The 56,575-nt window shown below is 73.9% G+C and carries 56 protein-coding genes and 2 tRNA genes (2 of these 58 only partly in view); 34 read left to right on the top strand and 24 right to left on the bottom strand.

Going from position 1 to position 56,575, the window contains the following annotated elements; translation table 11 throughout:
- Window positions 1–117, bottom strand: partial view of a DUF429 domain-containing protein gene (locus ACI78Q_RS07405; RefSeq protein WP_456922680.1) — the beginning only. Its footprint begins 558 nt before the window's first position; only the first 117 of its 675 coding nucleotides appear in the window; it begins with the start codon at window positions 115–117; the stop codon falls past the left edge of the window.
- 26 nt (window positions 118–143) lie between these two features.
- Between ACI78Q_RS07405 and ACI78Q_RS07400 the strand changes: the two genes are divergently transcribed.
- Complete coding sequence (locus ACI78Q_RS07400) at window positions 144–635, top strand: ribose-5-phosphate isomerase (RefSeq protein WP_456922679.1); 492 nt, start codon at window positions 144–146, stop codon at window positions 633–635.
- A 22-nt stretch (window positions 636–657) separates the two neighbouring features.
- On the opposite strand, the gene ACI78Q_RS07395 is transcribed toward ACI78Q_RS07400, so the two are convergent.
- On the bottom strand, window positions 658–1,899 hold the full coding sequence (locus ACI78Q_RS07395) for a GNAT family N-acetyltransferase (protein ID WP_456922678.1): 1,242 nt from the start codon (window positions 1,897–1,899) through the stop codon (window positions 658–660).
- 58 nt (window positions 1,900–1,957) lie between these two features.
- Here ACI78Q_RS07395 and ACI78Q_RS07390 point away from each other — a divergent pair, with 58 nt between their 5' ends.
- On the top strand, window positions 1,958–2,530 hold the full coding sequence (locus ACI78Q_RS07390) for a DUF5655 domain-containing protein (protein ID WP_456922677.1): 573 nt from the start codon (window positions 1,958–1,960) through the stop codon (window positions 2,528–2,530).
- Between the two features lie 10 nt (window positions 2,531–2,540).
- Here ACI78Q_RS07390 and ACI78Q_RS07385 read toward each other — a convergent pair whose 3' ends face one another.
- The gene (locus tag ACI78Q_RS07385; protein WP_456922676.1) at window positions 2,541–3,185 is read right to left on the bottom strand and encodes a response regulator; all 645 of its coding nucleotides are present in this window, start codon (window positions 3,183–3,185) and stop codon (window positions 2,541–2,543) included.
- A 49-nt stretch (window positions 3,186–3,234) separates the two neighbouring features.
- Window positions 3,235–4,470 (bottom strand): sensor histidine kinase, encoded by a 1,236-nt coding sequence (locus ACI78Q_RS07380; RefSeq protein ID WP_456922675.1) that lies wholly within the window; start codon window positions 4,468–4,470, stop codon window positions 3,235–3,237.
- A gap of 222 nt (window positions 4,471–4,692) precedes the next feature.
- Here ACI78Q_RS07380 and ACI78Q_RS07375 point away from each other — a divergent pair, with 222 nt between their 5' ends.
- From ACI78Q_RS07375 to ACI78Q_RS07355, 5 genes are all read left to right on the top strand, one after another.
- On the top strand, window positions 4,693–6,330 hold the full coding sequence (locus ACI78Q_RS07375) for a hypothetical protein (protein ID WP_456922674.1): 1,638 nt from the start codon (window positions 4,693–4,695) through the stop codon (window positions 6,328–6,330).
- A gap of 69 nt (window positions 6,331–6,399) precedes the next feature.
- Window positions 6,400–7,371: a sigma-70 family RNA polymerase sigma factor gene (locus ACI78Q_RS07370; protein WP_456922673.1), complete on the top strand. Its 972-nt coding sequence runs from the start codon at window positions 6,400–6,402 to the stop codon at window positions 7,369–7,371.
- A gap of 5 nt (window positions 7,372–7,376) precedes the next feature.
- A complete protein-coding gene (locus ACI78Q_RS07365) occupies window positions 7,377–7,604 on the top strand; it encodes a toxin-antitoxin system YwqK family antitoxin (RefSeq protein WP_456922672.1) in 228 nt (75 codons plus the stop codon).
- Between the two features lie 218 nt (window positions 7,605–7,822).
- Window positions 7,823–8,086, top strand: a complete 264-nt coding sequence (locus tag ACI78Q_RS07360) for a hypothetical protein (protein WP_456922671.1) — start codon at window positions 7,823–7,825, stop codon at window positions 8,084–8,086.
- Window positions 8,087–8,341: 255 nt separating this feature from the next.
- On the top strand, window positions 8,342–9,244 hold the full coding sequence (locus tag ACI78Q_RS07355; RefSeq protein ID WP_456922670.1) for a DUF4349 domain-containing protein: 903 nt from the start codon (window positions 8,342–8,344) through the stop codon (window positions 9,242–9,244).
- 475 nt (window positions 9,245–9,719) lie between these two features.
- Here the strand turns inward: ACI78Q_RS07355 and ACI78Q_RS07350 are convergent, their stop codons facing one another.
- The 12 genes from ACI78Q_RS07350 to ACI78Q_RS07295 all read right to left on the bottom strand — a co-directional run bounded on the left by ACI78Q_RS07350 (window position 9,720) and on the right by ACI78Q_RS07295 (window position 21,371).
- Window positions 9,720–10,529 (bottom strand): maleate cis-trans isomerase family protein, encoded by an 810-nt coding sequence (locus ACI78Q_RS07350; RefSeq protein WP_456922669.1) that lies wholly within the window; start codon window positions 10,527–10,529, stop codon window positions 9,720–9,722.
- Window positions 10,529–12,979, bottom strand: a complete 2,451-nt coding sequence (locus ACI78Q_RS07345; RefSeq protein WP_456922668.1) for a xanthine dehydrogenase family protein molybdopterin-binding subunit — start codon at window positions 12,977–12,979, stop codon at window positions 10,529–10,531. Before ACI78Q_RS07345 ends, ACI78Q_RS07350 begins: the two co-directional genes overlap by 1 nt.
- Window positions 12,976–13,506, bottom strand: coding sequence for a (2Fe-2S)-binding protein (locus ACI78Q_RS07340; protein ID WP_456922667.1), 531 nt, complete (start codon window positions 13,504–13,506; stop codon window positions 12,976–12,978). Before ACI78Q_RS07340 ends, ACI78Q_RS07345 begins: the two co-directional genes overlap by 4 nt.
- A 123-nt stretch (window positions 13,507–13,629) precedes the next feature.
- Window positions 13,630–14,661 (bottom strand): 2,5-dihydroxypyridine 5,6-dioxygenase, encoded by a 1,032-nt coding sequence (locus tag ACI78Q_RS07335; protein WP_456922666.1) that lies wholly within the window; start codon window positions 14,659–14,661, stop codon window positions 13,630–13,632.
- 25 nt (window positions 14,662–14,686) lie between these two features.
- The gene (locus ACI78Q_RS07330; protein ID WP_456922665.1) at window positions 14,687–15,517 is read right to left on the bottom strand and encodes an alpha/beta fold hydrolase; all 831 of its coding nucleotides are present in this window, start codon (window positions 15,515–15,517) and stop codon (window positions 14,687–14,689) included.
- A complete protein-coding gene (locus tag ACI78Q_RS07325) occupies window positions 15,514–16,131 on the bottom strand; it encodes a hypothetical protein (protein WP_456922664.1) in 618 nt (205 codons plus the stop codon). Before ACI78Q_RS07325 ends, ACI78Q_RS07330 begins: the two co-directional genes overlap by 4 nt.
- Window positions 16,128–16,769 (bottom strand): CoxG family protein, encoded by a 642-nt coding sequence (locus tag ACI78Q_RS07320; protein ID WP_456922662.1) that lies wholly within the window; start codon window positions 16,767–16,769, stop codon window positions 16,128–16,130. Before ACI78Q_RS07320 ends, ACI78Q_RS07325 begins: the two co-directional genes overlap by 4 nt.
- Before the next feature lie 88 nt (window positions 16,770–16,857).
- Window positions 16,858–17,721, bottom strand: a complete 864-nt coding sequence (locus tag ACI78Q_RS07315; RefSeq protein ID WP_456922661.1) for an FAD binding domain-containing protein — start codon at window positions 17,719–17,721, stop codon at window positions 16,858–16,860.
- Window positions 17,718–18,818, bottom strand: a complete 1,101-nt coding sequence (locus ACI78Q_RS07310; RefSeq protein ID WP_456922660.1) for a PEP/pyruvate-binding domain-containing protein — start codon at window positions 18,816–18,818, stop codon at window positions 17,718–17,720. The genes ACI78Q_RS07315 and ACI78Q_RS07310 overlap by 4 nt, the downstream gene beginning before the upstream one ends.
- On the bottom strand, window positions 18,815–19,702 hold the full coding sequence (locus tag ACI78Q_RS07305) for a PEP-utilizing enzyme (RefSeq protein ID WP_456922659.1): 888 nt from the start codon (window positions 19,700–19,702) through the stop codon (window positions 18,815–18,817). Before ACI78Q_RS07305 ends, ACI78Q_RS07310 begins: the two co-directional genes overlap by 4 nt.
- Before the next feature lie 188 nt (window positions 19,703–19,890).
- A complete protein-coding gene (locus tag ACI78Q_RS07300) occupies window positions 19,891–20,709 on the bottom strand; it encodes a hypothetical protein (RefSeq protein WP_456922658.1) in 819 nt (272 codons plus the stop codon).
- Window positions 20,706–21,371, bottom strand: a complete 666-nt coding sequence (locus ACI78Q_RS07295; protein ID WP_456922657.1) for an isochorismatase family protein — start codon at window positions 21,369–21,371, stop codon at window positions 20,706–20,708. The genes ACI78Q_RS07300 and ACI78Q_RS07295 overlap by 4 nt, the downstream gene beginning before the upstream one ends.
- Window positions 21,372–21,822: 451 nt before the next feature.
- On the opposite strand from ACI78Q_RS07295, the gene ACI78Q_RS07290 reads away from it, so the two are divergent.
- Complete coding sequence (locus ACI78Q_RS07290) at window positions 21,823–23,259, top strand: hypothetical protein (RefSeq protein WP_456922656.1); 1,437 nt, start codon at window positions 21,823–21,825, stop codon at window positions 23,257–23,259.
- A 198-nt stretch (window positions 23,260–23,457) separates the two neighbouring features.
- Entirely contained in the window at window positions 23,458–24,093 is a 636-nt protein-coding gene (locus ACI78Q_RS07285; protein ID WP_456922655.1) for a GntR family transcriptional regulator, read from the top strand.
- 418 nt (window positions 24,094–24,511) lie between these two features.
- Here ACI78Q_RS07285 and ACI78Q_RS07280 read toward each other — a convergent pair.
- Window positions 24,512–24,585, bottom strand: a tRNA-Gly gene (locus tag ACI78Q_RS07280).
- A 91-nt stretch (window positions 24,586–24,676) separates the two neighbouring features.
- Here ACI78Q_RS07280 and ACI78Q_RS07275 point away from each other — a divergent pair.
- From ACI78Q_RS07275 to clpX, 5 genes are all read left to right on the top strand, one after another.
- A tRNA-Pro gene (locus tag ACI78Q_RS07275) sits at window positions 24,677–24,753 on the top strand.
- Between the two features lie 133 nt (window positions 24,754–24,886).
- Window positions 24,887–26,341 carry a trigger factor gene (gene tig / locus ACI78Q_RS07270; RefSeq protein ID WP_456922654.1) on the top strand — a complete coding sequence of 485 codons (1,455 nt, stop codon included), beginning with the start codon at window positions 24,887–24,889 and terminating at the stop codon, window positions 26,339–26,341.
- 247 nt (window positions 26,342–26,588) lie between these two features.
- Window positions 26,589–27,224, top strand: a complete 636-nt coding sequence (locus ACI78Q_RS07265; RefSeq protein WP_456922653.1) for an ATP-dependent Clp protease proteolytic subunit — start codon at window positions 26,589–26,591, stop codon at window positions 27,222–27,224.
- Between the two features lie 20 nt (window positions 27,225–27,244).
- Complete coding sequence (locus tag ACI78Q_RS07260; protein ID WP_456922652.1) at window positions 27,245–27,871, top strand: ATP-dependent Clp protease proteolytic subunit; 627 nt, start codon at window positions 27,245–27,247, stop codon at window positions 27,869–27,871.
- Between the two features lie 271 nt (window positions 27,872–28,142).
- Window positions 28,143–29,414 carry an ATP-dependent Clp protease ATP-binding subunit ClpX gene (gene clpX / locus ACI78Q_RS07255; protein WP_456922651.1) on the top strand — a complete coding sequence of 424 codons (1,272 nt, stop codon included), beginning with the start codon at window positions 28,143–28,145 and terminating at the stop codon, window positions 29,412–29,414.
- Between the two features lie 161 nt (window positions 29,415–29,575).
- Here the strand turns inward: clpX and valS are convergent, their stop codons facing one another.
- Complete coding sequence (valS, locus tag ACI78Q_RS07250; RefSeq protein ID WP_456922650.1) at window positions 29,576–32,173, bottom strand: valine--tRNA ligase; 2,598 nt, start codon at window positions 32,171–32,173, stop codon at window positions 29,576–29,578.
- Between the two features lie 42 nt (window positions 32,174–32,215).
- Between valS and folC the strand changes: the two genes are divergently transcribed.
- The 11 genes from folC to def all read left to right on the top strand — a co-directional run bounded on the left by folC (window position 32,216) and on the right by def (window position 44,770).
- Window positions 32,216–33,571 carry a bifunctional tetrahydrofolate synthase/dihydrofolate synthase gene (gene folC / locus ACI78Q_RS07245; protein ID WP_456922649.1) on the top strand — a complete coding sequence of 452 codons (1,356 nt, stop codon included), beginning with the start codon at window positions 32,216–32,218 and terminating at the stop codon, window positions 33,569–33,571.
- A complete protein-coding gene (locus ACI78Q_RS07240; RefSeq protein WP_456922648.1) occupies window positions 33,568–33,957 on the top strand; it encodes a DUF4233 domain-containing protein in 390 nt (129 codons plus the stop codon). The genes folC and ACI78Q_RS07240 overlap by 4 nt, the downstream gene beginning before the upstream one ends.
- Before the next feature lie 11 nt (window positions 33,958–33,968).
- Window positions 33,969–34,388: a nucleoside-diphosphate kinase gene (gene ndk, locus ACI78Q_RS07235; protein ID WP_456922647.1), complete on the top strand. Its 420-nt coding sequence runs from the start codon at window positions 33,969–33,971 to the stop codon at window positions 34,386–34,388.
- Between the two features lie 98 nt (window positions 34,389–34,486).
- On the top strand, window positions 34,487–36,436 hold the full coding sequence (locus ACI78Q_RS07230) for a TIGR03960 family B12-binding radical SAM protein (RefSeq protein WP_456922646.1): 1,950 nt from the start codon (window positions 34,487–34,489) through the stop codon (window positions 36,434–36,436).
- Entirely contained in the window at window positions 36,436–37,203 is a 768-nt protein-coding gene (locus ACI78Q_RS07225; RefSeq protein ID WP_456922645.1) for a TIGR03936 family radical SAM-associated protein, read from the top strand. The genes ACI78Q_RS07230 and ACI78Q_RS07225 overlap by 1 nt, the downstream gene beginning before the upstream one ends.
- A gap of 257 nt (window positions 37,204–37,460) precedes the next feature.
- Window positions 37,461–40,748 carry an Rne/Rng family ribonuclease gene (locus ACI78Q_RS07220; protein WP_456922644.1) on the top strand — a complete coding sequence of 1,096 codons (3,288 nt, stop codon included), beginning with the start codon at window positions 37,461–37,463 and terminating at the stop codon, window positions 40,746–40,748.
- Between the two features lie 183 nt (window positions 40,749–40,931).
- Window positions 40,932–41,243, top strand: coding sequence for a 50S ribosomal protein L21 (rplU, locus tag ACI78Q_RS07215; RefSeq protein WP_089405053.1), 312 nt, complete (start codon window positions 40,932–40,934; stop codon window positions 41,241–41,243).
- Between the two features lie 7 nt (window positions 41,244–41,250).
- The gene (gene rpmA / locus ACI78Q_RS07210) at window positions 41,251–41,508 is read left to right on the top strand and encodes a 50S ribosomal protein L27 (RefSeq protein ID WP_456922643.1); all 258 of its coding nucleotides are present in this window, start codon (window positions 41,251–41,253) and stop codon (window positions 41,506–41,508) included.
- Between the two features lie 157 nt (window positions 41,509–41,665).
- Window positions 41,666–43,153: a GTPase ObgE gene (gene obgE, locus ACI78Q_RS07205; protein ID WP_456922642.1), complete on the top strand. Its 1,488-nt coding sequence runs from the start codon at window positions 41,666–41,668 to the stop codon at window positions 43,151–43,153.
- Complete coding sequence (gene proB, locus ACI78Q_RS07200; RefSeq protein WP_456922641.1) at window positions 43,150–44,271, top strand: glutamate 5-kinase; 1,122 nt, start codon at window positions 43,150–43,152, stop codon at window positions 44,269–44,271. The genes obgE and proB overlap by 4 nt, the downstream gene beginning before the upstream one ends.
- Window positions 44,272–44,284: 13 nt before the next feature.
- Window positions 44,285–44,770, top strand: a complete 486-nt coding sequence (def, locus tag ACI78Q_RS07195) for a peptide deformylase (protein WP_456922640.1) — start codon at window positions 44,285–44,287, stop codon at window positions 44,768–44,770.
- Between the two features lie 39 nt (window positions 44,771–44,809).
- On the opposite strand, the gene ACI78Q_RS07190 is transcribed toward def, so the two are convergent.
- Both ACI78Q_RS07190 and ACI78Q_RS07185 read right to left on the bottom strand, forming a co-directional pair.
- Window positions 44,810–45,118: a hypothetical protein gene (locus ACI78Q_RS07190; protein ID WP_456922639.1), complete on the bottom strand. Its 309-nt coding sequence runs from the start codon at window positions 45,116–45,118 to the stop codon at window positions 44,810–44,812.
- 75 nt (window positions 45,119–45,193) lie between these two features.
- On the bottom strand, window positions 45,194–45,856 hold the full coding sequence (locus tag ACI78Q_RS07185) for a maleylpyruvate isomerase family mycothiol-dependent enzyme (protein WP_456922637.1): 663 nt from the start codon (window positions 45,854–45,856) through the stop codon (window positions 45,194–45,196).
- A 72-nt stretch (window positions 45,857–45,928) separates the two neighbouring features.
- Here ACI78Q_RS07185 and ACI78Q_RS07180 point away from each other — a divergent pair, with 72 nt between their 5' ends.
- Complete coding sequence (locus ACI78Q_RS07180) at window positions 45,929–46,375, top strand: MarR family winged helix-turn-helix transcriptional regulator (protein ID WP_456922636.1); 447 nt, start codon at window positions 45,929–45,931, stop codon at window positions 46,373–46,375.
- A 3-nt stretch (window positions 46,376–46,378) separates the two neighbouring features.
- On the opposite strand, the gene ACI78Q_RS07175 is transcribed toward ACI78Q_RS07180, so the two are convergent.
- The 4 genes from ACI78Q_RS07175 to ACI78Q_RS07160 are packed head-to-tail and all read right to left on the bottom strand — an operon-like array spanning window position 46,379 to window position 49,557.
- Entirely contained in the window at window positions 46,379–46,792 is a 414-nt protein-coding gene (locus ACI78Q_RS07175; protein WP_456922635.1) for a Fur family transcriptional regulator, read from the bottom strand.
- A complete protein-coding gene (locus ACI78Q_RS07170) occupies window positions 46,789–47,811 on the bottom strand; it encodes a metal ABC transporter permease (protein WP_456922634.1) in 1,023 nt (340 codons plus the stop codon). The genes ACI78Q_RS07175 and ACI78Q_RS07170 overlap by 4 nt, the downstream gene beginning before the upstream one ends.
- 1 nt (window position 47,812) lies before the next feature.
- Window positions 47,813–48,598, bottom strand: a complete 786-nt coding sequence (locus ACI78Q_RS07165; RefSeq protein ID WP_456922632.1) for a metal ABC transporter ATP-binding protein — start codon at window positions 48,596–48,598, stop codon at window positions 47,813–47,815.
- Window positions 48,595–49,557, bottom strand: a complete 963-nt coding sequence (locus tag ACI78Q_RS07160) for a metal ABC transporter substrate-binding protein (RefSeq protein ID WP_456922631.1) — start codon at window positions 49,555–49,557, stop codon at window positions 48,595–48,597. The genes ACI78Q_RS07165 and ACI78Q_RS07160 overlap by 4 nt, the downstream gene beginning before the upstream one ends.
- 73 nt (window positions 49,558–49,630) lie before the next feature.
- On the opposite strand from ACI78Q_RS07160, the gene ACI78Q_RS07155 reads away from it, so the two are divergent.
- From ACI78Q_RS07155 to ACI78Q_RS07120, 8 genes are all read left to right on the top strand, one after another.
- The gene (locus ACI78Q_RS07155) at window positions 49,631–50,884 is read left to right on the top strand and encodes a glutamate-5-semialdehyde dehydrogenase (RefSeq protein ID WP_456922630.1); all 1,254 of its coding nucleotides are present in this window, start codon (window positions 49,631–49,633) and stop codon (window positions 50,882–50,884) included.
- A 24-nt stretch (window positions 50,885–50,908) separates the two neighbouring features.
- Entirely contained in the window at window positions 50,909–51,796 is an 888-nt protein-coding gene (locus tag ACI78Q_RS07150; RefSeq protein ID WP_456922629.1) for an AAA family ATPase, read from the top strand.
- A complete protein-coding gene (locus ACI78Q_RS07145) occupies window positions 51,796–53,223 on the top strand; it encodes a vWA domain-containing protein (RefSeq protein ID WP_456922628.1) in 1,428 nt (475 codons plus the stop codon). Before ACI78Q_RS07150 ends, ACI78Q_RS07145 begins: the two co-directional genes overlap by 1 nt.
- Before the next feature lie 104 nt (window positions 53,224–53,327).
- A complete protein-coding gene (gene nadD, locus ACI78Q_RS07140; RefSeq protein ID WP_456922627.1) occupies window positions 53,328–54,077 on the top strand; it encodes a nicotinate-nucleotide adenylyltransferase in 750 nt (249 codons plus the stop codon).
- Window positions 54,074–54,652 (top strand): ribosome silencing factor, encoded by a 579-nt coding sequence (rsfS, locus tag ACI78Q_RS07135; protein ID WP_456922626.1) that lies wholly within the window; start codon window positions 54,074–54,076, stop codon window positions 54,650–54,652. The genes nadD and rsfS overlap by 4 nt, the downstream gene beginning before the upstream one ends.
- Window positions 54,649–55,386: a histidine phosphatase family protein gene (locus ACI78Q_RS07130; protein ID WP_456922625.1), complete on the top strand. Its 738-nt coding sequence runs from the start codon at window positions 54,649–54,651 to the stop codon at window positions 55,384–55,386. The genes rsfS and ACI78Q_RS07130 overlap by 4 nt, the downstream gene beginning before the upstream one ends.
- 70 nt (window positions 55,387–55,456) lie before the next feature.
- A complete protein-coding gene (locus ACI78Q_RS07125; protein WP_456922624.1) occupies window positions 55,457–56,359 on the top strand; it encodes a DegV family protein in 903 nt (300 codons plus the stop codon).
- 139 nt (window positions 56,360–56,498) lie between these two features.
- Window positions 56,499–56,575, top strand: partial view of a ComEA family DNA-binding protein gene (locus tag ACI78Q_RS07120; RefSeq protein ID WP_456922623.1) — the start only. It continues 826 nt past the right edge of the window; 77 of the gene's 903 nt are visible here — the first part of the coding sequence; the start codon lies at window positions 56,499–56,501; the stop codon falls past the right edge of the window.

Below are 56,575 nucleotides of genomic sequence, written 5' to 3'. Positions count from 1 at the left end.
GTCCGCCACGGCGAGGACGTCGGCGGCGGTCCGGAGCACGGTCAGCTGCACGGTCCGGCCGTCGAGGCGGGCGCCGACCCACTGGCCGCGCCAGCCGTCGACCCCCAGCACCGCCACCCCGGCAGCCTGACAGACTCGCCGCCATGCGCGTCTTCGTCGGCACCGACCACGCCGGGCTGGAGTTCAAGGAGCACCTCAAGCAGGCGCTCACCGAGGCCGGGCACGAGCCCGTCGACTGCGGGGCGTTCGAGTACGACGCCCAGGACGACTACCCGCCGTTCTGCTTCGAGGTCGGTGAGCGCACGGTCACCGAGCCCGGCAGCCTCGGTGTGGTCATCGGGGGCTCGGGCAACGGCGAGCAGATCGCGGCCAACAAGGTGCCGGGCGTGCGCGCCGCGCTGGTGTGGAACACCGCGACCGCCGAGCTCGCCCGCCAGCACAACGACGCCAACGTGGTCTCCATCGGCGCCCGGCAGCACAGCGTCGAGGAGGCCACCGAGCTGGTGCTGACCTTCCTCGCGACGCCGTTCAGCGGCGACGAGCGGCACGCCCGCCGGATCGGCCTGGTCACCGACTACGAGCAGAACCGGCACCGCCCCGCCGGGGGCCTGCCCACCCGCGAGGAGCCCGTCTGAGGGGGCCCCGCAGCAGGGCCCTTCAGAAGTCGTCGGGGCACCACGGGCTGACCGGCCACCGGAACGCCGTCGCCGCCAGCGTGACCGCGCCCGGACTGACCTCGGTCACCCGGCCGGCGGCCTGCAGGGTGGCCAGCGAGACGCCGCCCAGGTAGGCCGCGGCCAGCGCCTCGACGTCCACGACCAGGTCGGGGTCGCTGTCGGTCCCCGCGCAGAAGCCCCCGGACGGGCCGGCGGTCAGCGCCCAGCGCCCGTCGTTCCACGGGCAGAACGGGTCGCGGACCTCGAACACCAGGTTGATCGGGGTGGGGTAGCGGCGGGCGGACAGCGCGCGGCCGACGTCGACCAGGCGCACCCACAGCGCGTCGACCGGCCGGGAGTGCAGCGCGCGGCTGTCGGTGAGCAGCCACCGCAGCGGGTCGTCGTCCGAGGCCGAGGGGGCCGTGACCGTGCGGACGAGGTCGATGCCCAGCAGGAACCGCCAGAGCGCGGCGTACGCCGGGGTGCCGGTGGCCCGGACCTCCTCGACGGTGAGGGTGCCGTCGGGTTCGCCGCCGTCGGTCCACGCGTTCTTGACCCGGTAGGCCGCGTAGCCGGTGACGGTGCCGTCGACGTCGGTGTGCACGAGGTGCCGCCGCTCGGTCGCGCCCTTCCGCTGGTCGGGGTCGTCCCGCAGGGCGCGGTCCCACCACACGTCGCCGCGCGCCAGGTTGCCCGGCACGGCGCGCCGCACCCGCTCGTACACGGCGACGGCGGCCCGGCGGTACTCCTCGACCGGCACCAGGTCGACCCGGCCGTCGCCCGCGTCCACGTCCGGGCGCAGCTGCAGCTGTCGGACGGCGCCGGACAGGTTGCCCTTCCAGGTGGCCGGGGCGTACCCGAACCGGCCGTAGATCGGCGCCTCCGCGGCCCACAGCGCGGCCACCGCCTCGCGGCCCTGCTCGTGCAGCTCGGTGAGCTGGCGGCGCATGATCGCGGCCAGGATGCCGCGCCGGCGGTGGGTGGGGGAGACGGTCACCCAGGTGACCCCGGCACACGGGACGACGGCGCCGGGCACGGTGAGCTCCCGGCTGTAGATGCCGGCCGTGGCCACGACCCGGTCGCCGTCCCACATCGCCAGCGAGCGGTCGAGCTCGGCGTGCGGCGGCACCGACTCGACGAACGCTCCGGTGGCCTCCTCACCGAAGACGTGCAGCATGGCGCGGCTGAACGCCGGCCACTCCGCGGGCGTGGCGGGGCGCAGGCCGTCGGCGGGATCGGTCACCGGAGCTGTCTACCCGTCCCTGCCGACGGTGCGCGAACGGGTTCCGGATGATGGCGGCATGGCGGGCACGCGGAGCTGGGCGGAGATGCTGACCGGGATCGAGCAGCGGCTGGTCGCCGCCACCGGGGACGACGTCGCCACCTGGTCGCGGCGGGTCCGCGAGACGGGGCTGGACACCGAGCCGGAGGTGCGGGCCTGGCTGGCCGGGCAGGGCATCACCGGGTACGGGCAGATGGTGCTGGTGATGGAGCGGTTCGGGTACCCGGACTTCCTCACCGCGACCGCCGACGAGCTGGTCGACGCCCAGTACGCCGACCGGCCGCAGCTGCGCCCGGTGCTCGACGCGGTCCTCGTCGCGGCGTCCGGCGTGGGGGAGGGGCACGTGCAGGCGCGCAAGGGCTACGTCAGCCTCGTGGGCCCGCGCCGCACCTACGCCGTCGTCCAGGCGTCGACGCGCACCCGGGTCGACCTCGGGCTGCGGCTGCCCGACCGCGAGCCCGCGGGCCGGCTGCTGGCCGCCCGCAGCATCGGCAACGGCGCCTGCTCGGTCCGCGTGGCGCTCACCACGCCCGCGGACGTCGACGACGAGGTCGTGGCCCTGCTCGCGGAGGCGCACGCCGCCAACCGCTGACCCGCGACGCTCAGCTGCGCAGGTAGGCCAGGGTCGCCATCACCCGGCGGTGCTGGTCCTCGTCCTGGGCGAGGTCGAGCTTGGCGAAGATCCGCTGGGTGTGCTTCTCCACGGCGCCCTCGGTGACCACCAGCCGCCGCGCGATCGCGCTGTTGGAGTGCCCCTCGGCGATCAGCCCGAGCACCTCCCGCTCGCGGGGGGTGAGCCGGCGGACCGGGTCGTCGGCGCGGCGGCGGGCGAACAGCTGCGCCACCACCTGCGGGTCGAGCACGGTGCCACCGCCGACCACGTCGGTGAGCGCGGTGAGGAACGAGTCGAGGTCGGTGACGCGGTCCTTGAGCAGGTAGCCGGCGCCGCCCCGGCCGTCGGCGAGCAGCTCGTCGGCGTAGGCCACCTCCACGTACTGGGAGAGCACGAGCACCGCCGTCCCGGGCACGGTGGCGCGGGCCTCGACCGCGGCCCGCAGTCCCTCGTCGGTGTGCGTCGGGGGCATCCGGACGTCGACCACGGCGACGTCCGGGCGGTGCTCGGCCACCGCCCGGACCAGCGACGGGCCGTCGCCGACGGCGGCGACCACCTCGCAGCCCTCCTCCTCCAGCAGCCGGACCAGGCCCTCCCGGAGCAGCACCGAGTCGTCGGCGATCACGACCCGCACGGCAGCTCCGCGACCAGCCGGGTGGGCCCGCCCCGCGGGCTGTCGACGGTCAGGACGCCGTCCACCGCGCGCAGCCGGTCGGCCAGACCGGCCAGGCCGTGCCCGGGGGCGAGGACGGCGCCGCCGGTGCCGTCGTCCTCGACCGTGACCCGCAGCGCGGGCCCGGCGGCCACGACGACGACCTGGCAGGTGGTGGCCCCGCTGTGCTTGCCACGTTGGCCAGCGCCTCGCTCACGACGAAGTAGGCGGTGTTCTCCACGACCGGCGCCAGCCGCTGCTCGGGCAGGTCGACGGCGAGCTCCACCGGCCCCGGGGAGCGGGCCGCGACGGCGGCCAGCGCGGCGGCCAGGCCGCGATCGGCGAGCACCGGCGGCGCGATGCCTCGGGACAGCGCCCGCAGCTCCTCCAGCGCCTCCTTCGCGAGGACCGCGGCCTCGCCGATCGTCTCGCGGGCGGCGGCCGGGTCGCGGTCGAGCTGCCGCTGGGCGCGGGAGAGGTCCATGCCCAGGCGCACGAGGTGCTGCTGCGGGCCGTCGTGGATGTCGCGCTCCAGCCGGCGCAGCGCCACCGCCTCGGCGGCGACCGCAGCGTCGCGGCCCTCGGCCAGCCGGCCGAGCTCGGCCTGCGTGGCCGCGCGGGAGGTCAGCAGGGCCCGGCCGAGCTGGGCCTGCAGCAACGCCGCCCCGCGGACGGCGAACGGCAGGACGACGGCGAACAGCAGGCCGATGGTCGTGTGGAGCAGGATCCGCCGCCCGGCCGTGCTCTCGAGGCCGAGCAGCTCCAGCAGGTCGGTGTCGTCCGGGTCGTTCGGCAGCGACCAGTCCCACAGGCCGTAGGTGAGGCCGCCGAGCGCGCCGGCCCAGAGGGTCACGGTGACGACGAAGGACAGGATCGCGAAGGGGAAGCGGAGGACGGCGTGCAGCGCGTCCAGCCAGCACTGCGGATCGCGCAGCGGGGTGGTCAGCCGGCGCACGGCCCGGCCCTCGGCGGTCCGGTAGGCCGGGCTCGGCAGCGGCCGGTCGAGCACGCCGGGCAGCCACGCCCGCTCGACGGCCGCGAGCCCCCGGGCGGCCACCAGCGTGGCGGCCAGCACCGCGACGCCGACCCAGACGACGAGCAGCCAGGCGCCGACCGACAGGCCCGTGACCACCACGACGAACGCGGCGATCGCGACGGGGAACGCGACCAGCGAGTAGGCGGTGTCCACACCCAGCTGCCGCAGCACGCTGCGCGTCCGGGTGGCGGGCGAGGGTGACACGGTGGGCAGGACGGCGGTGTCGGTCATGCTGTCGAGCCTGGTCGCGGGCGGGGCTCGGACCCATCCCGCCAGCCGGTCGATCGGGTGTCGGGCTGGCCCGACAGGGATGCGGTCGTCATCTCGGGGTCGATGCTCTGGCGTGGCGGCGCGGGTGTCCAGCACCCGCCGCTCGTTAGGGTCGGGGACAGCCGGGCGCGCCGACGACGTCGCGCCACCGCGCGAGCGGCTGCCCGGCGGGGGAGGGAGCCCGTGCGCGCTCCAGCAGTGCCGATCGCCCTGACCGCCGTCCTGCTGGCCGCCGGCTGCAGCGGTGCCACCTCCTCGGGGGAGGCCGAGGCCGAGTCGCCGGTGGGGGCGGCCGCCTCGACGCCCGACGCCCGGCTCACCCTCGTCGCCGACGAGGACGCGGTCGCCTCCGCGGCCTCGTCCAGCCGCGCCCTGTTCGACACCGCGGAGGTCGCCGTCGTGGCCCGCGACGGCGACGAGGCCGGCACGCTGCTGGCCGCGTCGGCGGCCGTCGGGCTCGGCGTCCCGCTGCTGGTCGAGCCCGCCGACGGGGCGCCGGCCGACGCCGTCACCGCCGAGCTGGAGCGCCTGGGCACCACCACCGTGCTCGCGGTCGGGGAGGCCGAGGGCGCCGGCGCCGCCGAGGTGGTCGCCGTCCCGGCCGCGGCGGAGTCGGTCGCCGCGGCCACCGGTCTGGACCTCGGCCAGACACGCGAGGTGGACGACGGCGCCGCGGCCGCGGCGGTGGCCGGGCTCGACGGCGAGCAGCCGGTCGCCCTCCTCGCCGGCGACGACGGCACCCCCGCCGAGGACGTCGACCGGCTGCCCCCGGTGGAGCGCGCCGCGCCGCTGGAGGACACGCTGGTCGTCGCCACGGACTCCGGGGCCACGGTGGCCGGCATCGCGACCGCCCGGGCCGCCGGGGTGCCGGTGCACGTCACCGCCGCGACCGATCCGCGCGGCGACGCCGCCCTGGTCGACCTGCTCGCACAGCGCCGGCCGGAGGCGGTGGTGGCCCTCGGAGCGGGCTACGCGGCCGAGGACGGCCTGGACTGGAAGCTCGCGACCGCGGCCACCGGCGAGCAGCTGCCCGGCGGCGGCCAGCTGCTGTTCCCGGGGCACTTCCTCGTCGCGCTGTACGGCTCCCCGGGCACCGGCGCCCTCGGCGTCCTCGGCGAGCAGGACGTGACGGCATCGATCGAGCGGGCCCGCGCGCACGCGGCGCCCTACGAGCCCCTGGTGCCCGACGCCACCGTCGTCCCGGCGTTCGAGGTGATCGCCACCGTGGCCTCGGCGGTCGCCGGGCCGGACGGCAACTACTCCACCGAGCTGCCGGTCGAGCAGCTGCGGCCCTGGGTGGAGGCGGCGGGGGAGGCCGGCCTCTACGTCGTCCTGGACCTCCAGCCCGGCCGTACCGACTTCGTGACCCAGGCCGAGCAGTACCGCTCGCTGCTGGAGCTGCCGCACGTGGGCCTGGCGCTGGACCCGGAGTGGCGGCTGGGGCCGGGGGAGGTGCACCTGACCCAGATCGGGACGGTGTCGGTCGACGAGGTCAACCGGTTGGTCACCTGGCTGGCCGACCTCACCCGCGCCGCCGAGCTCCCGCAGAAGCTGCTCGTGCTGCACCAGTTCCAGGTGCGGATGATCCCCGAGCGGGAGCGGCTGGACACCTCCCGCGACGAGCTGGCGGTCATGGTCCACGCCGACGGTCAGGGCGGGCAGGGGGACAAGCAGGCGACCTGGGCCGCGCTGCGGCAGACGAACCCCGACGCGGTGTCCTGGGGCTGGAAGAACTTCTACGACGAGGACGCCCCGATGCTCACCCCCGAGCAGACGATCGCGCAGGTCAACCCCCGGCCACACCTGATCAGCTACCAGTAGGCGCTGACCCCTCCCGTTCTGTCGGCCCCCTGTGGTGAGCTGGCGCGACCGTCGCAGGAGGAGGCCTTCGTGACCGTCGTCGACACCGAGTTCGACCCCCGGCTGCTCGAGCACCGCCGGGAGCTGACCGGCTACTGCTACCGCATGCTCGGGTCGGCGTTCGACGCCGACGACGCGGTGCAGGAGACGATGGTCCGCGCCTGGCGGGGCCTGGCCGACTTCGAGGGCCGCTCCGCGCTGCGCTCGTGGCTGTACCGGATCGCCACCAACGTCTGCCTCGACCAGCTGTCCGGCCGGCAGCGGCGGGCCCTGCCGATGGACCTCACCGGCTCCCCGTGGCAGCCGGTGGAGGCGTCGCTGTCGGCCCGCCGCCCGTCGACGGCGTGGGTGGAGCCGGTGCTCGACCGCCAGGTCGTCTCCGACGACGCCGACCCCGCCGAGCAGGCGGTGCAGCGGGAGTCGATCCGGCTGGCCTTCGTCGCCGCGCTGCAGCACCTGCCGCCGCGGCAGCGCGCCGTCCTGCTGCTGCGCGAGGTGCTGCGCTGGAAGGCCGACGAGGTGGCCCAGCTGCTCGACACGACGGTGGCGTCGGTGAACAGCGCGCTGCAGCGGGCCCGGGCCACCCTGGCCGCCGTCGGCGACGAGGTCGACCCGCAGCCGCTGGAGGTGGACGAGCGCGAGCTGCTGGAGCGCTACGTCGACGCCTTCGAGCGCTACGACATCGAGGCCTTCGTGGCGCTGCTGCACGAGGACGCCACCCAGCACATGCCGCCGTTCGAGATGTGGCTGCGCGGTGCCACCGACATCGGCACCTGGATGCTCGGGCCGGGGTCGGGCTGCCGGGGCTCGCGCGTGCTGCCCACCCGGGCCAACGGCGCACCCGCCTTCGCCCAGTACCGCCCCCGGGATGGCGGTGGTCACGAGCCGTGGGCGCTGCACGTGCTCGAGGTGCGCGACGGCCGGATCGCGCACGTCTCGAGCTTCCTCGACCTGGACAACGACCTGTTCCGGCGGCTCGGCCTGCCCGTCGAGCCGGCCTGATCCCCGTGCCGCACACCGAGTTCACCGAGGGCCTGCACGAGGAGCGGCACCGCGACGGCTCGCTGCGGGCCCGCGGTCCCGTCGTCGACGGCCGGCCGCACGGCTACTGGGAGTGGTTCCGGCTCGACGGCACCCGGCTGCGGTCCGGCTCCTTCGACGGCGGCGAACCCGTGGGCGAGTGGACGACGTACGACGCCAGCGGCGCCCCGTACGAGGTGACGAGTCGCGGCTGACCTGCGGTGGTCGGACCGAGGTGCGCAGGGCGGTGTCTGTGCCGTCGCGTCCGGGCGGGTCAGCCGTGGCCGTCGTGACGCGGCGTCGGGTTGCCGGTTCCGGCTGCCACGACCGACTCGCCACTCGGTCGTCGTTCCTCCGCCGCCGTCCCGACCGGGCGGCTGCTGCGAGAGCCTGACCGCGGATCCCTCACCCGTTCCCCTGGAAGAGGCACATGATGAGAACGACCGTCATCTGGTCCCTGGTCGTCGGTGCTCTCGTGGCACTCGTCCTGGTCGTCATCGCCGTCAGCATGTCGGCGTCGGGGTTCCGGCTCGACATCGAGCGCTGGGTCCTCATCGGCGCCTTCCTGGTCGTCATCGCGATGGCGGCCGCAGCGATGGTCGGCGCGCTCAACGCGCTCAAGGAAGCCCGCGAGCAATCGCCCGGAGACGGGACCCGGAACGGGACCGGACGCCCCGGACCCGGCGCGTCGTCCTAGCGGTGCCCACGCGCTCGTCCGTGCTGCTCAGCAGGCGCGGCTGGTGGTGGTGCCGGGCGCGACCGCCTCAGGCCCGAGGGCAGCGGCGCGCTGGACCGCTGGAGTGGCTGCGCCCGATGTCGACCGAGTTCCTCGACGCGCCGGACCCGGCCGGCTGACGGGCGGCGGGATCGCCCGGTCCGGGCCGCCGGCGTCCCGTGTCACGATCGGGCCTCGACGCTGGTCGAGGGCGGATCGCGGGCCTAGCGTCGGTCCGTGCGGCGCTCCCTGGGCACCACCTTCGCGGCCTTGACCGTGGCGCTGGTCGTCGGCTGCACGGGCCCCGGCGCGCAGTCGGGCGGCGGCGACAGCGGTGCCGACGGCGGCGCGGTCGTGCCCGAGCCCGCCTCCCCGGGGGTGCCCGAGGGTGCGCCGGCCGCCCCGGCAGACACCGACCCCGACCGGCAGGTGGTCACGACCGCCACCGCCTTCCTCGTCGTCGAGGACCCGGCCGAGGCGGCCCAGCAGGTCAGCGAGCTGGTGGAGACCGCCGGCGGCCGGGTCGACGAGCGCACCGAGCAGGCGGCGTCCGAGGGCGGGGGTGCGACCGCCGATCTCGTGGTCCGGGTGCCGGCGGACGCGCTGACCGGCCTCCTGGCCAACCTGGAGGACCTCGGCGACGTCGCGAGCGTGTCGGTCTCCCGCTCCGACGTGACCGCCACGGCGGTCGACCTCGACGCGCGGATCTCGGCGCTGCAGACCTCGGTGGCCCGGCTGCAGGCCCTGATGGACAACGCGGCCACCACCGAGGCCCTGCTGGCCGCCGAGAACGCCCTCTCGGACCGGCAGGAGCAGCTGGAGTCGCTGCAGTCCCGGCGCGCGCTGCTGGCCGACCAGGTGGAGCTGTCGACGCTCGACGTGCACCTGGAGCCCGTCGGCGTGGCGCCGGCCGGTGGACCCGACGGCTTCCTCGACGGGCTGGGGACCGGATGGCGGTCCCTGGTCGCGGCCCTGGGCGCGACCCTCGTCGTCCTGGGCGTCGCCCTGCCGTGGCTGGCGGTCGCCGGGGTGGTGGCCGCGGGGGTCCTGGTGCCCGTTCGCCGGGTGCGGCGGCGCTCCGCGGTGAAGGCGCCGGCTCGGCCGTTGGCGGCGGATCCACCGGGACCACCGCAGGGGTGAGGGACGGCGCCCGTCGTGGAGCGGGTGACCGGGATCGAACCGGCACGGCCAGCGTGGAAGGCCAGGTCCTCTGCGGTGTCTCGGCTGGTCAGCGGCTCGACATACTCCGCTCGCGCCTTCGGACCGCCCCTGCGCGCGGGCTCCTGTCGGGCTCAGATGCGGTGGACGCACGACGGCGAACGGTCCCGGATCGGCGGCCGACGGCCAGGGCTCGAAGAAGGTCGGATCCGTTCTCGGTGTCCAGCCCGAGACCCCACTCGTGGAAGGGTGCAGCGACCGAGCTGGAGCTCTCCTGCATGCCAGTGCGCGCGTTCACCCGCGCCTGGATCGGGGCCACTATGGCCGGCGCCTCGGAGCACACGCAACCGTCCCTGCTCCGTCAGGGACGGAGCAGGGACGGAGGACCTGCATGGCATCGACGGCGCCGTCGGTCATCTCCGATCGGTCCTCGACCGTGGTGCCGAGAACCTGCCAGTCAGCCCAGCTCGCCCGTGAGCAGACGTCCGGCTCCGCCGATGGCCGGCCGGTGGCCCAGCGTTCGGAGCACCTCGAAGGTGGTCGCCGTCGCAGCGGTGACCACCGGCAGCCCCAGTTCGTCCTCGACCCGCTGGACGGCGGCGAGGGAGGGCATCTGGACGCAGGCCGACAGGACGATCGCCTCGGCGCCCTCTCGCTTCAGGCCTCGGGCGATGTCCGGCAGGTTCTCCGGGTCCAGCCGGCCGACGGCGAGGTTGTCCGGCACCTCGAGGGCGACCGCGTCGAGGACCTCGATGCCCTCACCCTCGATGTACTCCCGGACCATCTGGGTCAGCGGCGCCATGTACGGGGTCACGATGGCCACCCGGTGGGCGCCGATGGTCTGCAGGGTGCGCACCAGGGCGCCGGCGCTGCTGACCACGTCGGCGGGGTGCCCGTTGTCTCGGGCGGCCTCTCCGATGACCTGCTCGGACTCCTTGTGCGCGCCGGGGCCCTGGGCCATGACGGCGACCAGGCAGGCGTAGGCGATGACGTCCACGTCGGCGTCGGACACGGCGGTCGCGCACTCGGCCGCCTTTCCGACCATCGCGAGCAGTTCCTCCCTGTTGACGTGCTTCATCGCCGCGCGCGCCGAGTGGAACGTGTAGCGGTGCCCGGTGGCCTCCGACTGCCGGCGGAAGAGTTCGGGCAGCTCGGTCTCCATCGTGGTGTTCGAGCTCGGCACGATGAGGCCGACCCGGGAGGAGCCGGGAGCCTGTGGAGCCGGGCTGTTCTCGCAGGCTGCCGCGGTCGTGGGATCGATGGTCATCAGTAGCCAACTCCTCCGTCAGGAAGGTCTTCTCGGGTGGGGGTGAGCTCCTCGACGAAGCCCTGGCCGTCGGAGCGTCCGGAGAGCGCACGCCACACGGCCTCCGGGGTGATGGGGAGCGTGTCCAGCTCGACGCCGAACTCGGTCAGCGCGTCGCAGATCGCGTTGGCCACGGCTGCACCCGGCGGAATGGTGCCGACCTCGCCGACGCCGCGGATGCCGAACGGCGTGACCGGGGAGGGAACCTCCGTGTGCAGCAGCTCGATGGGCGGCAGGTCCGCCGCCGTCGGCGGGAAGTAGTCGACCATCGAGCCGTTGACCAGCTGCCCGGTCTCCGCGTCGTAGCGCAACTCCTCGGTCAGCGCCGCGCCGAAGCCCTGCGCGAGTGCCCCGCGGACCTGACCGTCGACGACCACGGGGTTCACGACGGTGCCGGCGTCGTGCACCATCACGAACCGCTCGATCTCGAACTCCCCCGTCCCCGGGTCCACGGCGACCTGCGCCGCCGCCGTGCCGAAGGAGTACGCAGCGTCGGCGGGCTCGAAGTGGCTGGTCGCCTCCAGACCGGGCTCTTCCCCCGGCGGGATCCCCTGCCCCGTGATGGCCGTGCCGAAGACCTCGGCCAGCGTCACCGACACCGAGGCGTCGTCCCAGCGGCGGACCACCGGCCCGGCGATCTCGAGCAGTTCCGGGTCGCTCTCCAGCCGCCAGGCGGCCAGCCGCAGGGTCTTGGCGGCCAACGCCTCGGCCGCCTCCTTGAGCGCCCCGGACGCCGCGATCATCGTCCGCGAGGCGAAGGCGCCCGTGTTGAGCGGCGAGGCCGAGGTGTCACCGGCGTGCACCTTGACGGCGTCGTACCCGATGCCGAACACCTCGGCGACCACCTGGGCGAACGCCGTCTCGGCGCTCTGCCCCATGGTCGAGACACCGGTCCAGACGTCGATGCCGCCGGAGCGGTTGGCCCGCAGGGTCACACTCTCGTGTGCCCCGAACTGCGAGCCGCGGCGGGCGAGGAAGCGGGAGCTGGCGTAGCCGGTGCGCTCGACGAAGGAGGAGAAGCCGATGCCGCGGATCCGGCCGTCGGCCCGCGGGGTGCGCGGGGTGCCCCGGTGGGCGTCCCAGCCGATCGCCTCGGCCGCCATCCGCAGGCACTTCTCGTAGTCACCGCTGTCGTAGACCGCGCCGGTGGGGTTCTTCCACGGCAGCTCGGCGGGCGTAAGCATGTTCTTGGCGCGCAGCTCCACCGGGTCGAGGTCCAGCCGGCGGGCGAGGGTGTCCATCAGCCGCTCGTAGGCGAAGTTGACCTCCGGCTGGCCGTACCCCCGGTAGGCGCCGATCGGCGTCTTGTTGGTGAGCGTGACCCGCCGCTCGGCGTACCCGTCGGTGACCCGGTAAGGGCCGTTGAGCACGACGCTGGACAGCTGCGCCGAGCCGAACGGGGAGTTCCAGCCGCCGATGTCGGTGGCGTAGACGTCGGTCATGGCCAGGATCCGGCCCTCGGCGTCGGCCGCGATCCGATAGTCGTGCACCGACTCGCGGGCGTGCGTGGAGTTCCGGAAGTGCTCGGCGCGGTCCTCGGTCCACTTCACCGGCCGGCGCAGCGCCATGGCGTGCAGGCAGGCCAGCACGTCCTCGGGGAAGACGCCGAGCTTGAGGCCGAAACCACCGCCGACGTCGGAGGCGACCGCGCGGATGTCGCTCTCCTGCAGCCGCAGCGACTCGGCGAGCTGCTTGCGGATCAGGTGCGGCACCTGGGTGGAGGTGTGCACCGTCAGCTCCCGGGCGCCGGGGCGCCACTCCGCGACGACGGCACGGGTCTCCATCGGCAGTGCGGTCACCCGGTTGATCCGGAAACGGCCCTCGACGACGACGTCCGCCTCGCGCATCCGCGCCTCGGGGTCGCCGCTGCCATCGGAGTTGGCCGCCAGCAGATTGGAGTCCAGGACGTCGGGGTGCAGGACGGGCGCCCCCGGCTCGAGCGCGGCGAGCACGTCGACGACGTGCGGCAGCGGCTCGTACTCGACGTCGACCAGCTCGAGGGCGTCCTCGGCGAGGTGCCGGCTGGTCGCGACGACGCTGACCACGGGCTGGCCCTCGTGCGTGGCCACGTCCTGGGCCAGCGCGTAGTACGGCAGCCGCGGGGCGCCGGGCACGGGGCGCAGGACACCCAGCGGCTCGGTCGCGGCCCGCACGTCGGCGCCGACGAGCACGTGCTTGACGCCCTCGAGGCGCTGGGCGGCCGAGGTGTCCACCCGCACGATCCGGGCGTGGGGGTAGGGGCATCGGCCAACGGCCATGTGCAGCACGCGCGCCGGCTCGACGTCGTCGGTGAACCGGCCGTCGCCGCGCAGCAGCCGGTCGTCCTCCTTGCGCAGCTGCCAGGAGCCGACGACGCCGCGAGTGACGGGGCCGGACCGGTCGGCCGCGGCCGGGCGCTCGACGGTGGTCATCGCGCACCTCCCGCGGGGACGTCCGCCGGGTCCACCGGGCGCTCGACGGACTCGGCGAAGTACCGCTCGATCGCGGTCACGATGTTCTCGTAGCCGGTGCAGCGGCACAGCACCCCGGCGATCTCCTCGCGGATCTGCTCGCGGGAGGGGGCGTCGCCGCCTTGGTGCGCCAGCGCGGTCGTCGTCATCAGGAAGCCGGGGGTGCAGAACCCGCACTGCAGGGCGTGCTCCTCCTTGAAGCACTGCTGCAGCGGGCTGAGCCGGTCGTCCACGGCGAGGGACTCGACGGTCTGCACGGCGCGGCCGTCGAGCTGGCAGGCCAGCATGAGGCAGGACTTCACCGCCTCGCCGTCGACCACGACCGTGCACATGCCGCAGGAGCCCTGCTCGCAGCCGACGTGCGTGCCGGTCAGGCCGAGCTGCTGGCGCAGGAAGTCGGCGACGTGCAGCCGCGCCGGCACGGTCGCGGTCACCACCTCGCCGTTGACGGTCGTGGTCAGCTCGACGAGCGGCTCGGGGGCGGTCATCGCCGTCCCCCCGCTCGACCGGCCGTGCTCCGGCTCTCGGCACCGAGGTGGCGGGTGGTGCGGTCGGTTCTCGTCACAGGATGTCCAAGGAGGTCGAAGGGCTGGCCGAGCGGGGGGCAGGGGTCACCGGCGGTTGACCGGGCGCATCGCCGGGACGGTCAGCTCGCCGCGGTCGACGATCAGCTCGTCGTCGAGGTAGAGGCTGTTGCCGCGCATCGGGATGTCGAAGTGGCAGGGGGTGTCGTTCGGGCCACCGAGCTCGTTGTTCGGGCCGATGGAGAACATCACGTTGCCGTAGAAAGAGCGCAGCTCCATTCCCATCCCGCCGGGGAACTGGGTGAGCCCGTGCCAGTGGGCGCGCTCGTCGAGGCCCCAGCCGACGTGGCTCATGCCGTAGCCGCGCGGGTCGTCGAAGGACTCGATGTAGGACTTCAGCAGGTCGGCGTCCAGGCCGCCGCGGATGTCGCGGATGAAGCCCTGCTCGATGGTGAGCGTCGCCGGGGTCTGCACGTACGTGTTGAACGGCAGCAGCACGTCACCCGGGGAGAGCACGATCTGCCCGTCCACGCCGTCGTCCGCGCCGCCGGTGAACACGAACGCGGCCGGCCAGTGGTCCCAGCGCCCGGGGGTGTCGGTGAACCCGTACTCGCTCATCGTCGGGTAGACGCCGAGCCGGTAGGTGACGTCGGTGCCGCCGGGGCTGGTGATCCGCATGACCTTGGCCTTGGCCAGCAGCTCGTAGGCGACCTCGACCCGCTCCCGGATCTCCCGGGTGGGCATCAGCCGGGCCAGCAGCGGCGCCGGCTCGACGCAGGTGAGGATGCGGGTGCCGGCGGCCTGGATGGCGAACTGCTCCTTGCTGAACAGCAGGAAGGTCAGGTCGACGACCATGTCTACGGCCTTGAGCGCCTCGACGGCCAGCGGGTTCTCCGCCAGCCCGGACTCCCCGACCGCCCACGCGCCCTTCGCGTCGCCCGGCGCGGGCAGCCGCATGTGGTAGGTCGCCGCGCCCAGCTGCTGGGCGGCCCACAGGAAGGCGTCGGCGTACTCCGGCCGCTCGCCGCCCCGGGAGAGCACCGCGACGGTCTCGCCCTCGTGCACGCCGGACAGCCGCAGCTGCTCCAGGCAGATGGAGTTGAACAGGTTCTGGTCCATGAGCTTTCTCCTGTCGGTAACGGGATCAGTGCTGCGGGACGTGCGCGAGCAGGTGCGGTCGGACGACGTCGAGGAAGCCGGGCAGGTTGTCCCACGGCACCATGTGGCCTGCTCCCGGGACGGTGTGGATCTCGATGCCGGGCTGGGCGCGCCGCAGGTCGGCCACGGCGGCCAGCGGCACCACGGGGCTGTCGCCGCCGCGGACCAGCACGACCGGCTGGGTGAGCCGCGCCCAGTAGTCGAAGAAGTCCTCGGTCTCGAAGCCCTCGTGGGTCTCCATCACCGCCGTCTCGTCGCAGGAGGCCAGCACCTCCGCGCGCAGCCGCAGCTCTCGCTCCGGCCAGTTCGGGTAGAAGCGGCGGACGGCGTCGGCATCGGTGCCCGCCTGCGCCTCGTGCAGCTGCTGCAGGAACGCCTCGCGGGAGGTCGGGTACGGGCCGCGGCCCGGGCCGGACACCGGCGGGTCGACCAGCAGCAGCAGGCCGTGGTCGTCGGGGGCGTGCAGCACCGCGTACGCCGCGGCGATCCGCGCGCCCATCGAGTGGCCGAGCACGACCGGGCGGCGCAGGTCCAGCGCGCCGACCAGGCCGGCGACGTCCGCGGCGTAGTCGACGAGCCGGTACCCGCCCGAGGGCGCCCGGTCGCTCTCCCCGCGGCCGCGCACGTCGGGCACGGTCACCCGGTAGCCGAGGTCGGCGAGCAGCACGGCGAGGAAGTCGGCGGTGGCCGCCGGGCTGGTGATGCCGGGGAGCACCAGCAGGTCCGGGGCACCGGGCTCGCCGTAGCGCAGCACCGAGTGCCGCAGCCCGTTGGCCCGGACCTCGTCCCGCTGCCCCTGGATCTCCACGTCGGTCACCGGTCGACGTCCCCGGGCGAGTCGGCGGTGGGCAGCTGGTCCAGCGCCCACTCGAGCCACGGGCCGGCGATCTCCTGCGCCGCGGGCACCCGGATCCGCTCCGCCATGTAGACCAGCTTCTCGGCGGCCTTGTCCCGGGAGCAGGCTCCGCTGGCCACCCAGTCCCGGGTCAGCCCGGCCAGCGTCTCCAGGAACGACAGCGAGTCGCCGGCCTGGACGTCGTCGGCGCCGCGCAGGCCGCCCACCTCGTGCAGGCCGACCAGCCGGCGCACGTCGGCGAGGCTCACCTGCGCCCCGGCCGGCCCGATGCTCCCCAGCCACACGCCGACCGACTCCGCGGAGCGCAGCGAGTGCGGGTAGAGGTAGAAGGGGCTGTCCCACTCCATGGTGGCGTGGTCGAGCCGGGGACCGCCGGGGAACATCCGCTCGATGTCGTGGGTCATCGCCGCCAGGCGCATCTCCACGGTCGCGGCCGGGTTGAGGTGGACCAGCCAGTCCCGGGCGCGCATCAGGTGCAGCGCCTGGTCGTAGGGCTTGACCCATTCCGCGGCGAGGACCTCGATCTCGGTGTCGAGGGGGACCACCGGTGCGGCCCAGGGCAGGGCGGCGGTCATCGGCGGGACCGCCGCCGGCCGCGCCGCAGGGCGACGATGCTCAGCGCCACCGACACCGCGCTCAGCGCGGCGGCCACCTTCGACCACGGATCCCGCGACGGCGCGTCGCTGACCGGCGGCAGCGAGCTGCCGGTCGTCCGCACCGCCGGCGCGGTGGCGGTGGCCGGAGCGGTGGCGGTCACCGGCGAGGAGCCGCCGCCGAGGGCCTGCTCCAGGTTGCGGGCGAACTGGGCGGTCACCTTGCCGGCCTGCTTCGCCACGACCTTCTGCCCCACGCTGCCCAGAGCACCCGCGAGCGCGACGTCGCCCTCCACCATGACGACGGTGCGGTCACCCACGGGCTCGAGCTGGACGCTGACGCCGGCCCGCACGTTCCCCATCGCGCCGCGAACGGTCTTGCCGGTGGCGGTGAAGCTGATCTGCTTCTCGGGCACCCGCTCGACGATGGTCACCTTGGCGGCGAACGTCGCCGTCATCGGGCCGATGCTCTGGGTCAGCCGGACGTCGATGTCGTCGGGGGTGACCACGGTGAGCTGCTCGACGCCGGGCACGCACTCGGCGACGCGCTCCGGCTGCTCGAAGAACGACCACACGGAGGCCGCGGGCTGGGCGACCTCGAACTCCTCGCGCAACTTCATGACTGTCTCTCCTCACCGCGGGACGGGCGCGTCGGGCGACGCCGGCCCGTGGGCTCGTGTTCGCAGGGGGCGGGCGGCCGCCCCGGGGTCACCGCGCGCCGGCGGCGCGCAGCTCGGTCAGCACCCGGCGGACGTAGACGGGCACCAGGTGCCGGCGGTACTCGGCGGTGGCGCGCACGTCCGTGGGCGGGTCGATCACCTCGAGCGCGGCCCGGGCGGCCACCTCGAGATCGGTGTCGGTCAGCTCGGTGCCGGCCAGCGCGTCGCCGGCCGCCGCGGCCAGGACCGGGGTGTCGGCCACCCCGCCCAGGGCGATCCGCACGTCGCGCCAGCGGCCGTCGTCGTCCCGGTCGCCGGTGGCGACGACGCTGAGGACGGCGAAGTCGTTGTGCTTGCGGCACATCTCGCCGAACGCCACGTGCTGCGGGTGGCGCGGGAACTCGACCGCGGTGACCAGCTCGTCGAGCTCCAGCGCCGTGGCGTAGGAGCCGGTGTAGAACTCCGCCAGCGGGATCCGCCGGGTGCCGCTGGGCCCGACGGCGGTGACCACCGCGCCGAGCACCAGGCAGGCCAGCGGCATCTCCCCGGTCGGGTCGCCCTGCACCAGCGCGCCGCCGACGGTGCCGCGGTTGCGCACCTGCCGGTCGCCGATGTGCCGGACGACGCGAGAGAGCAGCGGCAGCCGCTCGGCCACCAGCGGCGAGCGCTCCACCGTGGAGTAGCGGACCAGGGCGCCCAGCACCGTGCGGTCGCCGTCGACGGTGACGTCGTCGAGCTCGTCGATGTCGTTGATGTCGACCAGCGCCGCCGGCCGCCACAGCCGCATGTTCAGCATCGGGACGAGGCTCTGTCCGCCGGCGAGCACCCGGGCGCCGCCCGCGTGCTCGCCGAGATGGGCGACGGCCTCGACGACCGACGTCGGCCGGTGGTAGGTGAAGACTGCGGGCTTCACGAGGCGCGGTTCCCGCCCTGCGCCACACCGACGCCGGCGAAGCGGGCCAGCACGTGGCTGACCGCGGACTTCTTCTCGGTGACCAGCTGCTCGGCCTGCCGGTTGCTCCACACCGTCTCCGGGCGGACCTGCAGCACGTGCACGTCACCGGAGGCGCTGACGGCCCATTCGATGTCCTGCGGTGCCCCCCGGTGCCGCTCGATCCGCTTGGCCAGCTCGGCCAGGGTGCGGATCTGGTCGTCCTCCAGGCAGGAGGACTCGCAGAGCTCGGCGGCCACCGGCACCAGGCCGACCCCGGCGATCGCGGGGTCGAAGCTGTACTGCTCCTCCTGGTGGGCGACGTCGCGCTTGAGGACCTCGAACGTGACCTTGTCGACGACGTAGCGGCTCGGAGTCACCCCGCCGCTGACCACACCCTCGCCCAGGCCCCAGCAGCCCTCGATGACGACCTTGGACCGGTCGCCGGTCACCGGGTCGAGGGTGAACATGACGCCGGCCGACCGGGCCTCCACCATCTGCTGCACGCCCACGCAGATCCCGTGGTCGACGGCGACCGCGGCGGGGTCGGCGTCGGGGCGGTAGGTGAGCACCGCGGCGCCGAACATGCCCGCCCAGCAGCTGCGCACGTGCTTCAGCACGTCGTCGATGCCACGGATCCACAGGAAGGTGTCGTACTGCCCGGCGAAGCTGGCCCCGGCCAGGTCCTCGGACTCGCCGCTGGAGCGCACCGCGACCGGCAGGCCCTCGCGACCGGTGCGCCGCTCGAGCTCGGCGTAGGCCTCGCGGATCGCGGCCTCCAGGTCGGCCGGCAGCGGCGCGGCCTCGATGGCGGCGGTGAACTCCGCGCTGATCTCCTGCACGCGGGCGAGGTCGGCGCCCACCGCCTCGGCACGCACCTGGCGGGCCCGCTCGGCCAGGCCGGCGGAGTCCAAGAAGTACCGGTAGGCGATGGTGGTGATGCCGAACCCGCCGGGGACGGCGAACCCGCCCGCGGTCATCTCCGCGAGGCTGGCGAACTTCCCGCCGAGCAGTTTGCTGCCGACGGCCTCGGGCTGGTCGATCCAGAGGACGAGGGGCGCGGTGCGGGTGGTGGTCATGCGGACACGTCCTCGAGAACACGGACGACGCCAGTGTTGCCGTCGACCTCGATGAGCTGGCCAGTGCGGATGGAGGTGGTCGCGAAGCCGGTGCCGACGACCGCCGGCAGGCCGTACTCGCGGCAGACGATGGCGGTGTGCGCCATGATGCCGCCGACGTCGGAGACCGCGGCCGAGAGCCGCGAGAAGACCGGCGCCCAGCTGGGGGCGGTGATCCGGCAGACCAGGATGTCGCCGTCCTCGACCTCGTGCAGCTGCTCGGGGTCGATGATCACGCGGGCGCGTCCGGTGGCCTTCCCGGCGGAGGCCGCGACGCCGCGGAGCTCGCCGCTGTCCTGGCCGTCGACCCCGAGCCACTCCTGCACCGACTCCTGGGTGATGCCCCAGAGCATCACGGTGAGCGGCTCGGTGATGAACTCCGGCGGGACGCCGAGGGCCGGCAGCGGCGGGTTGGCCTTGAGCACCTCGCGGATCCGCTTGCGCCGCTCGACCTCCGGGCGCCAGTAGGTGACGCCGCGGGCCTCGGTGCCGGTGGCCCAGCCGATGTTCAGGTCGTACAGCGCCGAGTAGATCTCGTTGCGGTGCAGGTAGAAGACGTCCTCGCGGTCGTCGAGGAAGTCGTGGGCGACGAAGACGTCACCGAGCTCGCGCACCTTGGACCAGAACAGCGAGTGGTGCCAGTGCTCGACGTAGAAGTTGTGGTTCTCGACGAACGGGAACACCTGGCGGGCCAGCTCGACCAGCCCGTCGAAGGACTCCCGGTCGGCGTCGGTCGGCAGGTAGCTGCGGTACTCCGCGGTCACGCGGACCCGCTCGGCGAGGATCTCGTCGAGCGGCCGGCGGATGTCCTCCCCGGCGAGCAGGGCCTGCACGTAGCCGCGCATCGCGCTGAACGGCAGCCGCAGGTCGTCGATCCACGCGCGGTCGCTGTGGGTGTACCCGGCGCCGGTGGAGAACCAGAACCACGGGTCCTTGGCCTTCTCGAACGCCGAGATCCACTGGGACCCGTTGGCGTGCGCCGCGATCGCCGCGAGGGTGGTGTCGGGGTCGTCGTCGGCGAGGACGATGTCGGTCAGCTCCAGCTCGACGGCCAGCTTGGCCAGCCCCCGGACCTCTCGTCCGGGCGGAACAGCAGGATGTCGATGCCCGACACCATGCTGGCGATCGTCTGGTCGCTGATCCCGGGGAACGCGGCCTGGCAGAACTCGCGGAAGGTGAGGTAGGCGCCGTACCCGAGGTTGAGCATCTCGAAGTGGTAGGAGCCCATCTCGAAGAGGTTCTCGATGAGCGCGCCGTACTTGGTCAGCAGGTCGTAGGTCGAGTAGACGCCTCGGTGCTGGAAGACGCTGCGCTCCGGCTCCATCTCCGGCAGCGGGGCGAACCGGATGGCCTTGAGCCGCTCGATGCAGTCGGTGGCCTTGGCGACCCACTGCTCGTAGATCTCGTCCCAGTTCTCGTAGTAGTGCCCGGCGCGGACGGCGAACTCCTGCGCGCGCTGGGCGACCTCGGCGGGGTCGGTGACGGCGTTCGGGCTGATGTAGAGGTAGCCGTTGATGATCCGGTGGTCGATCCCGCCCGCCGGCGGCACCGGCCAGACGCGGGTCGACATCTGGCTGGCCGCCACCCACCAGTTCTCGGTCATGATCGTGTCGAACGGGTACAGCGGCTCGGGGTTGTGCATCCCGTCGAAGAACCAGAACTTGCCGTCCTCGAACTCGCGGCGTTCCTCGCTGAGCAGCGCGTAGTACGGGTACATGCTCTGCCAGCCCTCGGCCCCGGCTGGGGTCTGGACGGCGAACGGGCTGGCGAACCGCTTGCCCGGGACGGCCTGCGCGGCGCCCTCCGAGCTGGGAACACCTTCGGTCGAGGGGTTCGAACTGGTGAGCGTCATGCGGGCGCCTCCGCCTCGGACAGGGTGGACAGGTAGGCCAGCACGTCGTCGGAGTCGACGACGTCGCCGTACTTCTCGTTGATGTCGAACAGGCTCGCGTCGTGCGGGCCCTGCGCGCGGTCGGCCACGCAGTCGGCGGGGACGAGCGTCGGGTAGCCGTGCTGGACGGCGTCCACGACGGTCGCGCGCACGCACCCGCTGGTCGTCGCGCCGGTCACGACGACGGTGTCCGCGCCGACCGACGCCAGATAGGTGGCCAGCGCGGTGCCGAAGAAGGCCGATGCGCCGGTCTTGGTGACCAGGTGCTCGTCGGGGCGCCGGGCCAGGCGGTCGTCGATGTCGACCAGCCGGCTGCCGGCCTCCAGAGCGGCCATCCCGGTCGCCTTCTTCAGCCAGGCGAGGCCGGTGACCTGGGCCGCGTCGTAGGCGATCGTCGTGAACACGACCGGAAGCCTCGCGGACCGGGCGGCCTCGACCACCCGAGCGGTCGCCAGCACGGCGCTGGACATGTCCGCGCCGGTGGGGTACTGCGGGTCGGTGAAGCCGTAGGTGAAGTCGACGACGACCACAGCGGGTCGGGTGCCCCGCTCGACGCGGCGACCGAAACCCGCGCGGTCGTAGACCTCGGCGGTCGTGGAACTCCGCTCTGCGGACCCTGTCACTGCCGCTCCTTCCACTGCTGGCCGGGCGACGTCCCGCGGCCGGATGTGAGCTACGTCTATGACGTGGCATACATGTATACCAAATTTGGGGCCGTCGTCCAGCCCCCTTGTCCGCTCGGATGCCGCCGCCTCCACGCGCAGTCGCGGCCGCGCGGACCGCCGGTCCTGCTCCGCCTGCCGGGATGTGGCCACGACGTTTCCCACCTCGTGATCGCAGCCGGCGGCTGGCGGCGCTGGGTAACGGCCGTGTTTCCGCTCGACGCACCGCGACCGCCCCCCCTTGTCGGCGATTGGCATACGTGTATACCGTCCGCGCCGCCTTGGAAGTGTTCGACCTCACACCGAGGCCGGTCTCGCCTCGTGTCGCTCCATACCCGCGGCTGGGCCGGCACCACCGCTCCACGCCCCGGACCCGCCCGCGCCCGGCGCTCCGCGCCACACAGGAGGAAGCATGGAACAGTTCCCGGAACAGGCATCGACCAACTGGTTGATGTCGACGTTCATCTTCACGGTCGGCGCCGTCGCCGTGCTGCTCGTGGTCGTCGGCCTCGTCATCGTCGACATGGGCCTCGTCCGCCGCCGCAGCGTCCTCGACACCACGGTGCAGAAGATCGGCGCCGCGATGGTGGGCGGGCTGGGCACGCTGCTGATCGGCTACCCGATCTGGATGTGGCAGTTCAACTCGGCCTTCGGCGCCCCGCAGCCGCTCTGGCAGGCGGTGAAGGACTGGTGGCTCGGCGGCACGTTCACCACCACCGCCTCGCGCTACATCGACCCGACGGTCCTGCCCGAGGCCGACGTCCTGCAGATCTTCCTCGTCTTCTTCGTGACGTTCACGATGGCGACGATGGCGCTGGTGCACACCGGCGTCGTCGAGCGGATCAAGCCGGTTCCGCTCTACGCGATGTCCTTCGTGATGGGCGCGATCATCTCGCCGCTGGTGGGCTACCTGTGCTGGGGCTCGCTGTCTCCCCTGACGCTGCGGGGCACCCACGACTTCGACGGCATCTTCCCGCTGTACGTCACCGCGGGCACGTTCGCGTTGGTGCTGGCCTGGCGGGTCGGCCCCCGGCTCGGCGTCTTCCGGCCGCACCCCAGTGGCATCAAGCCCGCCTCGCACAACGTCGCGTTCGTCGGCATCGGCGTGCTGCTGATCCTGTTCGCGCTGCCCTTCATCACCATCGGCAGCGGGTTCATCTTCGCCGACGTCGGCTTCTTCGGGATCTCGTTCACCGAGAGCGGCATCGGCCTGGTCATCATCAACCTGTTCTCGGGCATCCTCGGCGGTGCCGTGATGGGGCTGATCGTCGCCTACCGGCGGCGGGAGGCCTCGTGGGCGCTCATGGGCCCGATCGCCGGCGTGGTGATGGGCGGGACGCTCTTCGACATCAGCACCTCGTGGGTCTGCCTCCTGGTGGGTGCTCTCGGCCCGCTGGTCTCCCTGGGCACCGCGGCCCTGCTGCGCAAGGCCCGGATCGACGACCCCAAGGTCGTCCCGCTGGCCCTCGGTCCCGGCGTCGTCGGCGCACTCCTGTGCGGCTTCCTCGAGTGGGGGACCCGCACCGGTGGCTACCTCGGCCTGGAGGGTGAGTACGCCCCCGGGGTCGCCGAGATCACCCCGTGGTGGCAGCTGGCCGGCGTCGTCACCACGATGCTCGTCTCCGGGGTGCCCGCCCTGCTCATGTGCCTGGTCTTCGAGAAGCTCGGTGGCCTGCGCAGGACCGAGCAGGCCGAGATCATCGGCCTGGACGTCGACCAGTGGGGCGTGACCAACTTCGGCGACGACCTGGAGCCGGGAGTCGGGCCGGTGCTCCCGTCGGAGTCAGTCACCGACCCCATGGCGGCCGCGACCCGCACGGACTCCACCACGGGCGGGCTGCCGGACTGACCGTCTGACGGCTCCGACCGCAGGGGCGGCCCGGGATCCCCCCGGGTCGCCCCTGCGCGTCCGGATGCCTCCGAACCGCGGGGGAGCCAACGGGGACCGGCCGACGCCGTATCCTTCCCCGATACCTGCGAGGACGGAGTGCAGATGGAGCCCTTGGGGCGGGGCGTCGTGTCCATGTCCCAGCGGACGAGCGAAGGCGTGGCGCGCATCTTGCGCACAGAGATCTTCTCGGGGCGCCTGAAGCCCGGCGAGCCCATGCCGGAACGTCTGCTGGCCGAGCAGCTCGGGGTGAGCCGCACCCCCGTCCGCGAGGCGTTGTTCACGCTGCAGAGCGAGGGGCTCGTCGAGCTGACGCCCAACCGCGGGGCGACCGTCCGGATGATCACCGCGCAGGACATCGTGCGCATCTACTCGCTGCGCGGAGTGCTGGAGTCCTATGCCGCGCGGGAGGCGGCGACCGCCCGGGAGCAGCACCACCTCGATGCACTCGAGGACGCGCACGCCCGGCTGGAGCGGATCGGCACGCGGGGCAACGCCTCGGAGCAGGCGCTCGCCGACCTCGCGTTCCACATGCTGGTCAGCGAGGCGACCGGCAACCCGCTGCTGCAGACCATCATGGGTCAGGTCCTGGCGTTCACGGTCAGCTACCGCTCGAACTACGCCTACCCGTCGGAACGCTCGACCACCGTCAACGAGCAGCACCGGGCCATCCTCGACGCGCTCCGTGACGGGGATGCCGGCCGCGCGGAGGAGCTCATGCGCGAGCACGTCGCCTCCTCCAGCGTCTACGCGCTGGAGCACTTCACGGACGTGGAGCGCGCCGAGCAAGCGTGAGGGGACCCGTCCCGTGCGTCTTCGGCGGAGCGCGAGTCCGAACGTCCGCTTCGTCGACCTGTTGCCTTGTCGTGGCGCCTACCTCGTCGGCCAGCCAGGCGGTACGCACGACGCCGCGATTCGTGCTGCATCCACCCGATCCAGGCCGCGGGCTCCAGCAACCACGGGCGCCGGCTCGAACTGCTCGCGATGTGAGCGACACGAGGTCCGCGCGGTCGCCGTCGGCGCAGCAGCTCTGACGCGAGCGGTGGCGCCGTCGACAACGAGAGGGTTCACCGGCGCTTGGGGCACTGTCCCGCGCCCGGTCTGATGGAGGCTCCCATCCGCCGGTAGGGCGAGAGTCATGGCGCCGCCGCGGACCGCCCGACCGTGAAGGGTGTTGCGGCACGCGATGTGAGCGGTGTTCCGCGACATCGCATGGAGCGGGTGACCGGGATCGAACCGGCATGGCCAGCTTGGAAGGCTGGGGCTCTACCATTGAGCTACACCCGCAGAGGTGCCAGCACAGCGTAACCGCCCCGCGCTGCCCGTCTGCCAGGCGCCCGGCACGTCGGGTGTGCCGCCACCTAGACTCGGTCCGCCACGGGGTGTGGCGCAGTTTGGTAGCGCACCCGCTTTGGGAGCGGGGGGCCGTGGGTTCAAATCCCGCCACCCCGACCAGGGGCGCCGTCTGGGTATCCCCACCGCCGCCCCGGCCGTTCCCGCGACGTCTCTATGCTCGTGGGTCGACACCCGGCGCCGTCGAACCGGCCCGGCGACCGTCCCTGTCTTTCGATCGAGGAGCACTGCCGCTGTGAAGAGCACCATCGAGGAACTGGGCCCCACGCGGGTCCGGATGGCGATCGAGGTGCCGTGGGGGGACCTGGACCACGCCTTCGGTGAGGTCTACAAGGAGCTCGGCCGCCAGGTGCGCGTGCCCGGCTTCCGCCCCGGCAAGGTGCCCAACCGGGTGCTCGACCAGCGCATCGGCCGGCCGGTGGTCCTGGAGCAGGTCGTCCAGCACGCCATCCCGGAGGTCTACTCCGAGGTCGTCCGCGAGAACCAGGTCCGCGTGCTGGGCCAGCCCGACATCGAGGTCACCCGCCTCGACGACAACGACACCCTGGCCTTCACCGCCGAGGTCGACGTCGCCCCCAAGGTCGAGCTGCCCTCGCTGGACGAGCTGTCCGTGACCGTCGACGACGTCGAGGTCACCGACGAGGAGATCGACGAGCAGATCTCCGTCATGCGCGAGCGGTTCGCCATGCTGACCGCCGTCGACCGCGCCGTCGAGGAGGGCGACTTCGTCTCCATCGACCTCGAGGCCAAGCTCGACGGCGAGGTGCTCGAGGACGGCTCGACCACCGGCATGTCCTACGAGGTGGGATCCGGCAACCTGATGGAGGGCCTCGACGACGCGGTCCGCGGGCTGTCCGTCGACGAGTCGAAGACCTTCCGGACCGCGCTGCTCAACGGCCCCGACGCCGGCCGGGAGGCCGACGTCACCGTCACCGTGCGCTCGGTGAAGACCAAGGAGCTGCCGGAGCTGGACGACGAGTTCGCCTCCACCGCCAGCGAGTTCGACACCCTCGAGGAGCTGCGCGACGACGTCCGCACGCGGCTGTCCCGCACCAAGGTCCTCCAGCAGGGCGCGCAGGCCCGCGACAAGCTGATCGAGCACCTGATCGAGTCCGTCGAGGTGCCCGTCCCGGAGAACCTGGTCGCGCGCGAGGTCGAGTGGCGCAACCAGTCGATGCAGGCCCAGCTCCAGCAGGCCGGCATGGACTGGGACGCCTTCCTCCAGATGTCGGGCGTCACCGACCGCGAGGCCTACGACGCCGACCAGCGCAAGAACATCGAGGAGGCGGTGCGGACCCAGTTCATCTTGGACGCCGTCGCCGACGCCCGTGAGGTCACCGTCGACAACGAGGACCTGTCCGCGCAGATCATGGCCCAGGCCCAGCGCAACCGGATGAGCCCCGAGCAGTACGCGCAGCAGCTGCAGCAGGGCGGCAACATCGCCGAGTTCGTCGCCGACGTCCGCCGCACCAAGGCCCTGGCCCAGCTGCTCGAGCAGACGACGATCACCGACGCCTCGGGCAACGTCGTCGACCTCGAGGCGCTCCGCCCGCGCACCGTCCAGGCCGCAGACGCCGCCGCCGAGTCCACCGCCGCCGAGTCCACCGAGGACGAGGCCGCCGAGGACGAGGTCGCCGAGGCGCCGGCCGAGGCCGGCACCGAGGAGACCGGGGACGCCGCCAAGGCCTGACCCGCACCCGCACCGACGACCGACGCCGTCCCGCCCCGAACCCGGGGAGGGGCGGCGTCGCTCGTCCTGCGGACCGTCCCGGCCGGGCCGCTGCGCCCACGGCGAACACCGCCCGCGTCGGGACTGCTCCCCACCGCCTGCGCGTTAGGGTCGACGCAGACCAGGCGCAGCGGCCCCCGGGCCCGCACCACCCAGCCCCACCCACCGAGACCGACTGCCCGACAGTCCTACGGAGGTCACCACACCCGTGAGCACCAACCCGAACCTGGCGAGCGCGCCGCTGCTGCGTGCCGCCGCCGGGGGGATGAACCTCAACGACTCGGTCTACGAGCGTCTGCTGCGCGAGCGCATCATCTTCCTGGGCAGCCAGGTGGACGACGTGATCGCCAACCAGCTCGCCGCCCAGATGCTCCTGCTGTCCGCCGAGGACCCGAAGCAGGACATCCACCTCTACATCAACTCGCCCGGCGGCTCGGTCACGGCGGGCATGGCCATCTACGACACGATGCAGTTCATCGACTGCGACGTCGCCACCTACGGCATGGGCCTGGCCGCCTCGATGGGCCAGTTCCTGCTGACCGCCGGCACCAAGGGCAAGCGCTACGCCCTGCCGCACGCGCGGATCATGATGCACCAGCCCTCGGCCGGCGTCGGCGGCACCGCGTCCGACATCGCCATCCAGGCCGACCTGTTCCGCCGCACCAAGCGGGAGCTCAACGAGCTGCAGTCGCTGCACACCGGGCAGCCGATCGAGCAGATCGAGAAGGACTCCGACCGCGACCGCTGGTTCACCGCGCAGGAAGCCCTCGAGTACGGCTTCGTCGACCACGTCGTCAGCCGGGCCACCATGACCGACAGCGCCAACCCGGTCACCGACAACTGAGGGTCCGAGGAGAACGAGCAATGAGCTTCCAGATGCCCTCCAGCCGTTACGTGCTCCCCTCCTTCGTGGAGCGGACCAGCTACGGCATGAAGGAGTCCAACCCCTACAACAAGCTCTTCGAGGAACGGATCATCTTCCTCGGGGTGCAGATCGACGACGCCTCGGCCAACGACGTGATGGCCCAGCTCATCACGCTCGAGTCGGCCGACCCCGACCGCGACATCACGATCTACATCAACTCGCCCGGTGGCTCGTTCACCTCGCTGATGGCGATCTACGACACGATGATGTTCGTCCGCCCCGACATCCAGACCGTCTGCATGGGCCAGGCCGCCTCCGCCGCCGCCGTCCTGCTGGCCGCCGGGACGCCGGGCAAGCGGCTGGCGCTGCCGTACTCGCGGGTGCTCATCCACCAGCCGTCGGGTGAGTCCGGTGGCCAGGTCTCCGACCTCGAGATCCACGCCGCGGAGATCCAGCGGGTGCGGTCGCAGATGGAGGAGATCCTCGCCCGCCACACCGGGCAGACCGTCGAGCAGGTCCGCACCGACATCGAGCGCGACAAGATCCTGACCGCCGACGAGGCCAAGGCCTACGGCATCGTCGACCAGGTGATCCAGAGCCGGAAGCTCAACGCACTTCCCGGCTGAACCCGATCGGTGCGGGTCGAGGGTGCGCGTGTCGCGCCCTCGACCCGTACCGTCGGGGGACGCGGGACGCATGAGGTCAGCATCGTCCCGGCCGGGCGAGTCATCACCCGGCCGGATCGGTGCCGGCAGGTACCGTCGGCGAGCGCCCGATCCCCGGCAGGAAAGCCGGGAGGAGAGCCTCGCGGAGTGCGGGGCCGTGTACGGGACAAGCACCAGTTCACACGCAGGTACCTGAGACCAGGGCCTGATTCCCCGAGGTGGAGGTCAGCAGGTGGCACGAATCGGTGAGAGCGGTGACCTGCTCAAGTGCTCGTTCTGCGGCAAGAGCCAGAAGCAGGTCAAGAAGCTCATCGCTGGCCCCGGGGTCTACATCTGCGACGAGTGCATCGACCTCTGCAACGAGATCATCGAGGAAGAGCTCTCGGAGTCGTCGGACCTGAAGTTCGACGAGCTGCCGAAGCCCAAGGAGATCCACGACTTCCTCGAGCAGTACGTGATCGGCCAGGACAAGGCCAAGCGCACGCTCTCGGTGGCGGTCTACAACCACTACAAGCGGGTGCAGGCCGGCGGCGTCGGCGGGCGGGACGACTCGGTCGAGCTGGCCAAGTCCAACATCCTGCTCATGGGCCCGACCGGCTGCGGCAAGACGCACCTCGCCCAGACGCTGGCGCGGATGCTCAACGTCCCCTTCGCCATCGCCGACGCGACCGCCCTCACCGAGGCCGGCTACGTCGGTGAGGACGTCGAGAACATCTTGCTCAAGCTGATCCAGGCCGCCGACTACGACGTCAAGCGCGCCGAGACCGGCATCATCTACATCGACGAGGTCGACAAGATCGCCCGCAAGAGCGAGAACCCGTCGATCACCCGCGACGTGTCCGGCGAGGGCGTGCAGCAGGCGCTGCTGAAGATCCTCGAGGGGACGACGGCGTCGGTGCCGCCGCAGGGTGGCCGCAAGCACCCGCACCAGGAGTTCATCCAGATCGACACGACGAACGTGCTGTTCATCGTGGGCGGCGCCTTCGCCGGGCTGGAGAAGATCATCGAGCAGCGGGCCGGCAAGCAGGGCATCGGCTTCGGCTCGGAGATCCGCGGCAAGAAGGAGATCGAGGAGGCCAACGCCTTCGCCGAGGTCATGCCGGAGGACCTGCTGAAGTTCGGGATGATCCCCGAGTTCATCGGTCGTCTCCCCGTGATCACCAGCGTGCAGAAGCTGGACCGCGAGGCGCTGATCAACATCCTCACCGAGCCGAAGAACGCCCTGGTGCGCCAGTACCGCCGGCTGTTCGAGCTCGACGGGGTGGAGCTGGAGTTCACCGAGGACGCCCTCGAGGCCATCGCCGACCAGGCCATCCTGCGTGGCACCGGTGCGCGTGGCCTGCGGGCGATCATGGAGGAGGTCCTCCAGTCGGTCATGTACGACGTCCCCAGCCGGGACGACGTCGCCTCCGTGGTGATCACCAAGGAGGTCGTGCTGGAGCACGTCAACCCGACGATCGTGCCCCGCAAGCCCACCCGCGCCCCCCGCGAGAAGAGCGCCTGAGCCTCGACGCTCAGCGACGACGAGCCCGTCCCCGGTCACCGGGGGCGGGCTCGTCCCGTTCTCAGGGCGGCGCGTGGTGATCGGCTCCCCGCGTGTGCGCTGAGGCCCGGTTCCGAGCGGCGGAACCGGGCCTCAGCGCACACGCTCGAGCAAGCAGCCGGTCAGGCCTCCGGGGTGGGGGCGAGGACGACGTCCACCGTGAGCGGGCCCTCCCCGGCGGCCACCGACAGCGCCGCGATCCGCCCGGCCTCGGCGAGGTCACGGCGACCGGCCTCCACCAGCGGCACCTGCTCGGCCGGCGCGGTGACGGTCGCCGACTCGACGTCGGCCCGCATCGACTGCTTGGCGTCGGACTTCGCCTTGCGCACCCCGGCCAGCGCCGCGGCCACGACCGTCACCACCGTCGGGTCCCCCCCGGTCGGCAGCTCCCCGGCCGCCGGCCACGGGGCGCGGTGCACCGAGCCGGCCTGCCACCAGGACCAGACCTCCTCGGTGACGAAAGGCAGCACCGGGGCGAACAGGCGCAGCTGCACCGACAGCGCGATCGCCAGCGTGGCCTGGGCGGAGCGGGCGGCGTCGTCCGACCCGTAGGCGCGGGACTTCACCAGCTCCACGTAGTCGTCGCAGAAGGTCCAGAAGAAGGCCTCGGTGACCTCGAGGGCGCGGGTGTAGTTGTAGGCCTCCATCGCCGCCGTCGCCTCGTCGACCACGGCCGCCAGCCCGGCCAGCAGACCCAGGTCCATCGGCTCGGTCACGGCCGAGGCCGACAGGTCGGCCGACGCCCCCAGCCCCAGCACGAACTTGCCGACGTTGAGGATCTTGATGGCCAGCCGGCGGCCGACCTTCATCTGCGCCTCGTCGAACGGCGAGTCCGCCCCCGGGCGCGCACCGGCGGCCCGCCAGCGGACGGCGTCGGTGCCGAAGCGCTCCAGCACGTCGATCGGGGTGACGACGTTGCCCTTCGACTTCGACATCTTCTTGCGGTCGGGGTCGACGACGAAGCCGGAGATCGTCGCGTGCGTCCACGGCACCGTGCCGAACTCGAAGTGCGACCGGACGACGGTGGAGAACAGCCAGGTGCGGATGATGTCGTGCGCCTGCGGCCGCTGGTCCATCGGGAAGACCTTGGCGAACAGCTCGGGGTCGGTGTCCCAACCCGAGGCCACCTGCGGGGACAGCGAGGACGTCGCCCAGGTGTCCATGACGTCGGGGTCGGCCATGAACCCGCCGGGCACGCCGCGCTGCTCCTCGGTGAAGCCCTCCGGCACGTCGGACGACGGGTCGACCGGCAGCGCCGACTCGGGCGCGAGGATCGGGTCGGTGTAGTCCGGCTCGCCCTCGGAGTCCAGCCGGTACCAGACCGGGAAGGGGACGCCGAAGAACCGCTGCCGGCTGATCAGCCAGTCGCCGTTGAGGCCCTCGACCCAGTTGTCGTAGCGGTGCCGCATGTGCTCGGGCACCCACCGGATCTCGCGGCCGCGGGCGATCAGGGCGTCGCGCAGCTCGGCGTCCCGGCCGCCGTTGCGGATGTACCACTGCCGCGTGGTGACGATCTCCAGCGGCCGGTCGCCCTTCTCGAAGAACTTGACCGGGTGGGTGATCGGCTTCGGGTCGCCGTGCAGGTCGCCGGACTCGCGCAGCAGCTCGACCATGCGCTCGCGGGCCGCGTGCGCCGTCTTGCCGGCCAGCTCGCCGTAGGCCGACGCCGCGCCGTCGGAGGACAGCCCCGCCGGCGGGTCGGGCACCAGCCGGCCGTCCCAGCCGATGACCGCGCGGGTGGGCAGCTGCAGCTCCCGCCACCAGGTGACGTCGTTGAGGTCGCCGAAGGTGCAGATCATCGCGATGCCGGAGCCCTTGTCCGGCTCGGCGAGGCGGTGGGCCACCACCGGGACCTCGACGTCGAACACCGGCGTCCGCACGGAGGAGCCGAACAGCGACTGGTAGCGCTCGTCGTCGGGGTGGGCGACCAGGGCGACGCAGGCGGGGAGGAGCTCGGGGCGGGTGGTCTCGATGAAGACCGGGCCGGACGGGCCGGAGAAGGAGATCCGGTGGTAGGCGCCGGGCCGCTCGCGGTCCTCGAGCTCGGCCTGCGCGACCGCCGTCCGGAAGGTGACGTCCCAGAGGGTCGGTGCCTCCTGCGCGTAGGCCTCGCCGCGGGCGAGGTTGTGCAGGAACATCCGCTGCGCCGTGGCGCGGGAGGACGCCGAGATCGTCCGGTAGACGTTCGACCAGTCCACCGACAGCCCGACGCGGCGCCACAGCTCCTCGAAGGCGGCCTCGTCGACCGCGGTCAGCCGTTCGCACAGCTCGACGAAGTTGCGCCGGGAGATCGGCAGCTGGTCCTTGCCCGGCTTGGCCGGCGGCTGGAAGCCCTCGTCGTAGTGCAGCGACGGGTCGCAGCGGACGCCGTAGTAGTTCTGCACCCGGCGCTCGGTGGGCAGGCCGTTGTCGTCCCAGCCCATCGGGTAGAAGACGTGTTTGCCGCGCATCCGCTGGTAGCGGGCGACGATGTCGGTGTGGGTGTAGCTGAACACGTGCCCCACGTGCAGGGAGCCGCTGGCCGTCGGCGGGGGAGTGTCGATCGACCAGATCTGCTCGCGCGGGCCGGCCAGCGCGGCCGCCCGGTCGAAGGCGTAGGTGTCCTCGGCCGCCCAGCGGCCGGTCCACTTCTCCTCGAGCCCGTCCAGCGACGGCTTCTCCGGTACGCCGACGGAGGCTCCCGGCGCAGGGGTGGCGGGGGTCGCGTTGTCGGGAACCATGTACCTCATCCTAGGAAGTGGGCGACTGGCATCCTGGGGAGGATGAGCAGCAGCAGCACCGGTGACCTCGCCCGGGTGGAGGCAGAGCTGCTCGGCCGCTGGCCGGAGAGCCGCCTCCAGCCGTCGCTGGGCCGCATCTCCGCGCTCGTGGACCTGCTGGGCAGTCCGCACCGTGCCTACCCCGCCATCCAGGTCGCCGGCACCAACGGCAAGACGACGACCGCCCGCATGGTCGACGAGCTGCTGCGCGGCTTCGGGCTGCGGGTGGGCCGCTTCACCAGCCCGCACCTGCAGTCGGTGCGCGAGCGGATCGTCCTCGACGGCGAGCCGGTCAGCGCCGAGCGGTTCGTGGAGACCTTCGACGACATCGCGCCCTACGTGCAGATGGTCGACACCGCCGGCGAGCACCCGATGAGCTTCTTCGAGGTCATGGTCGGCATGGCCTACGCGACCTTCGCCGACGCCCCGGTCGACGTCGCCGTCATCGAGGTCGGGATGGGCGGCACCTGGGACGCCACCAACGTGGTGGACGCCCGCGTCGCCGTGGTCACGCCCGTCGCGCTCGACCACGCCGAGTACCTCGGGCCCGACGTCCCCACGATCGCCGGGGAGAAGGCCGGGATCATCAAGCCCGACTCGATCGCCGTCCTCGCCCGGCAGCAGCCCGGCGCCCTCGACACGCTGGTGCGCCGCGCGGTCGAGGTGGAGGCCGTCGTCGCCCGCGAGGGCACCGAGTTCGGCGTCCTCGAGCGGAAGGTCGCCGTCGGCGGGCAGCAGCTGCGGCTGCAGGGTCTCGGCGGCGAGTACGACGAGGTCTTCATCCCGCTGTTCGGCGCCCACCAGGCGCAGAACGCCGCCACCGCGCTGGCCGCCGTCGAGGCGTTCCTCGGGGCCGGCGCCACCACCGGCACCGTCGACCTCGACACGGTGCGGGCCGCGTTCGCCGCGGTCCGCTCGCCCGGCCGGCTGGAGCGGGTGCGCACCAGCCCGACGGTGCTGGTCGACGCCGCGCACAACCCCGCCGGCATGGCCGCGACCGTGGAGGCGATCCGCGAGTCCTTCGACTTCACCCGGCTGGTCGGCGTGGTCGGGGCGGTGCACGGCAAGGACGTCGCCGGGATGCTGGCCGCACTCGAGGAGATCTGCGCCGAGCTCGTCGTCACCCAGAACAGCTCCCCGCGGGCGATGCCGGCCGACGAGCTGGGCGCGCTGGCCGTCGACGTCTTCGGGGCCGACCGGGTGAGCGTCTCGCCGCGGCTGCCCGAGGCCCTCACCGAGGCCATCGAGCTGGCCGAGGCCGGACCGGACGACGCCCTCGGCGGCTCCGGCGTGCTGGTCACCGGCAGCGTGGTCACGGCGGGGGAGGCCCGCACCCTCATGGGCGGGACGACGCCGTGACGGCGCCCGACCCGGTGCGCGCGGCCCGGGCACTGCGGGGCGCGGCCGCGGGGGTGCTCGTGCTCGAGGGCATCGCGGTGCTCTTCGTGCCGCGGGGCATCGCCCAGAGCGGGCCCGGGCTGACCGGTGGCCGGCTCACGGCGCTGCTCGTGCTGGCGGTGCTGCTGATCCTCGCCGCGGGCGTGCAGCGCCGGGCCTGGGGACTGGTCGCGGCCACCGCGCTGCAGGTGCCGCTGCTGGCCACCGGCTTCCTCAACAGCGTGATGTGGTTCGTCGCCGGCGCGTTCGTGCTCATCTGGCTGTACCTGCTGCAGATCCGCAAGGAGCTGCTCGGCTCCCCGTTCCGCGAACCCGCGCCCCGGAACGGCGGCGATCCCGCCGCGTAGGCTCCGCGCTCGTGTCTGAAGCCACTCCTCGCACCCTGGTCCTCGTCAAGCCCGACGGCGTCGCCCGCGGCCTGGTCGGCGAGGTGATCTCGCGCCTGGAGGCCAAGGGCCTCCGCCTGGTCGCCGCCGAGCTGCGCACCCTGACCGCCGAGGTCGCCGAGACGCACTACGCCGAGCACCGGGAGCGGCCGTTCTTCCCGTCGCTGGTCGAGTTCATCACCAGCGGCCCGCTCATGGCCCTGGTCGTCGAGGGCCCGCGGGCGATCGAGGCCTTCCGGGCGCTGGCCGGCGCCACCGACCCGGTGCAGGCCGGCCCGGGCACCATCCGCGGTGACTTCGCCCTCGAGGTGCAGAACAACATCGTGCACGGCTCCGACTCGCCCGAGTCCGCCGCGCGCGAGATCAAGCTGTTCTTCCCCGACCTGGGCTGACCACCCCGCGAGATCGGCGGTCTCGTGGCGATCCGCTGCTGATGGCCACGAGATCGCCGATCTCGTCCCGGGAGAGGCGCGTCTACCCTGGACGGGTCATGACTGGGACCACGCGCCATGCCTCGGGGGAGACTCTCTACCCCCGCCTCGAACCGCTCCTCGCGCAGGTGCAGAAGCCGATCCAGTACGTCGGCGGTGAGCTGAACGCGCAGGTGAAGGCCTGGGACGACGTCGCCGTCCACTGGGCGCTGATGTACCCCGACGCCTACGAGGTCGGGCTGCCCAACCAGGGCCTGATGATCCTCTACGAGGTGCTCAACGAGCGCCCCGACGCCCTCGCCGAGCGCACCTACGCCGTCTGGCCCGACCTCGCCGGCCTGATGCGCGAGCACGGCGTCCCGCAGTTCACCGTCGACGCGCACCGCGCCGTCCGCGACTTCGACCTGCTCGGGGTCAGCTTCGCCACCGAGCTGGGCTACACGAACCTGCTCGAGGCCCTCGACCTCGCCCGCATCCCGCTGCACGCCCTCGACCGCGACGAGGACCACCCCGTGGTGGTGGCCGGCGGGCACGCCGCGTTCAACCCCGAGCCCATCGCGGACTTCGTCGACTGCGCCGTCCTCGGTGACGGCGAGCAGGTCGTCGGCGACATCACCGACGTCGTCGCGGCGTGGAAGGAGCAGGGCCGGCCCGGCGGCCGGGTCGAGCTGCTGGCCCGCCTCGCGCGGGTGGACGGCGTGTACGTGCCGCGGTTCTACGCGGTCTCCTACGGTCCGGACGGCGCGATCGCGGCCGTGACCCGGACGCGGGACGACGTCCCGGCGCGGGTCGGCAAGCGCACCGTCATGGACCTCGACGAGTGGCCGTACCCGAAGACCCCGCTGGTGCCGCTGGCCGAGTCGGTGCACGAGCGGATGAGCGTGGAGATCTTCCGCGGCTGCACCCGCGGCTGCCGGTTCTGCCAGGCCGGGATGATCACCCGGCCGGTGCGCGAGCGGACGATCACCGGCATCGGCTCGATGGTCGACCAGGGGCTGCGGGCCACCGGCTACGAGGAGGTCGGGCTGCTGTCGCTGTCCAGCGCCGACCACTCCGAGATCGGCCAGCTGGCCAAGGAGCTCGCCGACCGCTACGAGGGCACCAACACCGGCCTGTCGCTGCCGTCCACCCGCGTGGACGCCTTCAACGTGACCCTGGCCAACGAGCTCTCCCGCAACGGCCGGCGGAGCGGTCTCACCTTCGCTCCCGAGGGCGGCAGCGAGCGGATCCGCCGGGTGATCAACAAGACGGTGTCCAAGGAGGACCTCGTCCGCACCGTCACCACCGCCTACGCCAACGGCTGGCGGCAGGTGAAGCTCTACTTCATGTGCGGTCTGCCCACCGAGACCGACGAGGACGTGCTGGAGATCGCCGACCTGGCGGTGGAGGTCATCCGCGCCGGGCGCGAGGCCAGCGGCTCCAAGGACGTCCGCTGCACCGTCTCCATCGGCGGGTTCGTGCCCAAGCCGCACACCCCGTTCCAGTGGGCCGGGCAGGCCAGCGCCGAGACCATCGACCACCGGCTGCGGGTGCTCCGCCAGGCGATCAACGCCGACCGCCGGATCGGCCGCTCCATCGGCCTGCGCTACCACGACGGCAAGCCGGGCGTGGTCGAGGGCCTGCTGTCCCGCGGCGACCGCCGCGTCGGCCGGGTCATCGAGCGGGTGTGGCGCGAGGGCGGGAAGTTCGACGGCTGGAGCGAGCACTTCTCCTACGAGCGCTGGACGGCGGCCGCGGCCGAGGAGCTCGGCGCCTTCGGGGTCGACCTGGACTGGTTCACCACCCGCGAGCGGACCCAGGAGGAGATCCTGCCCTGGGACCACCTGGACTCCGGGCTCGACAAGGAGTGGCTCTGGGACGACTGGCAGGAGGCCCTGAGCGAGGAGGAGGTCGCCGACTGCCGGTGGACCCCCTGCTACGACTGCGGCGTCTGCCCGACCAACGGCACCGAGATCCAGATCGGGCCGACCGGGCGCAGTCTGCTCCCGCTCACGGTCGTCGGCCGGTAGTGGCACGCCAGCCGGAGGGCCCGCCCCCGCCGCCGACGGTCCAGAAGCTGCGGCTGCGCTACGCCAAGCGCGGCCCCCTGCGCTTCGCCTCGCACCGCGACCTCGCGCGGGCGCTGGAGCGCGCGCTGCGCCGGGCCGGCGTCCCCATGGCGTTCTCGGCCGGGTTCAGCCCGCACCCGAAGATCTCCTACGTCGGCGCGGCCCCGACCGGTGCGGCCAGCGAGGCCGAGTACGTCGAGATCGGCCTCGCCGAGGCCCGCGACCCCGAGGCGGTGCGGGCCGCGCTGGACGCGTCGCTGCCCCCGGGGGTCGACGTCCTCGAGTGCGTCGAGGCCGCCGAGGGCGGCGGCTCGCTCGCCGACCGGATCGACGCCGCGCGCTGGCGCGTGGAGCTGCCGGGCGTGGAGCCGGAGGAGCTCGCGGCCGCCGTCGCGACCTTCCTGGCCAGCGACGTGGTGACCGTCGCCAAGCGCACCAAGAACGGCCTGCGGGACGTCGACGCGCGCGAGCCGGTGGCCTCCGCTGCGGCGGCCGGCACAGCAGGTTGTGCCATACTGACCATGGTCGTCCGGCAGGTGACGCCCGCCGTTCGACCCGACGACGTGTTGGCCGCTCTCGCTGCCGTCGCCGACCTGCGCCCGCCGTCGCCCCCTCGGGCCGTGCGTGAGGCGCAGGGCCGGCTCGACGACAACGGGATCGTGGCCGACCCGCTCGGTCCGGACCGCGCGGCGCGCACCCGCTGCCAGGGGGAGCACGCGGCGGTCTGACCGGTGGGGCCGGAGCCTCGCGACGTCGAGCGGCACGGCTGCCAGGCGTGACGCGACCCCGAGATCTCGCAGGACCGAAGACCAGCTCCACCCGGCACCGGCCGCGGCACCACCGCGCGGGCGCCGGCCCACAGACTTCGCGAGTCGAGCTCGCCGCCGTACCCGCGCGGCGGCCCGACCCGCCCAACCCGTGCTCCTGCGCGGCCGCCAGTCCTCGTGATCGGCGCCCGGGAGCACCACACAGGAGGCGAGCCCTCGTGGCCGACCAGAACGACGACACCACCCCCGCCACCGCCCAGCCGGCCGACGAGGGACTGGACCCCGCAGTCCTGCCCGAGGAGGCCGAGGAGACCGACATCGCGGACACCGGGGAGGCCCCGGAGCCGACCCCGGCAGCGGAGGCCACCACCGAGCCGGCGCCCGAGACCGCACCCGTGGACGCGCCGGAGCCGGCAGCCGCGGAGGCCGAGGCGGCGCCCCAGGACGAGGCGGTGCCCCAGGACGAGGCGGCGCCCCAGGACGAGGCGACGCCCCAGGACGAGGCGACGCCCCAGGACGAGGCGACGCCCCAGGACGAGGCAGGGCCCCAGACCGAGGCAGTGCCCCCGGCCGGGGCCGAGGCCGAGCCGGAGCCCGAGGAGCACCCCGCCTCCCGGTTCGGCGCCCAGTTCAGCTCCCCGGAGCCCACCGCGGTCATCGCGCGGCCGCGCCGCCGCGCCACCCGGCCGGCCGGTGCCGCCGACCCCGGGGCCTACGCCTCCCCGGCGGCAGCCGCGCCCCCGATGCCGGCCTTCGTCAGCTTCGTCGCCCCGGCCGAGCCCGAGGCGCCGCCCGCACCGCGCCGGCGCAGCCGCCGTCCCGCCGAGTCCCCGGTGGTCGAGGAGGCCGGCGCCCAGCCGGCGGAGGACCGCGACGAGGAGGAGACGCCGGCCCCCCGGTCCCGCCGCGGGCGCTCCCGCCGCCGGGCCACCGATGACGAGCCGGCCACCGTCGAGGCGGTCGAGACCGAGGAGGACGAGGCCGCCGACACCGAGGCCGACGCGGACACCGAGGCTGACGCCGAGGCGGAGGACCGCGACGACACCGGTTCGGCCGGCAGCCGTCGCCGCCGTCGCGGGCGCCGCGGCCGCGGCCGGGGTCGCAGCGGCGACGAGGCCGGCGACGCCGAGGACTCCGACGTGGACCAGGACGAGGACTCCGGCGACGAGCAGGGCGCCGAGGAGCCCGACGAGGACGACACCGAGGGCGACACCGACGGCGGTGAGGACACCGCCGAGGGCGAGGAGGCCGAGGGCGGCTCCAGCACCCGCCGCCGGCGCCGGCGCCGCCGCCGGGGGAGCAGCGGCGAGGGTGAGGCCGCCGCCGAGGCCGACGACGACCGCCCGGAGCGGGCCGGCCGCAACGGCCGCACCACCAGCGACGACGACGTCAAGGGCGTCACCGGGTCCACCCGGCTCGAGGCCAAGCGCCAGCGCCGCCGCGACGGCCGCGACAGTGGCCGCCGCCGCGCGCCGATCCTCACCGAGGCCGAGTTCCTCGCCCGCCGTGAGGCCGTCGACCGCAAGATGGTCATCCGCCAGCGGGGCGAGCGCACCCAGATCGCCGTCCTCGAGGACGACGTGCTGGTGGAGCACTACGTGACCCAGGCGCAGGCGACGTCCTTCGCCGGCAACGTCTACCTCGGCCGGGTGCAGAACGTGCTGCCCAGCATGGAGGCGGCCTTCATCGACATCGGCAAGGGGCGCAACGCCGTCCTGTACGCCGGTGAGGTCAACTGGGACGCTGCCGGCCTGTCCGGCAAGCAGCGCTCGATCGAGCAGGCGATGAAGTCCGGCGACAAGGTGCTGGTGCAGGTCACCAAGGACCCGATCGGCCACAAGGGCGCCCGGCTGACCCAGCAGATCAACCTGCCCGGCCGGTTCCTGGTCTACGTGCCCGGCGGCTCGATGACCGGCATCAGCCGCAAGCTGCCCGACACCGAGCGGCAGCGGCTCAAGGACGTGCTCAAGAAGATCGTCCCCGAGGACGCCGGCGTCATCATCCGCACCGCCGCGGAGGGCGCCTCGGAGGAGGAGCTGACCCGCGACGTCGCCCGGCTGCAGGCGCAGTGGGAGGTCATCTCGAAGAAGGCGGACTCCACCTCCAGCGCGCCGACGCTGCTGTACGGCGAGCCGGACCTCGCGATCCGCGTCATCCGCGACGTGTTCAACGAGGACTTCAAGGAGCTCGTCGTCCAGGGCGACGACGCCTGGGACACCGTCGAGGCCTACGTCGCGCACGTCTCCCCGGAGCTGACCGGCCGGCTGTCCCGGTTCACCGGCGAGGGCGACGTCTTCCGCGACCTGCGCATCGACGAGCAGCTGGCCAAGGCACTGGACCGCAAGGTGTGGCTGCCCTCGGGCGGCTCCCTGGTCATCGACCGCACCGAGGCGATGACCGTCGTCGACGTCAACACCGGCAAGTTCACCGGCTCCGGCGGCAACCTCGAGCAGACCGTCACGCGCAACAACATGGAGGCGGCCGAGGAGATCGTCCGCCAGCTCCGGCTGCGCGACATCGGCGGCATCATCGTCATCGACTTCATCGACATGGTGCTCGAGAGCAACCGGGACCTGGTGCTGCGGCGGCTGACCGAGTGCCTGGGCCGCGACCGCACCAAGCACCAGGTCGCCGAGGTCACCTCGCTGGGCCTGGTCCAGATGACCCGCAAGCGGGTCGGCCAGGGGCTGCTCGAGGTCTTCTCCGAGCCGTGCGAGCACTGCCGGGGCCGCGGCGTCCTGGTGACCACCGATCCGGTGGACGAGCGGCGCCGCAGCGGCGGCAACGGCCCCGGCGGCTCGGGCGGCGGCAACGGCCGCCGTGACCAGGGCCGGTCCGACCGCGGCAGGGACAACGGCCAGCAGACCAAGGACGCCGTCCCGGCCGAGGTCGTCGAGACCGTCGCCGTCGTCGAGACCGTCGCCGTCGAGGTGGCGGCGCGGGCCGCCGGCACCCCGGACGGCGAGGGCGAGAGCCCGCGCTCCGGGGGACGCCGCAGCCGCGGTCGCCGCGGTCGCAGCCAGGCCGGGGAGGAGCGGGCCGCCGAGGACGCCGCGGTGCTGACCGCGCCGGCCGACGACGTCGCCGGCGAGGCCGACACCCCGGACGAGGCCGACACCCCCGGCGAGGCCGACACCCCTGGCGAGGCCGGGACCCCGGACGGCGCCGACACCCCGGCCGAGGTTCCCGAGGTCGCTCCGGCCGGGACGGTCCCGGCTGAGGCCCCGGCTCCGGCCGAGGCGGCAGTCGAGGACGCCGGCAGCGTCCTGGCGGCGGCCGAGGCACCGGTGACCGAGGTCTCGCTGACCGGGGAGCCGGCCGCGGCCGACGAGGAGGCGGTGCCCGCGGGCGCCGGCCCCGACGACCCCGGGCCGGTCGACGAGCCCGCCACCGAGGCGCCCGCGGCCGAGGCCCCGGTGGCCGACGACGGGACCGCCACCGCGGTGGCCACTCGCCCGCGCCGCCGCCGTGCGGCCAGCCGGCCGGCCGGCCCGCCGGCCTCCTGACCCCGCCCGGGGGATCGGGCACCGGTTCGACCCGGTCCCGATCCCTCGGGTACGCTGGTCGGGTTGCACCGCCACGGGCCGGGCACCGCAGGGTGTCGCCTGGCAGGCGTGCGGCCCGTCCAGCACCCGGCGCCCGTCGTCGGGGTGCACACAGGACACGTAGAAGCGATCGAGGAGTCAGTGGTGTACGCAGTCGTGAAGGCCGGTGGCCGGCAGCACAAGGTGGCCGTGGGCGACCGGTTCACGGTCAACCGTCTCGCGGGTGAGGCGGGCGACACCGTCACCCTCCCGGCCCTGCTCCTGGTCGACGGTGACACCGTCACCAGCGACGCGCAGGCGCTGGCCGGCGTGACCGTGACCGGCGAGATCGTCGGCCACGGCAAGGGCCCGAAGATCCGCATCCACAAGTTCAAGAACAAGACCGGCTACCACAAGCGTCAGGGGCACCGTCAGCCCCTCACCGACGTCGTGGTCCGCGACATCACGAAGGGCTGACGACGACATGGCACACAAGAAGGGCGCCTCGTCCTCCCGCAACGGCCGCGACTCGAACGCGCAGCGCCTCGGCGTCAAGCGCTTCGGTGGTCAGGTCGTGAAGGCCGGCGAGATCATCGTGCGCCAGCGCGGCACCCACTTCCACCCGGGCCTGGGTGTCGGTCGCGGCAGCGACGACACGCTGTTCGCCCTGGAGGCGGGCTCGGTGACCTTCGGCACGCGGCGCGGTCGCCGGACCGTCTCCATCGCCGCCGTCGAGGCCTGAGAGAGGACCACGTCCTCCCCGGCCTCCGCAGGCTCAGGCCGGGCCCCGGGACGGGGCCGAAGGGCCGACGGCACACTCACCCCGCACACGAGCGCACGGGCCGGCGGCCCGTGCGCTCGTGGCGCTTGACACCCGAGAACTGAGAGGCGGCGCGGACATGGCCGCTTTCGTCGACCGCGTGGTCGTCCACGTGGCGGCCGGCAACGGCGGCCACGGGGTGGCGTCCATCCACCGCGAGAAGTTCAAGCCGCTGGGCGGGCCCGACGGGGGCAACGGCGGGGACGGCGGCAACGTCGTCCTCGAGGTCGACCCCAGCGTGCACACCCTGCTGGACTTCCACCACCGCCCGCACCAGAAGGCCGGCAACGGCCGCCCGGGCGAGGGCAGCAACCGCCACGGCGCCCGGGGTGAGGACCGCGTCCTGCGGGTCCCCGCCGGCACCGTGGTGAGCACCCCCGACGGCCGGGTCGTCGCCGACCTCGTCGGTGCCGGCACCCGCGTCGTGCTCGCGCACGGCGGCAAGGGCGGCTTGGGCAACGCCGCGCTGGCCAACTCCCGGCGCAAGGCCCCCGGCTTCGCGCTGCTCGGCGAGCCGGGGGAGGCGTTCGACGCCGTCATCGAGCTCAAGAGCATCGCCGACGTCGGCCTGGTCGGGTTCCCCTCGGCGGGCAAGTCCTCGCTGATCGCGGCGATGTCGGCGGCCCGGCCCAAGATCGCCGACTACCCCTTCACCACGCTCGTGCCCAACCTCGGCGTGGTCCGTGCCGGCGACGTCGCCTTCACGATGGCCGACGTCCCGGGGCTGATCCCGGGGGCGTCCGAAGGCAGGGGCCTGGGTCTGGAGTTCCTCCGCCACATCGAGCGGTGCGCCGTGCTGGTGCACGTGGTCGACATGGCGACGATGGAGCCCGGCCGTGACCCCGAGAGCGACATCGAGGCGCTGGAGCACGAGCTCGCCGAGTACAGCGGCGAGGAGATCGACCTGGTGAGCCGGCTGCGGATCGCCGTCCTCAACAAGATCGACGTCCCGGACGCCCGCGAGCTGGTCGACCTGGTCCGCGCCGGCCTCGAGGAGCGCGGGCTGCAGGTCTTCCCGGTCAGCGCGGCGACGGGGGAGGGGCTGCGCGAGCTCGGCTTCGCCCTGGCCACCGCCGTCGACGAGCACCGGGCCGCGTTGCCGGAGCCCGAGGCGGTCCGGATCACCCTCACCCCGCGCGCGGTCGACGACAGCGGGTTCACCGTCGAGCGCGACCCGGAGGACGACGAGGCGTTCGTGGTCCACGGGGTCAAGCCGGAGCGCTGGGTGCGCCAGACCGACTTCACCAACGACGAGGCCGTGGGCTTCCTCGCCGACCGGCTCAACCGGCTCGGTGTCGAGGAGGAGCTGGCCAAGGCCGGTGCCCGCGAGGGCGACGCGGTCACCATCGGCGGGGTCACGTTCGACTGGGCGCCCACCCTGCCGGCCGGCACGCTCACCGTCGAGGAGAGCGCCGGGCTCGGCGGGCGCGGCACCGACGCGCGCATCGACGCCCCGCACCGGGTGCGGGCCGAGGAGCGGCTGGCGGCCAAGCGGGCCCGCCGGGTGCCCTTCGAGCTCAGCGACACCTGGGACGAGGAGGACCTCCCCACCGGAGACGACGAGTGACCGCCCGGCCGGAGATCGCCGGCGCGCGGCGGGTCGTGGTCAAGGTCGGCTCGTCGTCGCTGACCACCCTGCCCGGCGGGCTCGACGAGGGCCGGCTGGCGGCGCTGGTCGACGTCCTCGGGGCCGCGCGCACCGCCGGCCGGGAGGTCGTGCTCGTCTCCTCCGGGGCGATCGCCGCCGGCCTGGCGCCCCTGGGCGTCGAGGGCCGGCCGCGGGACCTCGCGACCGCGCAGGCCGCGGCCAGCGTCGGGCAGCTGCGGCTGGTGCAGACCTACGCCGACGCGTTCGCCCGCCACGACGTCACCGTGGGCCAGGTGCTGCTCACCGCCGACGACCTCACCCGGCGCAGCCACTACCGGAACGCGCAGCGCACGGTGGAGAAGCTGCTCACCCTCGGGGTGCTGCCGATCGTCAACGAGAACGACACGGTGGCCACCGAGGAGATCCGCTTCGGCGACAACGACCGGCTCGCCGCCCTGGTCGCCCACGTGGCGCACGCCGACGCGCTGCTGCTGCTCTCCGACGTCGACGGCGTCTACGACGGCGACCCGCGGCAGGGGCCGGCCCGGCTGCTGGACACCGTGCGCGACCCCGCCGACCTCGACGTCGTCACCCTGGGCACGGCCCGGCGCAACGGCGTGGGCACCGGCGGCATGGCGACCAAGGTGGAGGCCGCCCTGATCGCGGCGCACGCCGGCGTCCCGGTCGTCGTCACCTCCACCGTGCAGGCCGCCGCGGCGCTGGCCGGGGAGCCGGTGGGCACCCGGTTCGCCGTCATGGGCCCCCGCCCGCGCGCCCGGCAGTTCTGGCTGCGCTTCGCCACCCGTCCCCGGGGGCGGCTGGTCCTCGACGAGGGCGCGGTGCGGGCGGTGCGCGAGCGCAACGCCTCCCTGCTGGCGGCGGGCGTCACCGGCGTGGTCGGCGACTTCCTCGCCGACGACCCCGTGGAGCTGGTCGGCCCGGACGGCGTCGTGGTCGCGCGCGGCCTCGTCGCGTTCGACGCCCGCGAGCTGCCGCCGCTGCTCGGCCGCAAGACCGGCGAGCTCGACCCGGAGTACCAGCGGGAGCTGGTGCACCGCGACGAGATGGTGCTGGTCCGGCGCCCGTCCCTGGGCTGAGAGACTGCCGGCCGTGACGATCCGCCCCATCCGCGTGCTCGGTGACCCCGTCCTCCGCACCCCCGCCGACGCGGTGCGCGCCTTCGACAAGGAGCTGGCCGCGCTGGTCCGCGACCTCGAGGACACCGTGGCCGACCCGGGACGGGCCGGCGTGGCCGCGCCGCAGATCGGGGTGGGGCTGCGGGCGTTCTCCTACAACGTCGACGGCGTGATCGGGCACATGGTGAACCCGCGCATCGTCGAGCTGTCCGAGGAGACGCAGGACGGCGACGAGGGGTGCCTGTCCATCCCCGGCATCTGGGCGCCCACGGTGCGGGCCATGCACGCCGTCGTCGAGGGCTTCGACGTCACCGGCAAGCCGCTGCGCCTGGAGGGCAGCGGCCTGATGGCCCGCGCACTGCAGCACGAGGTCGACCACCTCGACGGGAAGGTCTTCCTCGACCGGCTGACCGGCGAGGCCCGGAAGACCGCCCTGCGCGCGCTGCGCGAGCGGGGCTGACGGGACGGCGCGGCTCCCGCGCGGCCGGCTGGGCAGCGGTCAGACGACGACGGCGGTCCCGGGCACGACCAGGCCGCGGACCTCGAACTCGGTGACCACGGGATCGCCGGGCGGGGGGCCGTCGGGAGAGAGCTCGGCGACGACCGGCTGGACCAGCTCACGGTCGAAGCGCTCGGCGTCCTCCCTGGACTCCCAGACCTCGATGACCTGGAACCCGGTCGGTGTGGCCCGGGCGAGGTGCACCAGGAGCCCCTCGGTCGTGTCGCCGGCCCTGCGCAGGACCTCGGCGTGGACGGCGTCGTACACCTCCACCGGTGCGGGCACGTCCATGGTCACTGCCCATGTCATGGCGTCCTCCTGCTGGTCGGGGAGCGCCCGAGCTGAGCGGGCCTCCACGTCCGGCCCCGCCGGCGTCGCCGGCTGTCAGGCTCGATCGGCCCCCGAGCCCGCGACGTCGCCGTCCCGGCGGCCGGCGAGCAGCCGGGCACCCTCCCCGTCGAGCTGGCCGAGCGCGGCCTCGCGGCCGGTGACCAGCAGCAGGAGCGCCGCGACGGGACCCTCCACGGGAGCGCCGTCGCCGACGGTCCAGCCGGTGTCGGTCGCCGAGAGCCGGAGGCCGGTCAGCCGCCGCTGTGCCCGGAAGGGAAACCCCATGTCCCACGCGCGCTGTGCGGCCGCTGCCGCGGCGGCCGGGGGCATCGGCCGGCAGCGACCCAGGGGGAGTGCGATGTCCTGTCCGTGGACGAGGACGTCCATGAGCGGCTCCAGCGGGCTGAGGAACGGTGCCGTACGCCGCGAGCCGGCCATCGCACGCAACCGCCGGGCGCACTCCGCGGGCGGCAGCGGCGCCGCGCGCAGAGCCGAGTCCCGGATCATCCGGTCGAAGCTGCCGCGCGCACGGACCGCCGCGACGAGCGCCGCGCCGAGCCCCATGTGCGCCTGGGTCAGGTGCACGGCGACGTCCCCGACCCGCCAGCCGGAGCACAGCGACGGGGTCTCCCACTCGGTGGGGGAGAGGTCCTCCAGCAGGTCAGCGAGGCTCAGCCGCTCGGCGTCGATGGTCCGCCACACGTCGTCGAGGTCCATGACGCCTCCACCCGGTTGGTACGATCCTCTGACAAGTTTCGTCAGAGGATCTGACCGTCGTCAAGGGGCACCGTGACCGAGGGACCGGAGGAGCGGCAGAACCTGGGGCTGCTGTGCTTCTACCCGCACCGGGCCATGGAGGCGCGGATCCTGGCGGCGCTGGCCGCGGCCGGCTTCGACGACATCACCGCCGCCCAGGGCCGCATCGCCGCGAGGATCGGCCGCACCGGCACGCGGCTGACCGACCTCGCCGAGCAGGCGCTGGTCACCAAGCAGACCGCCGGGCACCTCGTCGACCAGCTGGAGGCCGCCGGCTACGTCCGCCGGGTGGCCGACCCGACCGACGGCCGGGCCCGGCTGGTGCAGATGGCCGACCGCGGCGAGCGGGTCGTGGCGCTGGCCCGGCGGGTCGAGGCCGAGGTCGAGGCCGAGTGGACCGCGTACCTCGGCGAGGAGACCGCCGCCGCCCTGCGGGCGGCGCTCACCCGGCTCCGGGAGGTCACCGACCCGTACCGGTGAGCCTCATCCGGCCGTGCAGGTGGCGCAGGTGCCGAACACCTCCAGCTGGTGCTGGACGTCGGCGAACCCGTGCTCGGCGGCGACCCGGGCGGCCCAGCGCTCGACCGGCGGGTCGGCCACCTCCACCGTGCGGCCGCACGATCGGCACACCAGGTGGTGGTGGTGCACCGGCGAGCACCGGCGGTAGGCGGCCTCGCCGTCGCTGCCGCGGAGCACGTCGACCAGGCCGTCGTCCACCAGGGCCTGCAGCGCCCGGTAGACCGTCGCCAGCCCCACCGCGTCGCCCCGCTCGCGGAGCAGGGCGTGCAGGTCCTGGGCGGTGCGGAAGCCGTCGAGCTCCTCGAGCAGGCCCTGGACGGCGCTGCGCTGCCGGGTCTGCCGGCGGCCGGGCACCTCGGCCGGGTTCGGGGCGGTCACGGGCGGCCTCCCTGGCCGGGGGCCGGCGTCGCGTGCCGGCCGTGCTCGTCGTAGTGGGTGCCCGCGCCGGTGCGGTGCGGGGCGTGCAGGTGGCCGTCGTGGTCGTAGTCGACGTGGTCGCCGTGCGGCACCGGCTGGTGCCCGCAGCCCTCGCCGTGCTCGTGCGGGTGCGCCGCGTGCACCTCCGCCCGCCGCCGGTGCCGGCGCCGCGCGGTGACCTCGCGCAGGGCCACCGTGCTGGTGACGACGAGGAACAGGGCGATCGCCAGCAGCACGATCGTCCCGCCGGACGGGGTGCCCGCGTAGTAGGACGCGGTCGTGCCCGAGACGCTGACCACCAGGCCGATGGCGCAGGCCAGGTAGAGGGCCTGCCGGAAGCTGCGGGCCACCAGCTGGGCGACCGCGCTCGGCACGATCATCAGGGCGCTGATGAGCAGCAGCCCGACCACGCGCATCGACAGCACGACGGTCGAGGCGACCAGCGCCGCGAGCACGATGTTGAGCGCGAGCACGGGCAGGCCGACCGCCCGCGCGTACTCCTCGTCGTCGCTGACCGCGTACAGCCGCTGGCCCAGCAGCCACACCGCGGCGAGCACGACGAGCGTGATGACGGCGAAGACGGCGACGTCCGAGGCGCTGGTCGTCGTGATCGCCCCGAACAGGTAGGACTCCAGGTTGGTCGCCTGACCGCGCGGGGCCAGGCTCAGCAGCACGACACCGCCGGCGATGCCGCCGTAGAACAGGACGGCGAGGGCGACGTCGCCGCTGGTGCGTCCGCGGGCCCGCACCAGCTCGATGACGACCGCACCGATGACCGCTGCCACCAGCGCCGTTCCGACGGGGGCGGTCGAGGTGAGGACGCCGATCGCGACGCCGGTGAGGGCGACGTGGCCGAGGCCGTCGCCCAGCAGGGACAGCCGGCGCTGGACCAGGAAGACGCCGACCGCCGGGGCGACCAGGCCGACCATCAGCGAGGCCAGCAGCGCCCGCTGCATGAAGCCGTACTCGAGGATCTCCACGTCAGCGGCCTCCGTCGCTGGTCACCCGGGGCTGGTCGATGCGGTAGCCCCTGGCCGGGGGCCGGCCGGCGTCCTCGGGGTGGTGGTGGCCGCCGTCGGCGTGCGGCTCTGCGCCGGCCAGCGGGCCGTCGTAGCCGATCCGCCCGTGGTCGACCACGACCGCGCGGGTCAGGACGCCGCGCAGCGGCCCGGTCTCGTGGGTGACGACCAGCAGGGTGGTGCCGGTCGCCGACACGCCGGCCAGGACGGCGGCGAGCGCGTCCTGGCTGGCGGCGTCCACGCCGGCGGTCGGCTCGTCCATGATCAGCAGCTCCGGCTGGGCGGCCAGCGCGCGGGCCACCAGCACCCGGCGCTGCTGGCCGCCGGAGAGCGAGGCCACGGGGTCGCTCATCCGGTCGCTGAGCCCGACGGCGGCCACCGCGTCGGCGACCGCGGCGCGGTCGGCGGGGCGCAGCCGCCGGAACAGCCCGAGCCGGGCCAGCCGGCCGACGCCGACCACCTCGCGGACCGTGGCCGGCACGGCGCCGCTCACCGTGTGCCGCTGCGGCACGTAGCCGATCCGCCCCCGCTCGCGCAGCCGCCCGACCGGCGCCCCGAGCACCTCGACCTCGCCCCCGAGGACGGCGGCCAGGCCGAGCAGCCCCCGCGACAGCGTCGTCTTCCCCGACCCGTTGGAGCCGAGGACGGCGACCGCCTCGCCGGCCTGCACGGTGAGGTCGACGCCGCAGACCACCGGCACGTCGCCGTAGCCGATGCTGGCGTCCCGGAGCCGGATGGCGGCGGTCATGAGCAGCCCTGCCCCTCCTGCAGCGTGGCCAGGTCCTCGCGCATGACCGACAGGTAGTCCGCACCGGCGGACTCGTCGGTCAGGCCCTCCAGCGGGTCCAGGACGGCGGTGCGCACCCCGGCCTCCTCGGCGACGGTCTCGGCGACGGCGGGGTCGACGAGGGTCTCGGTGTAGACGGTCGTCACCCCGCGCTCGCGCACCAGTGTGGAGATCTCGGCGAGCTGGGCCGGGCTCGGCTCCTGCGAGGGGGAGAGGCCGCTGATGCCGACCACCTCGAGGCCGTAGCGGGCGGCGAGGTAGCCGAAGGCGTCGTGGCTGGTGACCAGCGTGGGGACGGCGCAGTTCGCGAGCCCGGCCTGCATCTCCGCGTCGAGCGCCTCGAGGTCGGCCCGCAGGGCGGCGGCGTTCTCCTCGTAGGTGGCCGCGCCGTCCGGGTCCTGCGCGCCGAGCTCCGCGGCCAGGGCGTCGCCGACGGCGGCCAGCCGGGTCGGGTCCAGCCAGAAGTGCGGGTCGACCGGTTCCTCGCCCTCGTCGGCGTGCCCCTCCTCGGCGTGCTCCTCCTCGCCGTCGTGCGAGTGCTCCTCCGAGGTGAGTGAGAGGTCGGCCGCCTGCCCGGCGTCCCAGGCGGCGTCGCCGGCCTCGGACTCCGCGGCCTCGTCCAGGGCCGGCTGGAAGCCCGCCAGGTAGACCAGCACGTCGGCCTCGCCGACCGCGGCGACGTCCTGGGGGGTCAGCTCCAGGTCGTGGGCCTCGGCGCCGGGCGGGGTGAGCGAGGAGACGTCGACGCGGTCGCCGCCGACGCGCTCGGCGGCCCACTGCAGCGGGTAGAAGCCGGCGACGACGGTGAGCCCCTCCCCGGTGCCGGTGCTGGTGGCGTCGTCGCCTCCGCACGCGGTCAGCAGGAGGGCAGCGGCGCAGGCCGCGGCGGTCGCCGTCGTGCGCGTCGTCGTGATGTGCATGAGAATCATTCTCGCATGGGCTGCGGTGGTCGGGACGGCGAGGTGCGGCGTCCGCCCGCGTACCCTCGCGGGCGTGTCCGACGTCTCCGGCCTGCCGCTGATCGGCGCCGCGGCCCAGCGGGCCCGCGCCGCCGCCCGGGTGCTGCGCACCCTGCCCACCGACACCAAGGACGCCGCGCTGCGGGCGATGGCCGACGCGCTGGTCGAGCGCACCGACGAGGTGCTCGCCGCCAACGCCGCCGACGTCGAGGCCGCCGCGGCCGCGGGCACCCCCGCCGCGATCCTCGACCGGCTGCGGCTGGACGCGGGGCGGGTGGCCGGGGTCGCCGACGCGCTGCGCCAGCTGGTGGCCCTGCCGGACCCGGTGGGCGACGTCGTCCGCGGGTCGACGCTGCCCAACGGGCTGCAGCTGCGGCAGGTCCGGGTGCCCCTCGGCGTGGTCGGGATCGTCTACGAGGCCCGCCCGAACGTGACCGTCGATGCCGCGGGCCTGTGCCTCAAGAGCGGCAACGCGGCGCTGCTGCGGGGGTCGGCGTCGGCGTTCGGCACCAACACCGCGCTGGTCGCCGTCCTCACCGAGGCCGCGGAGAAGGCCGGGCTGCCGGCCGGGTCGATCGAGCTGCTGCCGGCCGACCGCGCCTCGGTGGGCGAGCTGCTGAACGCCCGCGGCGTGGTCGACGTCGTCATCCCGCGGGGCGGCGCGTCGCTCATCCAGCGCGTGGTGCGCGAGTCGACCGTGCCGGTCATCGAGACCGGCGAGGGCAACTGCCACGTCTACGTCGACGCCTCCGCCGACCCGGCCATGGCCGAGGCGATCGTGCTCAACGCCAAGACCCACCGGGTCAGCGTCTGCAACTCCGCCGAGACGCTGCTGGTGCACCGCGACGTCCCGTTCCTGCCGCGGCTGCTGTCCGCGCTGGCCGACGCCGGCGTGACCCTGCACGGGGACGCCGCGGCCCAGGCCGCCCACGACGCCGTCGTCCCCGCGACCGACGAGGACTGGGCCACCGAGTACCTGTCGATGGACATGGCGGTGCGGGTCGTCGACGACCTCCCGCAGGCGCTGGACCACATCGAGCGGTGGAGCACCGGGCACACCGAGGCGATCGTCGCCGACTCCGCCTCGGCGATCGCGGCGTTCACCGCCGGGGTGGACGCCGCCGCGGTGCTGGTCAACGCCTCCACCCGCTTCACCGACGGCGGGGAGTTCGGCTTCGGCGCCGAGATCGGCATCTCCACGCAGAAGCTGCACGCCCGCGGCCCGCTCGGCCTGCCGGAGCTGACCTCCACCACGTACGTCGTCACCGGCAGCGGCCACACCCGCTGACCGGCTCGAGCTGACTGGAGCCGCATGCCCCGCCCGCCGTCGCAGTCCCCGCAGTTCTCCTCGGTCGCGGACGTCAGCAAGCGGCTGGCGACCGCGGGCTACCTGCCCGACGCGCAGATCGCCACGACGGTGTTCCTCGCCGACCGGCTGGGCAAGCCGCTGCTGGTCGAGGGGCCGGCCGGCACCGGCAAGACCGAGCTGGCCAAGGCCCTGGCGGTGGCCACCGGCTCGGAGCTGATCCGGCTGCAGTGCTACGAGGGCCTGGACGAGGCGCGGGCGCTGTACGAGTGGAACTACAAGAAGCAGCTGCTGCGCATCCAGGCGGCGCAGGGCACCGGCGGCGCCGACTGGGACACCGTGCACGACGACATCTTCGGTGAGGAGTTCCTGCTCTCCCGGCCGCTGCTCACCGCCATCCGGCGCGCCACCCCCACCGTGCTGCTCGTCGACGAGACCGACAAGGCCGACGTCGAGGTGGAGGGATTGCTGCTGGAGGTGCTCAGCGACTTCCAGGTCACCATCCCCGAGCTCGGCACGGTGACGGCCACCCGTCGGCCGATGGTGGTGCTGACCTCGAACGCCACCCGGGAGCTGTCCGAGGCGCTCAAGCGGCGCTGCCTCTACCTCGCGCTGGACTACCCGTCGGCCGAGCGCGAGCGGGAGATCGTGCTCTCCCGGGTGCCCGACCTCGCGCCGGGGCTGGCCGAGCAGCTGGTGCGCACCATCCGCGCGCTGCGGGCGCTGGAGCTGAAGAAGTCGCCGTCGATCTCCGAGACGCTGGACTGGGCGCAGACCCTGCTGGAGCTCGGGATGGACACCCTCGACGAGACCGCGGTGCGCTCGACGCTCGGCGTGGTGCTCAAGCACGCCAGCGACCAGGAGCGGGCCGCGGCCGAGCTGCGGCTGAACTGATGACCGCGCCTGCCGCCGGGCCCGGCGGGCTCGCCGGCCACCTCGACGGCTTCGTGCGGGCGGTGCGGGAGGCCGGCATCCCGGTCGGGATCAGCCAGGCCGTGGACGCCGCCGAGATCCTCACCGTCGTCGACCTGCTGGACCGCGAGCAGCTGCGGCACGGGCTGGCCGCGGTGCTGCTGCAGCGCGCGGCGCAGCGCCCGGCCTACGACGTGCTGTTCGACCTGTGGTGGCCGCTGTCGGACCGGCCGGTGGTGGACGTCGACGGCAGTGACGACGACCCGGGCGTGGCGGGCGAGGCCCCGGAGTCCACCCTCGACGTGCCGGACGGCGCAGACCTGGCCGGCCTGCTGCGTGACCGGCTGGCCCAACTGCTGCTGGACGGCGATCCGGAGGCACTGCGCCGGTTCGCCCGCGAGGCCGTCGACCGGCTGGGCCGGGCCACCCCGTCGCCGTCCGGTCAGTCGTTCTTCAGCTACCGGGTGCTGCGGGCGCTGTCGCCGGACACCCTCGTGGCGCAGCTGCTGGCCGGGCTGCTCGGCGACGGCGAGCGCGGCGGGCTGGCCGAGCAGGTGGCCCGGCAGACGGTGCGCGAGCGCCTGGCGGCGTTCAAGGCGGCGGTGGAGGCCGAGGTGCGGCGGCGGGCGGCGGCCGAGCGGGGCCGGGACAAGGTGGCCAGGAACGCCGTCCGGCCGCTGGCCGACCAGGTGGAGTTCCTCCGCGCCAACCAGGCCGACCTGGCCGAGCTGCGCCGGACCGTGGCGCCGCTGGCCCGGCGGCTGGCGGTCCGGCTGTCGGCGCGCCGGCGGCTGGGCCGGGTGGGACGGCTGGACTTCCGCAGGACCGTCCGCGCGTCGCTGGGCACGGGCGGGGTCCCGGTGGTGACCCACCACCGGCCGCGCAGGGTGCACAAGCCGGAGCTGGTCGTGCTGTGCGACGTCAGCGGCTCGGTGGCCGGGTTCAGCCACTTCACGCTGATGCTGACCCAGGCGCTGCGGGAGCACTTCTCCGGCGTGCGGGCGTTCGCGTTCGTCGACTCCACCGACGAGGTGACCCGGTTCTTCCGGCCCGGCGCCGACGTCAGCGACGCGGTGGCGCGGATCGGCCGCGAGGCCGACGTCGTGGGCTTCGACGGGCACAGCGACTACGGCACCGCCCTGGAGGTCTTCGCCGAGCGATGGCCGGGCGCCGTGGGCCCGAAGACCTCGCTGCTCGTGCTCGGGGACGGCCGGACCAACCACCGCCAGCCCGGGCTGCCCGTGCTCGCCGACCTGGTCCGACGGTCGCGCTCTGCGCACTGGCTGAACCCGGAGCCGCGGCGGCTGTGGGGCAGCGGCGACTCCGCGGCCCTCCGGTACGCCGAGGTGGTCGACATGGTCGAGTGCCGCACCGCCGCCCAGCTCGCCGACTTCGTGACCACGCTCTGAGGCGCTGAGCGCTCTGCGGCCCTGCGCGGTCTGGTGGCCTGCGCGCTCCGGGCGCCGATCGGTCCTCGCGGGCCGGTGTCGGCCCGCCCGGATAGGCTCGATCGGTGGCAGGACGGCGAGTCGGTGTGATGGGCGGGACGTTCGACCCCATCCACCACGGGCACCTGGTGGCGGCCAGCGAGGTGGCGGTGCTCTTCGGGCTCGACGAGGTCGTCTTCGTGCCGACCGGGCAGCCGTGGCAGAAGAGCCACCGCGAGGTCAGCCCGGCCGAGGACAGGTACCTCATGACGGTCATCGCCACCGCCTCCAACCCGCGCTTCTCGGTGAGCCGGGTGGACATCGACCGGGGCGGTCAGACCTTCACCATCGACACGCTCAGCGACCTGCAGCGCCAGCGCCCCGACGACGAGCTGTTCTTCATCACCGGCGCCGACGCCCTCTCCCAGATCTTGAGCTGGCGCGACAGCGACCGGTGCTTCGACCTGGCGCACTTCATCGGCGTGACCCGCCCCGGCTTCGACCTGGGGGCCGCCCACCTGCCCGAGGGCGCGGTGAGCCTGGTCGAGGTGCCCGCCCTGGCCATCAGCTCCAGCGACTGCCGGGAACGGGTGGGGCGGGGCATGCCGGTCTGGTACCTCGTCCCGGACGGCGTCGTGCAGTACATCGAGAAGCGCGGCCTCTACCGCGTGCCCGGCGGGACCCGTCCCGTCGCGCGGGAGGGGATCGCGCGCGGCGGCCGTCCCACCCCGCCGGCGGGCGACCGCCCCACCTACGACCGGCCGCCGGCCACCGGAGACCCCGGTGGACCCGCGACCGAGCCACCGTCCCCCCATCTCCAGGAGGTACCCCGATGACCGCCTCGACCGAGGCGCGGGAGACCGCACTGCTCGCCGCCCAGGCCGCCGCGGACAAGCTCGCCACCAACGTGTCGATCGTCGACGTGAGCGAGCGGCTGGCCATCACCGACGCGTTCGTGCTGGCCTCGGCTCCCAACGAGCGCCAGGTGCAGGCGATCGTCGACGAGGTGGAGGAGCGGCTGCGGCAGCACGGGGTCAAGCCGGTGCGCCGCGAGGGCGTCGCGGAGGCCCGCTGGGTGCTGCTGGACTTCATCGACGTCGTCGTCCACGTGCAGCACGCCGAGGAGCGGGCCTACTACGCCCTCGAGCGGCTGTGGAAGGACTGCCCGACCATCCCCTTCGTCGACCCGACCGCGCCGCCCGGCGCCGCGGCCTCCGGGGACGACGCCGCGTCGGTCGGGAACGCCGCCGGTGACGGCGCCGCCCCGTCGACCCGGCAGACGCTGTCGGCCGACGACGTCGACCCGGCCAGCGCCGACCCCACCCCGCTGGCTCCCGAGCCGGCCGAGGACGACGACGTGACGCCCGGCGGGCGCCCCCGGGACGAGGGCCCGGAGGCGGCCGGCCGGTGAGTGCCGCCGTGCCGCCGCTGCCGGTGACCCGCCTGCTGATCTGGCGGCACGGACGGACCGAGTGGAACGCCACCGGGCGTTTCCAGGGCCAGCTCGACCCCCCGCTGGACGCCGAGGGTCGCGGCCAGGCCGCCCGCACCGCACCCCAGCTGGCCGCGACCGGTCCGCTGCCGCAGGGCACCGTGGTGGTGTCCAGCGACCTCACCCGGGCCGCGGAGACCGCGGCCACCCTGACCGGACTGCTCGGGGTGCCCCTGCGCCTGGACCCACGCCTGCGCGAGGTCGGCCTGGGGTGCTGGGAGGGCCTGACCCGCGACGAGGTGGCCGAGTGGCACCCCGACCAGTACGCCGACTGGCTGGCCGGCCGCCCGGTGCGGGGCCGCGGCGGGGAGGACCCCGCCACCGTGCCGGACCGCGCCCTCGCCGCACTCCAGGACCTGCCCGAGGCGCCGGCCGCCGTCGTGGTCACCCACGGTGGCACCGGCGGACGCCTGATCGAGGCGCTCCTGGGCCTCGGCCCTGAGCACCGGCGGGTCGTCGGCCCCCTCGGCAACTGCGCCTGGAGCGAGCTGGCGGTGCACGGTGACCGGTGGCGGCTGCTGCGGCACAACAGCTCGGCTCCGCAGCCGCCGGCCGGGTCCGCGGGGCCGGCGAGGGCGTCCGCGCCGCTGGAGGCCGGGGCGACGCCCGAGGAGGCACCGGCACCGGTGCAGGACGCCGACGCCGTCCTCTGAGGTCATCCGACCGCGGTGCATCGCGACGCACCGTGTCTTGCGGTCCGCCGCCGGGAGCTAGCCTCGCCGGGTGTCCGTCGCCGTGGTCACCGACTCCACGGCATACCTGCCTCCTGAGCTGGTCGAGCAGTACGCGGTCGAGGTGGTCCCGCTCTACGTGGTGATGGCCGGGCACTCCGGCCGCGAGGGGGAGGAGATCAGCCCCGCCGACGTCGCCCGCGCGCTGGCCGGCCGGGGCCAGCGGGTCTCCACCTCCCGTCCCACGCCGGGGGACTTCGTCAGCGCCTACCGGCGGCGGCTGGCCGCGGGTGCCGACCGCATCGTGTCGGTGCACCTGTCCGCCGAGCTGTCCGGCACCGTCGACGCCGCCCGCCTGGCCGCCGCGCAGGTCGGCGAGCACGTGGTGACCGTCGTCGACTCCCGGTCCGCGGCCATGGGCAGCGGCTTCGCGGTCCTCGCCGCCGCGCGCGTGGCCGCCGCCGGCGGGGGTGCCGAGGCCGTCGCGGCTGCGGCGCGCGAGACCGCCGCGGCCACGCGGACGCTGTTCGTCGTCGACACCCTGGAGCACCTGCGCCGAGGTGGCCGGATCGGCTCGGCCGCCTCCCTGATCGGCACCGCCCTCGCCGTCAAGCCGGTCCTGCACGTCTCCGAGGGGCGGGTCGTGCCGCTGGAGAAGGTGCGCACCTCGGCGCGTGCGCTGGCCCGCCTGGTGCAACGGGGCGTCGAGGCGGCCGACGGGGTGCCGGTGTCGGTGGCCGTACACCACCTGGCCGCTCCCGACCGGGCCGAGCGCCTGGCGGCCGAGCTCCGGGAGCAGGTGCCGCTGCTGCGGGAGCTGCTCGTGAGCGAGCTGGGCGCGGCGATCGGCGCGCACGTGGGACCGGGCGCGGTGGGGCTGGTCGTCGCGCCGGCGTCCTCCCTGCCACCGCTGGACCCGGCGGCGCAGCGGGACGAGGGCGGACAGCCGGACTGAGCAGCGGCGGAGCACGGGCACCGGCGCAGCCTCGCGCACCGCCGCCCGCGCCCGCCCTCCGTCGTCCACAGGCAGGGGCCCATCCACAGCCGGGCCCGAGCCGCCGCACGAGGGGCCGGGGCTGCCTAGCGTCCGCCCGGTGCGCCTCTCACCCCGTCGCAGCGATGACGCCGACCTGATCCGCGCACGGTTGCGTGCCTTGCTCGACGACCGCGT

The organism is Geodermatophilus sp. SYSU D00705 (genome assembly GCF_054050135.1).
The sequence above is the reverse complement of the archived record's forward strand: the minus strand, read 5'-3'. Positions and strand labels throughout refer to the sequence as shown.

Coding starts and splice junctions, on each gene's coding strand:
- ACI78Q_RS07190 (WP_456922639.1), bottom strand. CDS start 45,118: ATGACATGGGCAGTGACCATGGACGTGCCCGCACCGGTGGAGGTGTAC.
- folC (WP_456922649.1), top strand. CDS start 32,216: ATGAGCAGCAGCAGCACCGGTGACCTCGCCCGGGTGGAGGCAGAGCTG.
- ACI78Q_RS07185 (WP_456922637.1), bottom strand. CDS start 45,856: ATGGACCTCGACGACGTGTGGCGGACCATCGACGCCGAGCGGCTGAGC.
- ACI78Q_RS07380 (WP_456922675.1), bottom strand. CDS start 4,470: ATGACCGACACCGCCGTCCTGCCCACCGTGTCACCCTCGCCCGCCACC.
- ACI78Q_RS07335 (WP_456922666.1), bottom strand. CDS start 14,661: ATGGACCAGAACCTGTTCAACTCCATCTGCCTGGAGCAGCTGCGGCTG.
- ACI78Q_RS07150 (WP_456922629.1), top strand. CDS start 50,909: ATGCCCCGCCCGCCGTCGCAGTCCCCGCAGTTCTCCTCGGTCGCGGAC.
- ACI78Q_RS07230 (WP_456922646.1), top strand. CDS start 34,487: ATGACTGGGACCACGCGCCATGCCTCGGGGGAGACTCTCTACCCCCGC.
- ACI78Q_RS07260 (WP_456922652.1), top strand. CDS start 27,245: ATGAGCTTCCAGATGCCCTCCAGCCGTTACGTGCTCCCCTCCTTCGTG.
- rpmA (WP_456922643.1), top strand. CDS start 41,251: ATGGCACACAAGAAGGGCGCCTCGTCCTCCCGCAACGGCCGCGACTCG.
- ACI78Q_RS07325 (WP_456922664.1), bottom strand. CDS start 16,131: ATGACCGCCGCCCTGCCCTGGGCCGCACCGGTGGTCCCCCTCGACACC.
- ACI78Q_RS07320 (WP_456922662.1), bottom strand. CDS start 16,769: ATGAAGTTGCGCGAGGAGTTCGAGGTCGCCCAGCCCGCGGCCTCCGTG.
- ACI78Q_RS07345 (WP_456922668.1), bottom strand. CDS start 12,979: ATGACCACCGTCGAGCGCCCGGCCGCGGCCGACCGGTCCGGCCCCGTC.
- ACI78Q_RS07165 (WP_456922632.1), bottom strand. CDS start 48,598: ATGACCGCCGCCATCCGGCTCCGGGACGCCAGCATCGGCTACGGCGAC.
- obgE (WP_456922642.1), top strand. CDS start 41,666: ATGGCCGCTTTCGTCGACCGCGTGGTCGTCCACGTGGCGGCCGGCAAC.
- ACI78Q_RS07340 (WP_456922667.1), bottom strand. CDS start 13,506: ATGACCGCCCCCGAGCCGCTCGTCGAGCTGACCACGACCGTCAACGGC.
- ACI78Q_RS07400 (WP_456922679.1), top strand. CDS start 144: ATGCGCGTCTTCGTCGGCACCGACCACGCCGGGCTGGAGTTCAAGGAG.
- rsfS (WP_456922626.1), top strand. CDS start 54,074: ATGACCGCCTCGACCGAGGCGCGGGAGACCGCACTGCTCGCCGCCCAG.
- ACI78Q_RS07160 (WP_456922631.1), bottom strand. CDS start 49,557: ATGCACATCACGACGACGCGCACGACGGCGACCGCCGCGGCCTGCGCC.
- ACI78Q_RS07350 (WP_456922669.1), bottom strand. CDS start 10,529: ATGACCATCGATCCCACGACCGCGGCAGCCTGCGAGAACAGCCCGGCT.
- ACI78Q_RS07390 (WP_456922677.1), top strand. CDS start 1,958: ATGGCGGGCACGCGGAGCTGGGCGGAGATGCTGACCGGGATCGAGCAG.
- ACI78Q_RS07305 (WP_456922659.1), bottom strand. CDS start 19,702: ATGCGCGGCTACGTGCAGGCCCTGCTCGCCGGGGAGGACATCCGCCGG.
- valS (WP_456922650.1), bottom strand. CDS start 32,173: ATGGTTCCCGACAACGCGACCCCCGCCACCCCTGCGCCGGGAGCCTCC.
- ACI78Q_RS07300 (WP_456922658.1), bottom strand. CDS start 20,709: ATGACGCTCACCAGTTCGAACCCCTCGACCGAAGGTGTTCCCAGCTCG.
- ACI78Q_RS07360 (WP_456922671.1), top strand. CDS start 7,823: ATGAGAACGACCGTCATCTGGTCCCTGGTCGTCGGTGCTCTCGTGGCA.
- ACI78Q_RS07310 (WP_456922660.1), bottom strand. CDS start 18,818: ATGACCACCACCCGCACCGCGCCCCTCGTCCTCTGGATCGACCAGCCC.
- ACI78Q_RS07290 (WP_456922656.1), top strand. CDS start 21,823: ATGGAACAGTTCCCGGAACAGGCATCGACCAACTGGTTGATGTCGACG.
- ACI78Q_RS07145 (WP_456922628.1), top strand. CDS start 51,796: ATGACCGCGCCTGCCGCCGGGCCCGGCGGGCTCGCCGGCCACCTCGAC.